Below are 57,671 nucleotides of genomic sequence, written 5' to 3'. Positions count from 1 at the left end.
TTAGTAAGCATAAAAAAGTCAGCTCATCTAGAAATAAGCTGACGATCTTATCATGATCTTTTAAAACTGCTTTCAGAATCATGCGCTAAATAAATTTTTTCTCTTGATCTCGCTAAGTACGCCAAAAATAATACCTGCTACAATCGAGATGACTCCAACCATAATAAACAACCATAAAAAGCTCGATAAATAGGTCTGTATAAAATCATACATTGCTTTAGATTGGATCCCTAGTCGCTTGAAAACGCCTTGCATTAAGATGAATGCTGGAACAACAGCCATCATCAAGCCGCTACCAATCCAAATATAAGCCCAATATCTCAACAAGCGATGGAAATACCCTCTTAGTGAAGAATATAGAGAAAAGCTTAGCAGCACCCATAGTACACCACATACGCCCATAAAAATCATTAGTGTTGATTTGTAATTCATGACTTTTCGTCCATAGGAAACTAAAAACGGCAATTCAATATAGCCCTTATAAATTTTTACAGCATTGTCTGAAAGACCATTTACAGCTTGTACAGATTCTGGTGTTGTCTGAATTGCTTTTTCTTCCATGTAGCTTGTAATCGCTTTAGAAACAGCATCATGGACGGCTTTTTCATTAGAGATCGAATACTTCGTCCCTGTATTGTACATCGCTTTAAAATACGCATCTACGTCTTTTTTGACCAACTCTTTACTGATTGAGCGATTTAATACGCCTTCTGGAATGTTGCTTCCCAGAGCGCTATTTTCCACTTGTCGATTGATTTCTTCGGTTAACTGTGAATAGTAATCTGCTTTAGCTGCTTGTTTTGCAATGTAATTTTCACTAAAAAGAGTTACTCTCAATGTCAGTAAAATTAAAAATGCAAACAAAAAAACTGAGGATAAAAAAGCAATAAAAAAGCGAGAAATTACTTTCATTAAATGAGTGCGATTTTTCATCTGACTGATTCCCCTCCCTTATGACTTCTCATCGATGATCGGTCCAGATACATAGTCTGCAGAAACAAAAACTCGCTCTGGTGTTAAACCAATTGCATCTAATGGGTAACAGGTATATAGAATCAGTGATCTTTTAGTGCGTTCGCCTAATTTTGCGTTGATCGTCGGGTCTTTGTAGTTAGCTATCTTTACTTCTGTCACTTGATACGTGTAGTCACCATAGTGAGTGTGGATAGCTACTTCATCCCCAGGTTCTAAGTAATAGATTTTACCAAAGGAAGGTAGATTATGCCCACCGATCAAAGTCGTTCCAAGATCTCCTGGAATCATACTTCCGATGTATTGTCCTGCGCCTAAACGCAAAATATCTTCACTATCTCCGTAAAATAATGGTTCATTAATTCCCACTTTGTCGATTACTACTTCTCCAAATTGATCTCCTCCAACGGGATAGATCATACTAGAAGAAGCTAACTCACCTTTTTCTGTCACTTTCATCCCAGCTGCGACTGCTTCTGCTGTTTTTTTATCCGAAGCATCGTTTTTTGTTTTAACCGATTTGTCCGCTGGTTTGTCAGATGAAGTCTGCTCTTTTTCTTCATATCTCTTTTCAAGGAGATTGGTTCCTTTTTGATCAAAGATGGAGCATCATTTAGTGAGATCAGTTCGACTGCGGAAGATGCGAAATTAATGACAGGTGCACCAATTATGTAAATAACAAGATAGCCAAAACACATAAAGAGAAGAGGCACGTAAATAAATGCCCCTACTCTTTTTAGTTGTTTCATCTTATGCTAATTTGTTCTTTCTGCTCACGAATACTGCACCTGCTGCAGCTACGATCAATGAGCCAAAAGTAATACCGCTTAATGCGTAGTTAGATCCTGTATTTTTTACTGGAGTTCCAGCTTGGTACACAGGAGCGCCGTTAGCATCAGTGATTGTCACTGCAGAATAACTTCCGCGAGCTCCAAAAGTGATTTTAACGCCTACAGCATTACCAGCAGCAATTGCGTAATTTTGTACTTGAGAAATTACGTTTGCTGGCAATAAGCTAATTGCTTTTCCAAGTGAGTTAACGCCTGTAGTATTTACAGAAACACTCTCAACTAAGCTACGAGCTGCTTGGATGTTTTTAATCGCTTCATCAGCTTGAGCTTGTGTTAAATCAACACGTTTCAAGTGATTTGAAGCTGCATTCGTTTCAGCCGCATCAAAATTGAATTTTTTACCGCCGATTGTTGCACCAGCATTCAATTCGTTAAGGATTGGCTGTTCTGTAGCTGAGATAGCGCCGTCTGCCGAAGCAGAAGTTGCAAAGCTTACAGTTGCTGCAAAAGCAATAATAAATCCGATAACTTTTTTCATTTTCATTCCTCCTATTCTTAAATATTTATAATCAATTACAGAATATCTGTAATAATTATACCAACAACAACCCTCTAATAATTAGAGGACATAAGGAAAGAATATTAAAGATAAACAACACTTTAATATCCCGTTAAGTTACGTTACTATATAAAACTATCATACGCCCTAATATTAGTCAAATCCTTTTTCAGAAAAAAAATGCAAGAATTTTGCTTACCATTCCTCATTTTAGATTTGCTGAGGCATGAATATTGCCTCAAAAACATCATATCCAGCATCTTTTAAAATACTTTCAATTTGATGCGTTTCCCTACTTTCGATTTGCAGTTCAATAATTGTTTCTAGTTCTTTGCGATTTACAACTACTGTTAAAATACTAAAATCATTTTCTGCTAATAATTTTGTAATAGTAGCTAAAATTCCTTTATGATCTTCTGGGATTCGAAGTTGAATTCTCGTACCACCAGCATTATACCCAGTGATTTTTAAGAAAGCGTCAAAAATATCATTATTTGTTATAATTCCAATTAAAGTTTCATTTTCATCAACAACTGGTAATACCCCAATATTATTTTGGCGCATTTGGAAAATACCGTCCTCTAATGAAGCAGTTGGTTTGATTGTTTGAACTTCTTTTACCATTATATCCACTACAGTCGTCTTGTTTAGTAAATAATTCACTTCATAGACACTCAAACTGGTTGCTTTTGACGGCATTGCCGATTGAATCGTCCCTTCCGTGATCAAGCCTATAAGTTTTTCTCCTTTGACTACTGGTAAACGGTGGATATTATTTTTTTCATCAAATCAACGGCGTCAAAAATCTTCATTTCCGGTTGTGCAACCACTAGATTTTTTGTCATAAAATCACTTACACTCATGCTATTACCCTCCTAAATAGGCTTTTTTCACTTCTTCACTTTCCAGTAGTTCTTTTCCTGGTCCGCTTAAAACGACTTCCCCTGTTTCTAATACATATCCTCGATCTGCAATCGATAAGGCCATTTTTGCATTCTGCTCAATCAATAATACCGTCGTTCCTTGTTTATTGATTTCTTTTATAATATTAAAAATTTCTTGAATAAAAATTGGAGCTAACCCCATGGATGGCTCGTCCAACAATAGCAAGCGAGGTTTAGACATCAGTGCTCTTCCCATTGCTAGCATTTGCTGTTCACCACCAGACAAAGTAGACGCATCTTGATTTTTTCGTTCCTTCAAAATCGGGAAACGCTCAAAAATCATTTGATAATCCTGTTTTAGATCTTTATCTTTTCTCAAAAAAGCTCCCATTTCCAAATTTTCCTGAACAGTCAAACCTGAAAAAACATGACGGCCTTCTGGTACTTGACACAACCCTGATGCTACGATTTTTTGCGGAAGCATTTTTTGAATCTGTTGTCCTTCAAATGTAATCGTACCATTTGATGGTCGATTCAATCCAGAAATTGTTCTTAAAATTGTCGTTTTGCCCGCACCATTAGCACCGATCAAAGAGACTATTTCTCCTTGTTCTACATTAAAACTAACATCACGCACAGCCTGAATCACACCATAATGAACAGATAAATTTTCAATTGTTAGCATTATAGTTCACCTCCAAGATACGCTTCGATCACACGCGGATCGTTTTTGATTGCTTCTGGCTTTCCTTCAGCAATGATTCTACCGTACTCTAACACATAGATTCTTTGGCAAACGTCCATAACCAAACTCATATCATGTTCGATCAAGACGATCGTGATTTGAAATTCCTTTTGGATTTTTCTAATCAATTCAGTTAAATCAGCTGTTTCCTGAGGATTCATGCCTGCTGCTGGTTCGTCTAAAAATAAAACTTTTGGCTGAGTGGCTAACGCCCGGACGATTTCTAAACGTCTTTGCTCTCCATAAGGCAAATTTTTGGCTAAGGTCTGAACTTTATTTTCCAAACCAAAAATGGCAAGAAGTTCCATTACTTTCTTTTCCATCTCGTCTTCTTTTTTATAAAAGGTCGGTAAACGTAAAATACTAGATAGAATTCCTTCTTTATTTTTGCTATTCATGGCAATCAGCACGTTATCTAAAACAGTCAAATCTTTGAATAGACGAATATTTTGGAAAGTTCTGCTTAAACCCATGTCCGCTATTTTATATGGTTTCATGCCATTTAGTACCTGTTCTTTACCTAGGATATCTAGTGTGACTGTCCCGTCACTTGGCTCATATACACCTGTTAAAAGATTGAATAAGGTTGTTTTTCCCGCACCATTTGGCCCAATCAACCCGATAAGTTCATTGGTTTCTAGGGTCAGATTTACATTTGAAACAGCTGCAAGTCCGCCAAAGTTTTTAGTTAAATTACTAACGTTCAATAGAGGCATTTGATTTGTCCTCCTTTTTCTTGAATAATTTTTTTACTGAAAATTCCCATGTGCCTAAAAGACCACCTGGTTTGAAAATCATGATAATAATTAGGGCTAAGGCATAAATGATCATTCTAAGTGCACCAGCATCTTGTAAGAACATATTTAAAATACCTAGCACGATCGCTGAAATAAAAGTTCCCGTCACACTGCCAATTCCGCCAAAAACTACAATAATCAAAATATCGATCGATTTCATAAAGCCAAAATCTTTCGGTGCAATCGTTTGAACATAACTTGAATAAATAGCACCAGCTACACTTGCTGTAACAGCACCGATAATGAAGGCTACAACTTTGTATTTGGTTGTGTTGACCCCCATTGATTCAGCTGCAATCTCATCTTCTCGGATTGCCATTGTTGCACGCCCTGGGCCACTGTGAATGAAATTAACAATGATCAACGTAACAATAACTACAAAGCCAAAAACCATCGGCCAGCTAACCATTGGTGGAATACCAAAAATACCAGCAGGTCCATTTGTTACATCCTTCATATTAATGATGATAATCCGAATGATTTCAGAAATCCCTAACGTTGCAATCGCCAAGTAATCCCCTTTTAATCGTAAGGTAGGGATACCAACTAACAATGCGACAATGCCTGATAAAACGATTCCTAATAGAATGCCGCTGAAAAAGCCGCCCATTGTTGGATACTTAACTGTCATGATCGCTGCACTATATGCACCGATTGCCATAAATCCGGCGTGACCGAGTGAAAATTGACCTGAAAAACCAATAATCAAATTCAACCCCAAAGCCAACATGATATTGATGCCTATCGTGATCAGCGTATACTCAGTAAACGGTGTGATAACACCTGTAACATACAGTACATAAATAAAAGCATAAGCGAGTGCAGCAATTAAAAGCCAAACAAGATTATATTTTAAATTCTTTTTCATGCGTGCCACCTACACTTTCTCTTTGATGTTCTTGCCGAGAATTCCGGCAGGACGGATCAATAAAATAATAATCAATAATGCGTATACGACCGCATCTTTATAATCTGAAAAACCAAGTGCGATCGTAATAGTTTCTAATAAACCGATCACAAAACCTCCAAGAGCTGCGCCTGGTATGATTCCGATACCACCTAAAACAGCTGCAACAAATGATTTAAGACCTGGGACAACGCCCATCATTGGATCGATGGAATTATAATAGAGACCAATCAACATACCTGCAGCCGCAGCCAACGCAGAACCTAAAGCAAAGGTAAACGAAATCGTCCGATTGACATTGATCCCCATCAACTGTGCCGCATCAGCATCAACAGAAACTGCCCGCATCGCCTTACCCATTTTTGTTTGTTTAACGATCAATTGCAAGGCAATCATCAGTACTAAAGAAATAGCTAAAATAAGAACTTGAATATTTGAAATTTGAATAAAGCCTAGTTGATAATTTTTAAATTCAATTGCCTGCGGAAATGATTTTTTCTCAGGACCTAACCAATAGATCATACCGTTTTGTAGCAAAAATGAAACACCTATCGCTGTGATCAAAGCTGCGATTCTTGTTGATTTCCTTAGTGGTCGATAAGCTAAAAATTCAATCACTACCCCGATCACAGCAGCACCAGCCATTGATAAAATCAGCGCTGGGAAAAAGCCTAAATTCAATTTATTGATAAAGAAATACCCCATAAATCCACCTAACATATAGATTTCTCCATGGGCAAAGTTGATCAATTTGATGATTCCATAAACCATCGTATACCCTAAAGCCAAGAGAGCATAAATACTTCCTAGAAAAAGCCCGTTTACTAGTTGTTGGATAACTACTTCCATGTTCATCACTTCCAATATTTTAGAATAATTGCTGTTTAATTAAAGTAAAAAGAGGATGGACAAAACATAAAACCTTGTCTCACCCTCTTTTAAGTCTTACCACTACTTGTTATTACTTAGGTTCTACTGCATCCGCAGATGTTTCTTTTCCTTCTGTCAAGCCTAATACAACTACTGATTTCTCAGGATTATGATCTTTGTCCATCGTCATTTTACCAGTTACACCAACAAAATCTTTCAATGAAGCTAATCCTTCTGTGATGTCTTTTGAATCAGCTGAATCTTTATCTTCCATTGCTTGTTTTAACATATAAACTGAATCATAGCCTAAAGCGTTGAAAGCAGATGGTTGTTTATCGTATTTTTTCTTGAACGCTTCTACAAATGGTTTTACTTTATCCGTTGCTGGCGCTTTTTCTGAGAAGTGTCCTGTGTAATAAACATCAGAAACATTTTTCGCTCCAGCAATTTCAACTAATTTCTCATCACCAAATCCGTCAGCACCAAGGATTGGTTTGTCAATTCCCATTTCACGCGCTTGCTTGATGATCAAACCTGCTTCTGCATAGTAACCTGGAATGTAGATTGCATCATAATCAAGGTCTTTGATTTTCGTTAAGATAGCTTGGAAATCTTTATCGCCAGCTGTAAATGTTTCTTCTTTAGCGATTTTCCCTTTAAATGTATCTTTAAATGATTTCGTCAAACCGATCGCATAATCACTTGAATTATCACCGATGATCACAACATTTTCAGCCTTTAAGTTATCTTGGGCAAAATTGGCTAAGATAACCCCTTGGAACGTATCTTGGAAGCAAGCTCTGAAAATATATTCTTGTACTTTATCGTTTACAACTGTAATGCTATCATCTGTACCTGAAGGTGTGATCACAGGCACCGCTGCTTTTGTCATATTAGGAATCGTTGCTTTCGTTGCGCCAGATGTTGCTGGTCCAACAACGGCAACCACTTTATCTTTAGCCGTTAAATTGGCTGCAACAGAAGTCGCTTCACCATTTTCTGATTTATTATCTTTTTCGATCAATTCTAATTTTTTTCCTAACACACCACCCGCTTCGTTGATTTCTTCAACAGCTAAGGTAATCCCTTCTTTTTCAGCGTTTCCGTATGCTGAAACATCTCCAGAAAGTTCCATGTTCATTCCAATTTTGATCGTATCGCCTTCAGTTTTATTTCCGCCACCGCTTGCGCCTCCACCAGCTGTTGGACCACATGCTGCTAATAGAAATAGACTAGCAAATAAAAAGCTAAATTTTTTCATTTTGTTTCCCCCTTGATTTTAAAGCTTGTTGTGTTGGCAAGCTCTGGCTGGAAAATAGGAAAAACAGCATGTGGTGCTTTTACCACAACGTTTTTATCTTTTTCCTGAAGAGCTGGCACAAAAAGCTAGTTGATTTTAAAGCTGAACGAATTCGTAAAGCTTGATAATTTTCTTCGCGTATATAATTATTAAAGAAGTATGTATACAAATATAATCAATATCGAAAGAAATGTCAATGAATTTTCAGAAAATTTCTATAATTCAAATTATTAAGAATCCTCCGTTACTTATAATCGTGGATTTTACTTGTTATTCTCACAACAAAAACGAGTCCGGGACAAAACTAAAAATCAGTTTTGTTTCGGACTCTAAAACCGAATAAACGGTGGGATCAGAAGCAACCCCTTCTTATTTCTCGGGGTTAAACACCTTTGACCCAACCTCGTTCTTGTAACATTCATTCGTTGTTTTTTTGACTCGTTATAAAATTCGCCGCCGCCCCGATCAAGTTAGCATCATTTTTATATTTACACGTCACGATCTGCGGGATAAAATCATTTAATTCAAAATGAGCCAATTTTTCTTTCATTCGACGATCGACTTCATCTAACAACCCTTTTTTAGCTGAAACGCCTCCACCTAAAACGATCATTTCTGGATCAAGAGAAAATTGAATACTAAACAAACCTTGAGTCAAGTACTCGTAAAAATTATTGACCTCTTCGATTGCCAATTCATCGCCAGATTCCGCTAGGTCAAACACTTCTTCTCCAGTGAAGGTCTCTTTCTCTACGCCTTTTCGTTCACAATAGCGCCACGCCATTTGTACAGCTGTTCCCAGCTTACTAAATGTTTCTCCCCCACTTAGATACATCAAACCAAATTCACCACCATAAAGATGAGCCCCTTTAGTAATTTGTCCATTATGGAAAATAGCACCGCCGATTCCAGTTCCCACGACCACAAATGCCACTTCTTGTTTGCCTTTAGCCGCACCTTCATAGATTTCTGCCATCCCTGCACAATTAGCATCATTTTCGATTGCCACAGGAAGCTTAAACAATTCTTCTAGCTCCTTAAATATGTTGAAACCATGAATATAAGGAATAGCTGAAATTCCGTTAATCATTTGCTTATCAACATCCACAACACCAGGGGCACTTAGCGCCACACCTTCTAGCTCTTGCTTTGTTTCGTTAAATACGGTTAATAATGACGCTTTCATTTTCTCCCAAGTTTTTGGTGTAGGAAAATTCCCTTTATCGATCATCTTCTCACCATTCCAAATTCCATGCTTTACTGCTGAACCGCCAAAATCAAATGCTAAAATCGCCATCTTCTACGCCCACCTCATCTATTTATTGTGCTTGTTTCTTCTATAGTTATAGGGACCATGATATTCCTGATCCGGATTTCTTTTTAAACTAAACTTCAACGGTACATAATCAATCCCGCCTTTAGTCAGCGGATGACACCGTAAAAATCTCGCTGTCCCCATCGTCACACCTTTAAGACTGCCATGTGTTTGAATAGCATCGATCATATATTGTGAACATGTTGGGTGATAGCGGCAACTAGCTGGAAGCCAGGTGAAATGAATCGCTGATAGCCACGTACCATTCCTACAAAAATATTTCCTGCCATTTCGTCCCTCTTTTCTCTATCAGAAAAAACTATACCTTGTTTTATAATCGAATGCAAGCTTACAAATTGAAAGTAGAACTATTTCTAGATAAATTCTTATAATTTGAAAAAGAAAACTATTCAAATTTCTGAAAGGATGCTAAACTATAGAAAAAGAAGTGAACACTGATTCAGTGCACAAGCTTCTACTCAACCTAAAATGAAATGGAGCAAACCAACATGGGCTTAAAATTTGAACGTACAAATGACTTAGATAAATTATTCGATTCTTTTGCTGTAGATCCTAAAAAAGTTGAAATGCCAAAAGAAGAATTAGAAAAGCAAGCAGCAAAAGCGGAACAAAAAGAAGAGCAGAAAAAAGAACAATAAAAAATTAGCTTTGACATCTCCTTAGAGGCGTCAAAGCTAATTTTTATTATAAATATTTTTCAATCGCCTGCCAAGCTTCTTCTTTCCCTTCTTTGGTTTGTGAAGAGAAAAGAATAAAGTCATCTGACTTATCAAAATTCAATGCTTTCTTGATCACACTCTCATGCTTGTTCCATTTACCACGAGGAATTTTATCTTTCTTCGTAGCGACAACGATTACTGGAATATCATAGTATTTTAAAAACTCATACATTTGGATATCTTCTTGTGTCGGTGCATGACGCAAATCAACCAAAGAGACCACGGCTTTTAATTGTTCCCTTGTTGTCATATAGGTTTCGATCATTTCGCCCCACTTGGCGCGTTCTGTCTTAGAAACTTTGGCATAACCATATCCTGGAACATCAACAAAATGCAACGCATCTTCGATTAAGTAAAAATTAAGCGTTTGGGTTTTTCCAGGTTTCCCAGAGGTTCTAGCTAAATTTTTACGGTTGATCAATGTATTGATAAACGATGATTTCCCTACGTTTGAACGACCTGCCAAAGCAATTTCAGGTAGTTCTGTCTCTGGATATTGTTTTGGTGAAACTGCGCTAATGATAATTTCTGCGTTATGAACATTCATAGTACTAACCTCCTAAGTTAAAAAGCTGAACGAGCTCGCAAAGCTAACTAACGTTGTTGTATAAAAATCAGTAAAAAGAGGTTGGGCCAGAAGTGTCTAACCCCACCGTTTATTCAGATTTAAAGCCCGAAACAAAACTGATTTTTAGTTTTGTCCCGGGCTCTTTTTAGTCTTTTAAGATTACCCAGCTTTTTTGTCTTTTTTATTATAGACAATTGCTGGTTTACCAGTACCTTCAACAGCCATTTCTGTAATGATGACTTTTTCGATCGTATCGTCTGATGGGACATCAAACATCACATCCATCATAATCTCTTCAATGATCGAACGTAAACCACGAGCTCCTGTATTACGCTCAATTGCTTTATTTGCAATCGCACGAAGAGCATCTGTTTCGAATTCTAATTCTGTATCATCTAAAGACAATAATTTTTGATATTGTTTGACTAAAGCATTTTTAGGTTCAGTCAAAATACGAACCAAGTCTTCTGTTGTCAGCTTCTCTAAAGCTGCTGTGACCGGTAAGCGTCCAATAAACTCAGGAATCAAACCGAATTTCAATAAATCTTCTGGAATGATTTGCTGCATTACGCTTTCGTCTTCGTTCAGCTTGCTATTTTTTGTACCGAAACCAATTGTTTTTTCGCCGAGGCGATTTTTGACCATGTTCTCGATACCATCAAAGGCTCCGCCGACAATAAACAAGACGTTTGTTGTGTCGATTTGGATAAATTCTTGATGAGGATGTTTGCGTCCGCCTTGTGGTGGCACACTAGCAACTGTTCCTTCCAAGATTTTAAGCAACGCTTGTTGAACACCTTCACCGGATACATCTCTTGTGATCGAAACATTTTCGCTCTTGCGGGCGATTTTATCGATTTCATCAATATAGATGATCCCTTTTTCAGCGCGTTCCACATTAAAATCAGCAGATTGCAATAGTTTCAATAGAATATTCTCTACATCTTCTCCCACATATCCTGCTTCTGTTAAACTTGTCGCATCTGCAATCGCAAATGGTACATTCAATGTTCTAGCCAATGTTTGGGCTAAAAATGTTTTCCCAGAACCTGTTGGGCCAATTAAACAAATATTGCTCTTTTGTAATTCTACCTCTTCAGAGCTTGAATTTTCTGATTGATTTACACGTTTATAGTGATTATAGACAGCTACCGCTAATGAGCGTTTTGCCTGATCTTGTCCAATTACATATTCGTTTAAGACATCCAAAATTTCTTGAGGTTTTGGGACATCCGTTAATTCACGTACGGCTTCGTCGTAAAATTCTTCATCAATAATCTCTTTACATAGGTCGATACATTCATTACAAATATAGACACCAGGTCCGGCAACGATTTTTTTCACTTCTTCTTGTGTTTTACCACAGAATGAACAGCGAACTGCACCATTGTTGCTATTTGTATTATCGTACATGCGTGTCACCCCTCTAAAATTAAAAATGACTGTCGTTACAGTCTTAAAATATAATAGCATAAATCAAGTGAAAATGCGAACATTGGATTTGCAAAGATTTACTAAATAAAAGAATTCTTATGGTATACTAAAAGAGTTAAATCAATTGCTGATTCTTATACACATTCAGTAAAAAATGGAGGGAATTTCATGCTGGAACAAATTTTATTAGGAACTTATACACGTAGAGAAAGTAAAGGGATTTATCAGATAGCGCTGGACACCGAAAAAGAAACTCTTTCAGACGCAACATTAGTAGTAGAAGAAACTAGCCCAACATACTTGGCATTAAATCAACAGGGCAACTTGTTCAACGTCACCTCAGTTGATGGTGAAGGTGGTATGGCCGCTTATAAAAGTAACGACGGGCACTTTGATTTACTGAACAAAGTAACTGAAGCGGGCGCTCCTCCATGTTATGTAGCGATTGATGAAGAAAAACAACTGGTTTTTGGTGCTAATTATCACCAAGGGATCGTTCATGTTTACCGTATTTTATCTGATGGACAGTTAGAACATACCGACAAAATCATACATGATGAGGCCACTGGACCACATGACAATCAAGACAATGCTCACGTTCACTATACAGACTTAACGCCAGATCGTCGTTTAGTTGTTTGTGATCTTGGGACAGACCGTGTTTACACGTATAATGTTAGTGAAAATGGCAAGCTGTCTGAAGTGGCGCAATATGTCGCTGAGCCTGGAACGGGTCCTCGTCATTTAGTTTTCCATCCCAATAACCAATTCGCTTATCTTTTCGGTGAATTAGACAGCACAGTGACTGTTTTGGCTTATAATGCGGCGGATGGTTCATTTGAACAAGTTCAAAAAGTATCAACGTTACCTGATGGTTTCAATGAATTCAACGGTGGTGCTGCCATTCGCATTTCAGCTGATGGTCGTTTTGTTTATGCGTCAAATCGTGGTCATGATTCGATCGCTGTTTTTGCAACCGCTGAAGACGGCAGTAAAGTTGAACGCATACAATTGATTTCTACTGAAGGCGAAATTCCAAGAGATTTTGATTTAGATCCTTCCGGTAAATTTGTGGTTGCTGCGAATCAAAATACAGACAATTTAACGCTTTATCGTCGCGATGAACAATCTGGACTTTTAGAAATGATCCAAAAAGATGTTTATGCACCTGAGTGTGTTTGTGTTTATTTTAAATAAACACGATAATTGTTGATACTACAAAAGAATCGAGCGTTCATGTTTTCTAGCATTAGCTAAAAGCATGAGCACTCGATTTTTTTAGTTTCAAATCTATTTATCATTTTTCATAATTTCTAACTTCAGCTTTCGACTCTTGAATCATATCAAGTGTATGTTCAAAATTCCGAGATGCATAGGCATAAAACAAAACATCTACTACAATAAATTGATCATGCAATGACGTGGTTGCCGCACTTCTCAAAACTGCTTCATTTGAGCGGACGGTTTGTACAGAATAATCAACTTTACTTGTTAATGTATTATTACCAAACTGCGACAACCCAATTGTTTTCAATTGATGCTTTTGAGCGACCTCCAGCAACCGCAAGACTTCTTTCGTTTCGCCTGAATGAGAAACACAGAAGAATACAGCTTCTTTTGGTGCAGAAACTAAAATGGTCACTAGTACATGAGAATCCTGCACACAGACCACTGTTTTACCAATTCGATTCCACTTTTGAGCAATGTTTTCAGCAACTAAATACGAAGCACCTATTCCAAAAACATAGATGATCGGCGCAGTTATTAATAAATCCACAATCGTTTCAATTCGCTTTTCATTTAGTAAAGCAACCGTTTCTTGCATCGATTGATAGGCATTACCTAATAGCTTTGTCTTGATCTCATTCACAGATCCATTTGCCGTGATATCTGAATAACCTTCATAAATTGGGGTTTCTATCTCCGCAGATAAACGGATTTTCAATTGAGTAAAACTGGGAACATCAATCTTTTTACAAAAGCGAATCACCGTAGCTGGACTCGTTCCTGCATAATGTGACAGCTCTGATGCTGTCATTTCGATTACCAACGATGGATTCTCTAAAATGACCTTACCGATCTTTTTCTCGGAATTCGGCAAGACATCTAGCATGCTAATAATTCTTCCCTGAATATTTTCGCCGCTCATCCTCTTAACTCCTTTTTAATGGATTGATTTTTTCTATGTACGTTAGGGCGAACTCGATTTACTCGCCCCGACTATTTAATAGTAGGTAATACTTCCTAAAGGAACTGCTCTGTCAGCGCCTGTAGCACTTGGAACATTTCCTTGACTGTGCTGCAACGTTTGATTTGCTAAAATCGCCATGGCAATCGCTTCTTTAGCCTCTGAAGAAAAACCAATTTCCTCTTGAATCAACACATGGACTTCTGGAAGCTCAGCTTTGATCATCGCGATCAAGGTTTGATTATAACTACCGCCACCTCCAATGATCAATTCGGTCTTTCCCTGAATAAAAGGTTGGACTGCTTTGGCAATTGATTTAGCGGTAAACATTGTTGCTGTTGTAATGAAATCATTTGGTTCAAGGGACCATTTTTCTAACAGCGCTGTCGTAAATTGCTTGCCAAATTCTTCACGCCCTGTCGTTTTAGGATACGATTTTTGAATATAGGGGTGTGCCATTAATTCTTCCAGCAATGCTTGACTGACTTTGCCTTGTTTAGCATAAACACCATTTTGATCATACTCTTGATTGAAGAAATACAAACATAATTCGTTCATGATGACATTTCCTGGACCTGTGTCAAACGCAATCATATCTGTGATTTCTCCCGATTTAGGAATCACTGTGACATTTCCGATTCCACCAATGTTTTGCAGTAATCTTGTTGTCTCAGGCTTTTGGTAAAGCACATATTCTGAGTAAGGAACAATGGGAGCCCCCTGACCTCCAACAGCCATATCTCGTTCTCTAAAATTTGACACAACAGTTGTTTTCGTCCGCTCACAAATCACCGCAGGATCACCGATTTGTAATGTTGAGGCATAAAGCTTATCTCGGGCAAAAGGAATATGGAAAAGTGTTTGCCCATGACTGCCGATAAATGCTAAATCTTCTGAAGAGATGCCTGATTTCTTGCAAACGTCTAAGACTGTTTGAGCGAACAATTCCCCTAATTCAACATTCAACGAACAAACTTTTTCGACATTTGACGTTTCTAACGATAAGGCTTCACGAATTCTTTGAAGTGTCTCTTTACTATAAGGTACCGTTAAAAAGTCAATGAGCTTAACAGTTGTGGTTTCATTTTTTCCAGCTATCTCCACCAACGCTGCATCAATCCCGTCTAAAGACGTTCCTGACATTAAACCAATTGCATACGCCATAATTTTCTCCTCGATTTCTATTCGTTTAAAGGCCTACTTATTGCTCAACTTCATGAAAAACGAATTTCTGCCACGGTCTGAGGTAAGATAATAAGATTCTATCTGCTTGCGTGACTTTGCCTACAACATTTGATTTGCCAGAGTTTTCCATCGGTAACAATGCTACTTGAAGCTCTCCTGCGTAATGGGCATATAACGAGGTCTCGACAATAATATCGCCAGTTTCCATGTCGACCGTATTAAACGGCGTAAAATCATGCCCTTTGTATTTTACTCGGCTTTGCGTGGAACGGATCACGTAATCAGAAATATCGCCACGATTAAAGTGGAATTCATCTAAAATAATTTTCCTTTCGGTTTCTGGTGTGGCAGGGTCAATCACACAATCTAAGGTCAGACGATACGGATCGATCTCACTTAAGGCTTTCAACTCCGCTTCAGAAGCAAATGCATTAGCGATAATCACATCATCGATCACATTAGTCGCCCATAAATGCTTAGCTTGTGTCGTGATCGGCCAAGTGCGATGCATTTCTAATGTACATAATCCTTCTTCAACCGGCCACGGACCAATCGTCGCGGTTGGAGAGTTGATCATTGCTGCAGTCCCGATTCCATGTTCTTTATATACCTCTGACGTTGCAAAAAAGTGGTCATAATTTAGCCCGGTATAACGGTGCGGATAAAAATTATGACAGCCGAATAATTTGTCCGCGTTTGCCTGATAACTTAAAATATTTTCTAGATAGCGCGTGCCAGAACTAATATTCAGCACAATGTCTAAGTCTTGTTCATTAAACGTCATGATTGATTCTTCATTACCTGTAAAGCCCATATCTAAACGAATTCCATCTACACCGATTTCCTTGAAAAAGGTCAAATCATCGTAACTGATCCCTAATTCTCCAAAAACACGCGGACTGACATCTGCAATCACTTCCATTCCCAACGCTTTAGCGTAGAAAATCGTCTCTGTAAATTCCTTTAGTATCTGCTCCTTGCCTTCTTCTACAGATAATAAACAAGTAAAGACGCACTTAAAATCATATTGCGCCGCTAAATCCATATATGCTTTGATTTCTGCTACACTGCTATGATTTGGGTAAACTGAAATCCCTAGTCTTCTCATTGTTTTTGCTCCATTCTACTTTGTTCTACTAGTAAACGACTACTTTCAAAAAAGACAACGGCTAACAACCCACTGATACTGTAAATTGCCTGCTTAATCAACTCTGGCATAGTCGGAAATAAAAGACTTGGTACCAAGGCAATCAAAAAAACAGAACACCCAATCAACCAACGGTTAGGCAATAATCGTTTCTTTTTTAAATAATGCGTCAGAATCAAGCCGACAACGATGAAAAACACGCTCGCTGTCATAAATACTATTTTCGTCATTTTTTCATCTCCTAGCTTCTAATACTGAAAGAAATGATGGAACGAAAACACCACAACATTTTCGTTCCGATCATTTTCTACTGATTCCTTCGCTCTATTTTGCGATAGCGTGTTCTTTTTCTAATTCGTTGTTATCATAAATCATCACAAATGGATAATAGATCACAACTGAAACAATGATCAAGACAATATTTAACACCGCTGCTCGCCAGTCACCACCTGTTGCTAAATAAGCGCCGATCGGCCCAGGCAATGTCCAAGGTGCGGTAAAAATCACTCGATTTACTAACCCAAATTGTGTTGCAAACCAGGCAATTGTAGCTGTAACCATTGGCGTTATGATAAACGGAATAATCAAGATCGGATTCAACACGATCGGTGTTCCGAAAATCAACGGTTCATTAATATTGAAAATAGCTGGTGCTAGCGTCGCTTTACCTAATTTTGAAGCAAATTGAGATTTTGTTTTAAACGCGAGTAAAAGAGCCAGACCAATCGTACAACCTGAACCACCAATCCAGATAAACCATTGATAAAAAGGCTCCGCTGCGATATTTGGTAATTCTTTTCCAGCAGCCATAGCTGCTGTATTTCCATCTAATAATTGCAACCATAATGGTCGTGCCAATGAGCCCACGATCGATACCCCGTGAATCCCAAAAGACCAAAAGAAAGTGATCATAAAAATCAGTAATAAGACACTAGGTAGACTATCTGCCGCGCTTACTAAAGGACTTACAATTTTAGAAATCGTTGAATGCCAATCAAATCCAATAAAGTACGTTATTGTGGAAATACCCAATATTACGATCAACGTCGGCGTCAAGGTTTCAAAAGATCTAGCTACAGCTGGTGGTACTTGTTCCGGCATCGTGATTTTAAACCTTGATTTATCTGTGATACGATAGATTTCTACAGCTAAAATCGAAGTAATGATCCCAACAAACATCCCACCGCCACCTAAATTAGCCATCGGCAACACAAAACCGGCAGTTCCTGCCGCATCTAATGCTTCTGCTGGAATATTCACTGGAACAAACGTTAAAAGAAAAGCAATCGTTGATAAGATCCCACCTGAAATCACATCTAGATTATAGGTCTTAGATAAACTTGCGCCAATTCCGAATGTCGCATAAAGAGTCATGATATACATCGTCATACGATACGGCAATAAAATCGTCGCTGCATTTGCTGTTAAAAACTGCGTAATGCCCCAATCTGCTGGAAGCGGCGGAAAGGCAATAATCAAGAAAAACGACCCAATAATAATCAATGGCAACGTCGCAATAATTCCGTCTCTAATCGCGCGTAAATGGCGTTGATTTGCTAATTTTGCCATTGGACCTGCTAAATGCTCTTCAATAAATTCAGTAAACTTTTTCACTATTCTCATCTCCTATTTCACATTCATTCAACTATTAAAGCCCTTACAAAAAAACGTTAAAACGAACATTTGGATAACAACATAATTGCATAAACATTTTTATCTTCTACTCGATCCACTAAACTTAGCGATATCCACGAATCCATATATATTCTGAGAAAACTTTTTTACCTCCTGATCTATTTTTCGGTTTTCCGTTTTTATCGTTCGTCTTGTGTTCAGCATACATCGATAAATTGACATTTCACTCATCGACAAATTCATCATACAGTTAAAGAACTTTTTTTTCAACTTTTTTACACAAAAAACGAAATAAAATTTCACTTTAAAGAAAAAAAGAGCCGTTAATAACTATTTTTAGTTCTTTAAGTAATATAAACAAAACAGAGAACTATTCTTACTCTGAAATTATATTTCTGAAAAAATGAATAGAAAAGGCTTGAATTAAATTCATTAGTTTCTTTCAATACACAAAAATAGAAGAACGAGAATCCGTTCTTCTATAAAATTATTCATCAATTTTATATACCAACTTGATTGTCGGCTAATTTCAAAAAATATTTGTGAATTTCTAAGGTATGTCTATCAGCTAATTAATAACTATTCTGATTCTGACATACTTGAAAATACTTCTTCCATATACTCACGTTCTTCTTTTTGATTCTTTAAATCTTCTAAAATTTCAGTTTTAGATAAAGATTTTTTTTCTTTATTAAACTCATACATAAAAATCAACTTGTTATCTTGTTTTACTTTTAAATAGAAGTGACTAAGTGGTTCATAAAGTGACTGAAGTATACTCTCAATTTCAGAAGCATATTCTTCATCAGATAAATTTTTTCTTAACTCTATTTCCACCTCATAAAATGATTCCGTCTCTTGAAAATATTCTTCAAACTCTGTACCGTCTGTAAAATTTTTAGTCGTTTTCCCACCAACAAATTCAATAACTGAATTTGTTATAAAGTGTTTATCTTTCAACAAATCTTTCGTTCTTTGATCAATTGTGTCCTGATAAAAATAGCTTGCATAGTTATCTTTGATCTCACCAGAATTACTAGCCCAAACTTCTACTACTCTTGAAGTATCCTCTTTAGGTGAAAAAGTCCCCATATAAATGTGTTTCGTTGGATATTTTTTGAAATATTCTGTCTCACTTTTTTTGTAAACAAATTCTTCATGATATTTATTTTCCAATTTTGATGTGATAAACTGTTTGGCACTTTCCTTATCTTGAAACTTATTATCCAAGCTTGAACATCCTCCTAATAGTAGTAATAATGAACTGATGAAAAAAATTTTTTTAATTTTTCCATGTGAATTCTATTACATCCCCTTTTTCTCTGACATTCCTTATATCATTTTCTTTTCTCAAAGCTTCAAGCATTGCTTTTCGCATATTAATATCGGGCACCTCTATCTCAGAATGTGTCATTAAAGCTTCTTTGTTAATTCCACTATCTGTTTTGATTACTAAATTCCAAAAATGCTTACCGTATTCTGCATAATCCCTTGTATCATTGGTAAGTAACTGTTCTTTAGTATTAACATCATAAACTGTTTGTTTCATTTTCAATTGATCAGCTTCTGCCACACAAGCATACCAATCTGGAATTGCCGTTTGAATTTGGGTAATTAGATCACTTGATTCTGGATTTTTATAATATAAACCAATTTCTGCTCCATATGCTTCCCCAAACCCATAAGTCCCTTTCCATAATTGTAAACGATACTCTTTACCATTCACATTAAAAAGAATCACTTCTGTATCGAGATCCATTCCTAGATACGGACCAAATTCATCAAATAAATCCATGAATCCGCCCATACTTTGAATAGAATGCTTATTTGTATAGTAATAATCTTTATCCATATTGTATTGAAAGCCTAGGAATGGAGAAATTATAGGAGAAAAGAAGCTAAACAACGATTTTTCTAATTCATTGATATCAAACGAATTATCATTTTCAGATTTTGGCGAGCCGATTTTTCTATTTCTAAAAGATTTACCTAATTCTCTCTTGGACCAAGCCTTCCCAATCGGTTTCGTCCATGCTAAATTCATCCTCGACAACTCAAACGTTCCAGAAGCTGGATTCCATGCCGCACCTTTTTCGACCTCCGCTAATCCTGCATCTAAATTAGCCAATTGTGCTTCAAAATCCGCAAATAAATTCGGTGAGCTTGCATTAAACTCGTATAATTGCTGTAGCTTTTCTTCATTCTTTTGAATCGAGCTTTGTACGCCCATATAGCGCTGTTCCATACGTTGATTGGGTTCTTTTTCTTTATCCATCGTGCGTGCCATATTTTGCAGTAAGGCTTGTCCTTGAGCAATTTCTGCTTTTAATTGTTCTTCGATCACATCGCATGTATCTACAGATGATTGAAATTCTTCTGGGAATTTACTATGGGCTTCAATTAAAGCCTCACATGCTAGTATAAACCCACTAGCCAAAGATGGATAGACTGCTGAAAAATAAAGTTTTGCTGAATCGTAAGTTTTGCTGGAAAGTGGTGCACTCATAAAAGCATTGACGCTATCTTTCAATGTCCCGCAAAATTGAATATATTCATTTGCCATTTGTTTAGCGGCGGCACTTTGAGATTTTACTTCACCTACATAAAAATCAATACCCATAGCGCTTGTCCTCCGCTTCGTCTCCTTCGGCAAACAGCAGGCTTCTCTCAGCGTATAATTCCTCTTCTTTGTCTCTCAACTGTACTTCCTCATTTACTAAACGTTCAGCTATGTCTTCTAGACGTTGGCGTTCATATTGGTGTAAGCGGTTGGCCTCGTCATCCAACTCCATAAAATGACCTGTATAACGTGAACCTTGATTATTGCCGATCAAGTCTTGATAATAGCGTTGTTCCTGTTGATGGATCGAAAAATAATCCGCTTCCAAATCCTCTAACTCTCGAATTTCACGCCGTTTATCCTCTTGATCAATACTTACTTGCCTTAACTGTTGATTGATTTTTAATTCTCTCTCTTCACTCATGAACGACTGCCACCTCCAAGATTTGGAGAAAACAGTGGTAAGTCGAAACTTCTTTTGATTTTTTGATCGATTTCGCTGAATTCTTTTGCGACCGAATAAATATTATTCCCGTCACGAGCGATCGCATTGGACACGCGCTGACCACGACTATGAATGCTCGCTAAGCTATTTTTTGCGTTACTATTGCCACTAACCGTCGTGCGTTCTGCCTTGCTCACCACCTCATTCACAGATGAAAAACCGCTTGCTGCTTGACTGAACTGTGCTGAGATACCGCCTGCAACGGTCACACTGCTTTTGATTCCTGACATTTCCCAAACCCCTTTACCTTATTTTTACCTTCACATATATCAAGTCTCCTCAACTCCCATTTTGCCATATTTACATACCTTATAGTTATCAAATATTTCTTTGTGACGTAAAAATTTTGCAAATTTAAGATTTAATATTAGCTTTTTTTGTAACATTAGACAAAAAACAGATTTATCACTTTAATTAAGTGCTAAATCTGTTTCCAAAGCATTGTATCTAACTAATTCTGAAATAATTATTTAAAATCCAAACTGTTCATCATTCCTTTTAAAGCGAGCAAATTACTTTCTCCAGTATAAAAACCTAAATATATATTTAGGACATCAAATTGACTTGAATCAATTTGCCATTTGTCGTTTCTTTTTTTGAACTTTAGGCTTAATATAACTGGCTCTTTTTTTACCGAAATTGTTGCAATTTGGCGAGAAAATAGTTGATTCAAGAAACTTGCTTTTTCTTCTGTTTTCATTTCTTTTAATTGTTGTATTTCTTGTTTTAGTTGTTTCAAAAATCCTGTTAAATCAATTCCATAAACTTGAATTTTGTATTCTTTCATTTTCTTTCGCTCTGTTATCAACTCTGAATCATAATATGTTTTTTCTTTAAGTTTCTGATGAAACTTTTGAAATAGCTTATCCAAATCATTTTGACTTAATCCAGTATCATGAGCAACCGTTTGTTTCACATCCAAAATGATTTCATTTAGTATCATTAAATTCATTGAACTCAGATCAAGCTCATGATCCTGATTACTCGTACTTTTTTCTAGATAAATCACTTCTTTTAAAAACTGATCTTCCAACGTATCACCTACCTCTTTTTTCTTACTTTTAGAAGTATCAATCATCATAAGGTATAGAAAACAAGAAAAAACCAAGACGACGACTACTAAAAAAATCCTAATTCTCTTGTTAAATTTTTTCATCTCTATTCATACCTCAATGATGTCGCTGGATCTAATTTTCCAACTTTCATCATTGGAACACTTGCTGAAAATAAAGACATCACAATAGCCAAAATAACCGTTCCGCCAATTGCCACGATATCTAACATAAAAACACTAGAAATCGCTTTGGCCTTCATCGCTACAATTTCATTGATTCCAAATCCGATGAATGAGGCAAATAGTAAGGCTAATAATAGCGATAGTAAAGTAATAAATGCCGATTCCGAGGTGAAAATCATGTTGATATCACGATTTCGATACCCAATCGCTTTCATTACACCAATTTCTCTCGTTCGTTCGATAACATTGATATACATGACAATTCCGATCATTACGACTGAAACAACAACTGCTTGTGTTGACATGAAAATCAAAAGCCCTTGAATGATCTTAATAAAATTGATAATGATATCGACAACCGCCGTCTGAGAGATCGCTACATACTTTTTATTGCTATTGATTTGGTCCATCACTTGTTTATTTTCTGAAGGTTCCTTTAATTCCAGAATGAAATAAGGAATATTTTTTTCAAATTTATTTTGTGTAACAATTCGTTCCATCTCAACAGGTGCCATGTAGGAGTTTTCTTCTTCTGTTTCATCTTTAACGATTCGAACGATCTTTGTTGAAAAGACTCCAGTCTTTTCACCTTCGCTTGTACTTTCAACAATCATCCCTTTTAATTTTTTACCGATGACACTATCCGCGGTAAGATTCTTTTTGTTCAATTTATTAAAATCTTTAATAAAGCTTTCAGTTAAAGTAATGCCTTCTTCTTTAGGATTTTTATATTCCTTCCCAGCCAAAATAGAGTCTTTTGTATTAGAAGGAACTTTGATCGATATATTATCGTATAAACTAACAACTTGGGAATAGTTTGGTGTTGTATCCCTGTAATCTGCTTTCCCTTCACCTTCTACTTCAACTTCAATCATTCTCATACCAAAAGGTGCCTCAAAATATTTGATTTTTTCTTGCCCTACTTTATTTTTGATATAGTTCAGATCATTTTCGTTAATGATTCCACTGCTTTGTTGACTGTTTAAAGAAATTTGAATTTGAGACGGAATTTTCCCACCATCCATGTCTTGTTCGATAATTTTCACAATCCCATTGCCTAACCCTAATGAAAGCAAAATACCTGTTAACCCAATTGATGTTGCAAAAGAAATCATGATATTCCGCCATTTTCGTTGCATAAAATTAGAAAAGGCAATTTTTAACATGCTAATAACGTTAAATCTGTTCTTCTTTCCTTCTTTAGATATGTTCGGTTCAACGAAATCTCGATCTTTTTTTTGTTCCACTTCCACAATTTGCCCATCTCTTAATTTAACAACCGTATCCACACGCTCTGTAATTTCTTCATTGTGTGTTACTACAATCACTGTTTTTCCTTGTTGAGTCAAACCTTCTAAAATTTCTAATATGCGGTTTTGTGATTTTGAGTCTAGTGATCCTGTTGGTTCATCTGCAATAATCAATTCTGGCTCATTTGTAAGAGCACGAGCAATCGCTACCCGTTGTTTTTGACCTCCAGATAGATTTTTCACATTTTTATCCGCATACTTCTTTAAACCAACGGAATCCAAAAGTTCTAATGCCTTTTTCTTATTTTCTGAATGAGTGTTCCCGTTTAAATACATTGGGATCATGGTATTTTCCAGAACACTCATATGCGAAATCAAATTAAAGTTTTGAAATACAAAACCAATATTATTTTTACGAAAGTCCGTCAACTCATGGTCATTTAAAAACTTTAGCGAAGTCCCTTTATACAGAACATCCCCTTCATAATCAGTATCTAATCCACTAATAATGTTAAGCAAAGTGGATTTTCCACACCCCGATGGTCCAAGTAGTGCTAAAAACTCACCATCTTGAACATCCAAATCGATTCCATCTAATACTTGTTCTTCTTCTTTTTCGTTGATCGAATAGGATTTTTTAATACTTTTTAATGTTAAAATACTCATTTTTTTTCCCCCAAAGTTATTGAATAGATAAGTTGAAGTTGCTTAATAAGATAGTTACCATAGATTATCAGAGCGATTAGAAAGAGAATCAAAAAGGCATTTTCTCCCCAAGTAATCTTACCTACTACTTTGAAAAGAACCATACTAACTAATAATGGTAACGTTTGTATAAAATAAAACACACTATCTTTAAGTGAAGCTGTATATCCTTCTAGCTGACTAGAATGGTCAAACTTCCCGTTTAGTTTTAAACCTTTCCCAGCGTGAATCAGTGTTAACAGAATACTTCCAGTTAATAATCCTAGTCCGGCCATAAATAACCAACTCCAATTATCGGTCAGCCAGTGTTTGATAGTCCATATGAACAATAGAAGTGCTGGAATTGCTTGAATAAAAAATAGTGCTAACGAACTACGTATTAAAAAAAATTTACTATCATATTGAAACCCTTTCAGATAAGGAATATCTGTCATTAATGCCAAAAAACCATAAATGAGACCTTTATCATTAAAAATAATGGCACTTAGAAAAAAGCTAACAAAAAAAGCTTCTGTGCCACCAGAGATTTGCACAATATTAAAATCATAGCTTAATAAAATTGCGAATAGAAGAATAGACACAATAGGTAAAAATAAGGCTTTAAAGAAATACGACAATGTGAATAATCTGAAGACATACACAAACTTCACTAATATACTGTTAACAAGCCAATTTTCTGCAATCCTTTTATGGTTTTTCAATCGACTTCTTTGCTGATTAAAACCATAAACAATGAGTACAAAATAACTAAAACTATAAATGACTAAAGCATATAGCAAAGGCCAAAAAGTATAGTAAAAACTCAAAAAAATAATTATCGGTAAAACAATGATCATCGTTTTTATCGCATTAATAAAAATAATTTTTTAGTATTCATCCTAAAAAAAATAGATAGTGTTTGATGAGTGTGTGTTTTGATAAAGAAATAATTCTCATAGCTAATGCCCATCAAAAGAATCACTGCCAAACTAACGACAAGTACATCATAATAACGAAGCGACGCAAACAACGATGATGCTTTTAAAACTATTGTAATCTCCTGTTTAAATAAGAGCATTCCTAAAAATATCAAGAGAGAACTTAAAAAATATGTATAGGTCATTTGTAGCAAATTACTAAGCTTCAGTGTTTTTTCTTTTGCCCATATTCCTTTTCGTATAAAAAATACAGTTAATAGCTCTAAAAAAAAGCGGTTTTCTTTTAGTTCCATCATAAAGCTACTCCTTCCCCTTTTTTTACAACTGAATCATCTCATCCACTTGCTTAAAAAGTTCAGCATGTTCATGACTAATGATGATAAATTTTTTATTTTTTTGCCGTTCTTTTTTTTTTTATCTGCAAAAAATTACCCAAAGATTCTTGATCTAATCCAGAAGTTGGCTCGTCCATTAAATAAAGTTTTGAGTCATTTAAAAAAGCGCCGATCAACATCACTTTTTTCTTCTCACCTAAAGATAAAGAGCCCATTTCACTTGTCATAAGCCTTTCAGAGAAATTAAAAATTTCCATGAGTTCTATTAATCGACTATTGAAAAAATCTTTTTCAATTCGAAATTCTGATCTTAAAAAATTAAAATAAAACAATGGTGTAACGCCTTTAAAATAATTTTCAGAAGAATCTGGAACGTAAGAAGTCCTCTCAGTCTGGATGATTTGTCCACTATCCGGCGTTAAAATCCCTGCCATTAGTTTTAACAGAGTTGACTTCCCTGTCCCATTTTTGCCAACAATCAAAGTCAGTGAATGTGAAGCCATATCATATGTAAAGTGTTCAATTCTTTTTTGTGCAGTCATGTAGTATGTAATGTTTTCAACTCTCATTAAGCCACGTTCCTTTCTTTTATTTTTTTAAGACTTTTACAAAAAATAGAAAGGATAGAAAAAGTTTATGTGTGTAAAATCAGAAAAAGATATAAGTTTCATCCATATTTGCTAAGTTAATTTATCCAACAACACTTTTTCTTCATTTTCATTAAACTCTTTCTCATCCTTACTCCTCAAAATTTTGTTGGTTTATTTATAAAAAGTAAAGTCTACCAACCCAACCATTTTTTAAGCCAGCCCCAAATGGCCGTCCAAATTGCTTTCTTCAAAATCCAACGAATAATCGCCCAAATCCAAGTCCACATAAAAACAACTCCACCTTTCCACCAATAAATACTTAACAAATAGTATTTAGATGATTAAAACTTACAAGGCTTAGTATAGTATTTTTATGTAAATTCACGTCTAAAGGTCTCTTATTTGAGACAAAAAAACAAATTTGATTTCTGTCTACAAGTTAAAATAGCTAAACAAATGCTCCTCTATTTTTTCTAAAAAAAAGGAGTGGTTATCTTCCAATAACTTCAATAATGTTATGCTTTCCTTCATTTGTTTTTTCCTTGCTTAACATTTTCTGCCAAAATACAATCAATTCCCATAAAGAACTTTTTTAGAATCTTCTCAATAATCAAATGTTCACTCAATTCTACCTGTTTCATATAGCCAAGATATTCTTTTACTTTTTTAAAATCATTCATCTCAATTTCGTAAAAAATCATGTTAGATAGCACTTTGACAGTATCAGATTCAAATGATTTCAATTGTTCATACTTTTTCGCATTCTCTAAAATCCTTATACTAATCGCTTCGTTTAGTTCCTTTGAATATGCGAAAAAGTATTTGTATAGAGAACTAAATCATAATGGGTGAACATATTTAAATTCACTAAATATTCTTGTAAATACTCTTTAGCAAAGGAATCATATTCTTCATTTTTTAATCGATTGATTAATAATTTAACGACTAGCGCAATATGTTGGTAACGTTCCAAATTTGTCTTCTTGTAAATTAGGGTTGATTTTTCTTTTAAAGACAATAGTTTTTCTACATCTTGCTCAATAAAACTCTGACGAACATCCGTAAACAATGCTTTAAATCTCTCTATTTTAAAGTTATTTTGTATAAATAAGAATTCATCCAAAGAAACATTCAACTGCTCTAAGATTTTAAAGAAACACGTTACCGTCATATCTGACTGACCATTTGTGATTCGATAATAATGTGCTCGTGACACAACTCCTCCGATCAAAGACTTAATCGGTATATTTTTCTTTTGCCTGATCAACTCAATTATGCTACCAACATCCATTTTATTCCCCTTTCGTCTCATATACACAACATTTAACATTTTAAGTGATTTCTTTATGTATGATATTCATTAGAATAGGAGGAGAAAAAATGATTTGGATTCTAATTCATTACTAAAAGTAATTGTTTAATGTTGGTATACTTATTCTTCTTACTTGTCTTAGCTATCTCAAAAAAGCTAAGACTTTTTGTTTATTAATTCTATCATTAAAATTTAATTTAATCAATATGTACAAAAATTATTCTCAGTATTGTGAAAAAAAACACAATACTATTTCTTCAATTTAAACTAAAAAAACCTGTCGTTATATTCCCGACAGGTTTTACTTTTCGTTTTCTACGATTTTACATACGTCACTTTATTCCCCAATTCGCTTGCTGCAAACTGATTAGCTTCAAAAAATAATTTGATCATTTTTTCATTCTTTAATCGAATGATGATATGCGGTGATTTTCTAAATGAGATAAAACTTGTACTGATCCCTGCTAGATTCCAGTTGCTAGTGATCGTAAAATAGCGGATATCTTCTTACATCAGGACTTTCTTTCGATTAAAATGAACCAGCTCCAAGCCGTTCTCATACAAATACAACCCATCTTTTCTAAAGACAAATTGAAAAGCCGATAATACTGCAAAAAAAGCGCCTCCAATCAACCCCATCTGCATGCCTAGTCGATCGACATCAGCAAAAATAATCAATCCAAAACACAGTGCTACTGGAAATAAAAAGAACACCCCCAACAAGATTCCTCTGCGATACGCATCAGAATATAACCTTCCCAACTCCATTTATTTTCTCCTTTTTTCTTTATTTGTACCTCTTTTATCGTATCATTTTATTCTGGTCAGGAACAGAATAAATTTATTGATTGATTCTGGCTATTTGACACTTAAAAAAGTACTGGGTACATAACATATAATGTTACATCCCCAGTACATGAAATTTGAATAATCGTTGAGTGGTAACGTACTTCGTTTTTCAGTTTTCTTCTCTCTTGAAGTTGAAAATTTCAAGTCTACAACGTTACCTTTATTTATTGACTATTTTTTCTTTTTTGCTCCAGATTTACTAATAATGTCGCAGCAATCATAGCTATCCCCATAAACATGATCGCATTCGATACTGCTTCTCCTGCTTTTGGAAAATCTGGTTTTCCAGGAATGTCTCCTTCAGGAACCACAGGTACTTCAGGTTCATCTGGTGGATTGGTATGATCATCGACTTTTGCTTTGTTGATAATCGTTCTTCCTGCGATTGCTTCTTGATTGATTTTGACTTTAAAGATGATAGATCGTGTTTTTGTATCACTGATTTTTGGATATTCTGCAGTGACTTTTCCGTCTTTTACAGTGATGTTCGTTGGTTTTGGATCGTCCCCTTCACTTCTTAGACTATTTTCCACATAAGTTACGCCTTTTGGTAGATTGTCGGTCACAGTGACTTGGTTTAATACTCCATTTTCTACTGTATTGCGGAAACTGATGCGGTATTCGATTTCTTCACCGATTTTCACTGTTTTTTTATTAACTGTTTTGCTGCTTTCTAGTTTTCCTGCTGGCTCTTTTGGAGTAACTGGTACTTCAGGTTCGTCGGGTGGCGTTGTGTGATCGTCGATTTTCGCTTTGTTGATGATTGTCTCCCCGGCAATTGCCTCTTTATTGACTTTGGCTTTAAAGACAATAGATCGGATTTTTGTATCACTGATTTTTTCGTACTCAGCGGTTATTTTGCCATCTTTTACAGTTAAATTCGTTGGTTTGGGATCGTCCCCTTCACTGACCAAACTGCCTTCCACATAGGTCAAGCCTTTTGGTAGGTTATCGGTCACAGTAACTCGATTTAGTATGCCACTCGCAATTTTATTACGAAATGTGATACGGTATTTGATTTCATCGCCGATTTTTGGTGCCTGATTGTTCACCGATTTTGTGACTTCTAATTGCCCTGGCGTTTCGACTGGTGTCACAGGTACCTCAGGTTCATCGGGCGGATTTGTATGATCGTCTATTTTCGCTTTGTTGACAATTGATTGTCCAACTTTAGCTTCTTCGTTGACTTTGACTTTAAACACGATGGAACGGGTTTTTGTATCATTGATTTTGCCGTACTCCGCAGTGATTTTCCCATCTGTCACCGTTAAGTTTGTCGGTTTTGGATTGTCTCCTTCACTGGTTAAACTACCTTCGACATAGGTTAAGCCCTTTGGCAGATCGTCAGTGATTGTGACTTGGTTTAAGATACCGTTTGTCACCTTGTTTCGGAAGGTGATTCGATACTCGATTTCGTCGCCGATTTTTGGTGACTGGTTATTGACTGATTTCGTGCTTTCTAATTCACCCGGTGTTTCTACAGGTGTCACTGGAACTTCGGGTTCATCGGGCGGATTCGTATGATCATCGATTTTCGCTTTATTGACGATGGTTTCTCCGACTTTAGMTTCTTCGTTGACTTTGACTTTGAATACGATTGAACGCGTTTTTGTATCGCTGATTTTGCCATACTCTGCGTTGATTTTGCCATCTGTCGCCGTTAAGTTTGTCGGTTTTGGATCGTCTCCCTCACTAGACAAACTTCCTTCGACATAGGTCAACCCTTTTGGCAGGGCATCCGTTACCGTCACTTGGTTTAAAACGCCGTTAGTTACTTTGTTTCGGAATGTGATACGGTATTCGATTTCGTCGCCAATTTTTGGTACTTGGTTATTGACTGATTTCGTACTTTCTAATTCACCCGGTGTTTCTACAGGTGTCACTGGAACTTCGGGTTCATCGGGCGGATTTGTGTGATCGTCGATTTTCGCTTTGTTGACGATGGTTTCTCCGACTTTAGCTTCTTCGTTGACTTTGACTTTGAATACAATAGAACGGGTTTTTGTGTCGCTGATTTTTCCGTATTCAGCGCTTATTTTCCCATCTGTCACCGTTAAGCTTGTCGGCTGTGGATCGTCTCCTTCACTAGACAAACTTCCTTCGACATAGGTCAACCCTTTTGTCAAAGCATCCGTTACTGTCACTTGATTTAGGATGCCATTAGTCACTTTGTTTCGGAAGGTGATTCGATACTCGATTTCGTCACCGATTTTTGGTGCTTGATCATTCACCGATTTTGTAACTTCTAATTGTCCCGGTGTTTCAACTGGCACAACGGGAATTTCTGGCTCATCTGGTGGATTTACATGATCATCGATCGTGATTTTATTGACGATTTTTTGTCCAACGATCGCTTCTTCATTGACTTTGACTTTAAAGACGACCGTTCGGATTTTGGTATCTTGAATTCTTGGATATTCAGCAATGACCTTACCATTTGTCATCGTTAGACTTGTTGGTTGTGGGTCATCCCCTTCACTTGTTAGGCTTCCTTCCACATAGGTCATGCCTTTTGGTAAATTATCAGTTACAGTGACTTGATTCAAGACACCATTTGTAATTTTATTACGGAAAGATAAACGGTACTCCACTTCCTCTCCGATTTTTGGCGACTGATTATTGACTGTTTTTGTACTTTCTAGTTCACCTGGTGTTTCTACAGGTGTGATTGGGACTTCCGGTTCATCAGGCGGGGTGGTATGATCATCGATTATCGCTTTATTGACGATTGGTTGTCCGATTTTCGCTTCTTCATTGACCTTTACTTTGAACACAACGGATCGAGCGGTCGTATCATCGATTGTTGGATATTCGGCAGTCATTTTACCATTTTCCATGAGTAAGCTCGTTGGTTTTGGCTCAGCACCTTCACTGGTCAAACTACCTTCGACATACGTCAATCCTGCTGGTAAGGTATCGGTCACCGTCACTTGATCAATTACTCCATTGGTTACTTTGTTACGGAAACTAATACGATATTCGATTTCATCCCCAATTTTTGGTGCTTGATGATTGACCGATTTGGTTACTTCTAATTGTCCTGGTGTTATAACTGGTGTCACTGGGACTTCGGGTTCATCGGGCGGATTTGTATGATCATCTATTTTCGCTTTATTAATGATTGGTTGACCAGCAACTGCTTCTGTATTTACCGTTACTTTGAAAACGATGGTTCTTATTTTTGTATCTGTAATTTTTGGGTATTCGGCGACTAATTGTCCATTTTCCATTGTTAAGCTTGTCGGCTGCGGATCATCGCCTTCACTGGTTAAGCTGCCTTCGACATACGTCAGTCCTTTCGGCAAGGTATCCGTCACAGTCACTTGATTTAAAACACCATTTTGGATTTTATTGCGGAAACTAATCCGATATTCAATTTCATCTCCGATTTGTGGTGACTGGTGATTCACTGATTTAGTACTTTCAAGTTCGCCTGGCGTTTCAACAGGTGTGATTGGGACTTCAGGCTCATCGGTGGATTCGTATGATCGTCGATTTTGGCTTTATTGACAATTGCTTCACCAACTTTTGCTTCTTCGTTGACTTTGACTTTAAAGACGATGGAACGGGTTTTTGTATCATTGATCGTTCCATACTCCGCAGTCATTTTACCATTTTCCATGTTTAAGCTTGTTGGTTTAGGATCATCTCCTTCACTTGCCAAGCTCCCCTCTACATAGGTGACCCCTTTTGGTAAAGTATCTGTAATCGTCACTTGTTTTAAGACACCGTTTGTTATTTTGTTACGGAAGGTGATGCGGTATTCAACTTCGTCACCGATTTTCGGTGATTGATCATTGACTGATTTCGTAACATCTAATTGCCCTGGTATTTCTACTGGCGTGATTGGTATTTCAGGTTCATCGGGCGGGTTCGTATGATCATCAATGGTAATTTTATTCACGATTTTTTGACCCACGATTGCTTCTTCATTGACTTTGACTTTAAACACAACTGTTCGGATTTTCGTATCTTGGATTTTCGGATATTCTGCGATCACTTTTCCATCTGTCATGGTCAAACTCGTTGGTTTGGGCTCATCCCCTTCGGTCGTCAAGCTTCCTTCGACATAGGTTAACCCTTTTGGTAAATTATCGGTCACTGTTACTTGCTTCAATATACCGTTCGTGATTTTATTACGGAAAGAGAGTCGATATTCAACGATATCACCGATTTTTGGCGACTGGTTATTGACTGATTTTGTGCTTTCTAATTCACCTGGTGTTTCTACAGGCGTGACTGGGACTTCGGGTTCATCAGGCGGATTTGTGTGATCATCGATCGTCGCTTTATTGACGATGGTTTCGCCGATTTTGGCTTCTTCGTTGACTTTGACTTTGAAAATAATTGATCGAATTTTTGTGTCGCTGATCTTTGGGTATTCCGCCGTTATTTTCCCGCCTGTCGCAGTTAAACTTGTCGGCTGCGGATCATCGCCTTCACTGATTAAGCTGCCCTCGACGTATGTTAAACCTTTCGGTAGTTGGTCGGTCACGGTCACTTGAGTTAATACACCGTTTTGGGTTTTATTGCGAAAATTGATGCGGTATTCGATTTCGTCACCAATTTTTGGTGACTGATGATTGACCGATTTTGTACTTTCTAATTCGCCAGGTGTTTCCACTGGTGTGACGGGTACTTCCGGTTCAGCAGGCGGATTCGTATGGTCATCGATCGTCGCTTTATTGACGATTGGCTGTCCCGCTACAGCTTCTTCATTGACACGAACTTTAAAGGAAATTGCACGTGTTTCGGTATCTGCGATTCTAGGATATTCCGCTTTTACCAGTCCATTCACAACGGTTAAGCTTGTGGGTTTCGGATCTTGTCCGCTACTTGTAATACTGTTTTCGATATAGGTTAGGCCTTTTGGTAAATTATCGGTCACTGTTACTTGGTTCAAAACACCGTTTGGTATTGTGTTTTTAAATTGAATCGTATAGGTTAATTCATCCCCGATTTTTGGTGATTGATTGTTGACTGTTTTTGTACTTTCAAGTTGTCCTGCACGTTCTTCTTGCGCAATTTTCACTTCTACAACATTTGATTGATTATTGATGATCGTATTTGTTGCAGTATCTTGCCCTTGGATCGTTGCACTATTTGGAATTAGTTGATCCGCAACAGCCGTATTATTGATTTTTGCTTGAAATTGATAGACAGTTTCTGCTGTTGTTCCTTTGTAGCTACCGCCTTGAGTCCCGTTGGCTCCTTCACCAACACGGAATGTCATCGTACGGTTAGCGGTTGTATATTCTCCTTGATCATCTCCAACTGCGTCAGTTTTAGCTCCTGCATTTGGTCCGCTGACAATGGATAATGATTCTGGAACATAATCTAGGCGGCTATCTAGCACATCTTTCGATACGGTGTTAACCGCTTCTGAGTTTGCTTTGGTATTCTTTAAATGAACGCGATATGTTACTGTATCTCCAACCTTATATGTCTCTTTGGGATTCATGATTTCTTTGGAGATTTCTAATTCAGGTGTTTCAGCGTTGATAGAAAACCCAATCGCATTGGTTGAATAGTCATCCCCTGAACTCGTTGTTCTAAAAGAAATTTGCTGCTGCCCATTGGTAATGATTCCTTCTGGTAAGGACAAACGATCGACATCAATATCTAAAAAGTTTGGATAGCCTGGTTTAAATTGTCCTGGATATTTATCGACCATATGTTGGTCATTATCTGAAACTGTTCCATTCATCGCATTTTCAGCAGGATTGATTGTATTACTGATATTGACCCAAGTACCTGCTTTATTTTTGATTTGGGCATTGTCACCAGTAAAATATTTATCTCCTTGAACAGTAAACCAAGTGATGATAGGTTCTAGTTTTCCTTGTTTGGACGTTATAAAGTCTTTCATGGCAAACTCATTGTTCGTGCCTGCTTTATTGCCTCTAGCGCCGTAATAGACGTTAAACGCACGAGACTTTTTGGCTTGGTCTTTTGTTACCACAAATAAACTCCAACCACTGAAGTTATAGTATTGATATTTTTTATTCAAATCCTTGGTCATCGGGATATCGGCTAAGGTATACCCACCAGTTCCACTCTTATCTCCTTGAATAATAGCTGTAACATCAGCAAAATTAGAAAAACCTGTATTGTTATAACCAAAATATTGACCGGGATCATTATCATTTTGATCAATCCGGTGATAACGTTGCGGCGCCACTCGGGTAGAGGTTCCATTTGGCGTCGTAAACTTAACAGGCGCACTGATTTCTTCATCGCTTAGATTATCGTAAAAGCCTGGCCCTTTATAACGAGAAGCACTCCAAAATAATCCTGCCCACGCAATTTCAGAAGCGCCATCTAGATCTATATAGGCTCGACTTGAGTTATAAGTTGTCGGATCTCCATCTACATCAGCAAATTCTAGTGCAAAATTGTTGATGGCATAGCCGCTACCTGGTGTTTTAGCATTTAAAAAGGTTTTCGCTGCTGCTGTGGTCTCATCTAAAATTTTTAAATTGGTATTTCCTGTTGAAAAAAGTTCCCCTTTATGGATACTTTTATAGATTGGTTGGTCAAAACCTCGACCTGGCGTTGGCGCAATTCTTGGTCCAATCGCTTGAACAGTTGGTGTTTCTTGGTTCGTTTCCTCTGTTGTTGCTTTTTTTTCTTCGGTTACAGCAGTTGTTGACTCTTCTGATTGGGATTCTGCTACTTCTGTGTCAGCTTCTTTTTCTTGTAAAGATGTACTGCTCGCTTCTTGTTCGATTTTCGGCAGTGTTAGGGTGATATCCCCGACTTTTTCATCTGCCTGATTTATTTCAACAGCAAACTGATGAATTGATTCGTCTGTTTGCTCGGCACTGATTGTCAGATGTTTCGTGGTTTGAGGTTGGATCGTGGTGATGATTAGTTCGGTCCCCTCATCTTGGTTTTCTTTTTGGTCAAACTGGATCGTTTGATCTTCGGGCGCCACCAGTTGGTCTTCGCTTTTTAAGGTTGCTGCGTCGAATTTTACTGGTGAGTCCTTTGGATTCTTTTGTTTTAGGACGACGTGCTCGATTGGTTGATCGCTTTTGTTGGTTACTTCGTAGTTTACGTCAACTAATTTATTGTTGGTTTCATTTTTCTTGGTGTCTGCTTTGATGTATAAGGATTCTGAGTCGAAGATGTTCTCTTCTGGTTTTGTCAGTCCTTCTGCAAACACACTGGCGACGGGTAACAAGTTGGCGATCACCAACATCAAAACGGCTAAATAGTTCAGGGAAATTTTGTACACTTTATTCATTTATATCTTACCTCCTATCTTTTTACTATAGTATGGCTAAATAAATAATTCAAAGATATCGGGTTGGAATATTAGTTTTTTCTCATAGCTGGGGTTCAGGTTTTTTTGGTGAATTTTAGGTAGGAAGGAAAAAGTTTTTTTGTTATTTTTTCTTATATATAAGGGAGCTGTTTTGGGTGTTATTTAATGGGTTGAAATGCCGAATTTCGTTGCGGTGAGTGGTGTCTTTCGGTATAATAAATTGTGTAGGATAGAAATTAGGATCGAGATTGGGATAAACGGTGGTACAAAAACAGCTCCTTCGGAAATAAGCTGAAATTCACAAAAAATTGAAGAACATTTTTCGTGAATTCCTTCTTATTGCTGTAAAACACAACGAAAAATAAGTTGATGTTGCACAGTACCTACTTGGTTCTCGGAGCTAGACGTTTTCTCCCCAACCTCTGTTCAAAAAAGATAAATAAAAATTGGCACTTCAATCGTTCGGCGGCAACCTTACGATCGAAGCCTTGTTAAGACAGTACTAGCTGTCCAAACAAGTTGCCAATAGCGCTAGCAACATGTACTAGCTTCTTTATTGTACCTAAAATAGGTTGGGATTTCTAGGGAATCTTTGCTATTTTCGGTGATGATTGGTTGTTGTGTATATGGGATTAGACTATTGTCGACGGTATTGGGCATCTGCTCAATGCCGTTTTTTTCTATCCTATGACTACTTTTGAAAGGAGGAATAATTTAAGAATCGATGAAAAACTGGATAAAACAAAAAGGCACTTCATCATTTGGCGGCAACCAAACGATGAAGCCTTGCATAGACATCTACTAGCTATCTATACAAGTTGCCAATTTGCTAGCACCGAAGCACTAGCTTCTTTATTGTACCTAATTTTCTTTTGAAATTCTAGTTGGTTTTGGGAATTTCTTGGGATTGATGGTTGTTTAGGAGTGAATTGTGGGTTTGGTTTGGCTGATTGATGACGGTATTGACAGGTTCAGTATCGTTTTTTGTTTTACTCTGGGAGAAGGCGTTATGAATACCGCAAGGCTTTGAAAGTCGTTTGTAGCGCTGGGTTATTAGGTTTGCCTCGTCAATGTGCATTTTAGAAACTAAACACTGAAGCACAAAATTTAGTGGAAAAATCGCGGGAAAAGTTGGGATAGAATATGAAATTCACCAGCTTTTCTCTGCTTAATTTAAAGGAGATTGGGAGAATGGAAAAACAACAACAGAATTTAAAGGCAGTTACGTATCAGGATATTATTGAGTTGCGGGATTTTATGGAGAAGATGGCTTCTTGGCAGGAGCCTTTGGCAATTTTGGATCATTTTTTTCAGTTTCGGTCTGGGCCGATTAATAAGAAACGGATTGTGAAGGAGTATTATGCTCGGGCACAGATGTTTCATGCTTTTTATGAGGATTATAATCGGTTGATTGAGTTGGGGGATGAATTGGTGATGGAGATGGTTAGGGCTGAGAAGGTTGGGACTGGGTTTGAGGTTAGGAAAAAAGAATTAGAATAGATTGCGTATATTGTAAAAGAGGATGGAAATAATCCATCCTCCGAATGTTGCTTTATTCCCTGTTTAAAATGGTCGCTACTTCGTTTTCACTGTATTCTATTTTGTCATTTTTTATTATTTCTCGGTTATCCATTCCTTGGGGAACAAATCTAAATACAGCAAACGTTGCTTCGATATTTTGAAGATTTAGGATTCTGTGTAGACTGCTATTCATACGAATTACATCACCTTTTTGACAATCTTTATGGGATTTTTTACCGTCTGCTATTGTTTCAACTCTAATTTGTCCATCGGTTATTACTAGTATTTCTTCGATGCTTTGGTGGGTGTGCCATTCTTGAGTTGTGTTTCCTGGGACTAAGTTTAGATGGATTTCGAATTCTGGAAAGATGTAGTAATTTACGTTTGTTCCGTCTTCTTTTTTGGCGAAAATGGAGTCGTTTTTTGTCATTATTTCTATGAGGTTGTTTAGCATTATGATTCATTCCTTTCAGTGAGAATAATTTGAATCTGTCGCTATTTTCTAGTTAAATTGCGTATATTACTAAGAGGATGAGAACAATGTCCCACCCTCTTAATATTATTTTTGTTTGATAAAATCATAAGTTTCTAATGGAACAGCTTTTTCTAACGTCATTTCCATGTTTACGATATTGGTGTCTTTTCCATTCTTATCTTGTTTGATTAATTCTTTTGCTGTTTCTAGTTTTGGAAAAGCTTTTCCCAGATAAATAAACTCAGGATCTCCACCAGATTCTTTTTGAACGAAAACATGAATTGCTAAATTTGTTTCTTTGTAGTTCATGATTTCCACAACTTCTTTACTAGAAAAGGTTAATTTAGGACGTGTATACCATAATAATGTATGTTGATCGATTAATTCGTCTTCATATTTTACATCGTTTGAGATTGTATCATCTTTATGGTAGTTTACAAAAATTGGACAAGTATTGTATTTGATTCGATAACCATACATTGTGCCCGTTTCGTTATTTTCCCAGTTCAGCAAACGACAAACATCTTTACGACCGTAGACTTCATTATACGTTAATGGTTCACTTAATACATAACGCTTACTACGTTCAAAAGATGTCTTAATGATATCTTCTACACACTCAGCAAACCATTGATTTTGCTGAAGACTCTTTTGAAATGACTTTTCTAGAGAAAATGTATCATTAGAATAAATTGCAATTGGAGTATTGCCATATTTTTCTCTTTCATTTTGAGTAAAGAAATCTAAGGATAGAATACGTTCTACAGATTTTATTGTTTGTTCATCGTAAATATAATTTTGCTCTTTTAAATACGACTGATAATTTTCAGTTGATACTTTTTCCCTATCGATTAACATTAATAAAAGCAGTAACTCATGATTTCTTTTACCGTTCAAAAGTTCATTAGATAAGAAAGTTAAAACTTTCATTTCTTGGCTATTTAATGTTGGAGTCTCTTCATTTAGCCAGTTTAAAAATTCAGGATAATTTTCTTTATATTTCGTAATAATGACTGGATCAACTGATTGCTCTTTAATAAAATCAATTAATTTCGGCACTCGTCCCAATCGATTTTTCAAATTTTGATAGGCTTCTCGATAGTTTTTTGCATTGTTCAATTTAGATGATTCAATTGATTGGAAAATTCTATTTTTAGTAATTTCGTCAAACATGATTGTCGACATTCCTTGAAGGTATTTTGTTGCCATTGTTTTTTTACGTAGATTATTTTTGTTCAAGGAATTATCTTCTGTTAAAGCGATTGGAATCAAATAGTTATTGTCATAATTCCCAATAAAATCGATGATTGTCACGAAGTCCTTATTCTTGGCTTTTCTTAATCCACGACCTAATTGTTGCGTGAAAATGATACTAGATTCTGTTTTTCGTAACATTACAACTTGATTGACGCTTGGAATATCAATTCCCTCATTGAAAATATCAACTGTGATAATATAATCAAGTTTCCCCGCTTCTAATTGAGCAATTACTCGATCACGTTCGTCAATCTTATGGTCACCTGTTAAAGCTTTAGTATCAAATCCACGATTATTAAATATTTGTTCTAGTTCATGCGCTTCTTTTTTCGTTCCGCAAAAGATAAGTCCACGAACTTTATCACCGCAATGTCCGTAATAATCGATTTTTTCAATTATATAATTGATTCGTTTGTCACTAACTAGTTGATTAAAAGAGGATTTATCATCAATTGTTTGTCCATCAACTTGTATATCAGTAATTCCAAAGTAGTGAAATGGGCACAACATGTTTTCTTTTAACGCTTCTTGTAATCTAATTTCATAGGCTACATTGTAGTCAAACATTTCATAGATATTAAATCCATCTGTTCTTTCTGGTGTCGCCGTCATGCCTAGAAGAAAATTGGGTTCAAAATAGTCGATTACTTTTTGATAGGTTTTTGCTCCTGCATGATGAACTTCATCGATTAGAATGTAATCGAAAGTATCTTTGGCAAATTTTTGTAGAGTTTCATCTTTTGATAATGTTTGAATTGTTGCAAATACATATTTTTCGTTGGTGATTTTACTGTTACCAGACAAGATACCAAATTTCTCTTCATCTTCTCCTAGTATTTTGATGAACTGATCTTTCGCTTTTTTTAAGATTTGTTCTTGATGAACAATAAAAAGAAATTTCTCTGGTTGATATGCCTTAACATCGAACGCTGATAGATACGTTTTCCCTGTTCCTGTTGCAGAAACCACCATTGCTTTTGGTTTTTCTAAGTCACGCATTTTTTGAATTTCTATTAAAGCTTTTTTTTGCATATCGTTTGGCGTGATCTGTTTCGTTGCGTACTCAATTTCATCTACTATGGACTTTGGATCTATTTGCGTTGATGGTTCTTCCATTGTATCAACTTTTTGCACATTTAAAATTGGTTTGTAGCCCATTTGGTATTTTGTAATCCAAGAATTAGATAAGGGCTTTGAAGCTTCCCACATATGCTCAAAATTCTGTTTCATCGCTTGAATTAGATCACCATTTGAAAGTGAATTTAGCTTTAAATTCCATTCACAATTTACTTTTAATGCTTTGATGGTTAGATTGGAACTTCCCAAAATCATGGTTTCATAGTCGGCATGTTTAAATGAATAGCCTTTTGCATGGAAACCATCCATTTCTGTAATTCGGACATCTACATTTTTTAGCTTTAAAAGTTCTTTGAACATTTTTGGCGAATTAAAATAGAGATAATTTGAGGTAATGATTCTTCCACGAATATTTTTTTTAGCTAAATCAGAAAGAACTGTTTTAATTGCTAGTAAGCCACTTTCAGTGATAAACGCTACTGCAAAGAAAAATTCTGTACACGTTGCTAGTTCGTCTACTAAATCATTTAGAACCATTCTGCCCATTTCGTCGGGATTTACAAGTAGTTTTGCTTTGTAAACTTCGTTTGACTCTTTTGATTGATCAATAAAGCTATGTTCAAGTGCTGATTGAAAATTCTCTAGAAGAGGATTCATATTTATGCTCCTTTTACTAAGGCATCAATTGTTAGGATGTCAGCTGGTGCCCACTCTAAAGTGCTTAATTCGGAAATCGGTAACCATTTGATACTTTCATGTTCTGTTAGTTTTGGTTCGCCTTCTATTAATTCACAGAAGAATGTTGTTAGCTCTACTATACCAAAATCGTATTCGTAACTTGCTGTGATGATTTTATTTTTGATTGAAACCTCGCATAGAAGTTCTTCTTTGATTTCACGTTCTAACGCTTGTTGAGGAGTTTCATCTTGTTCAATTTTTCCTCCTGGGAATTCCCATAAGCCTGCTAAGGATTTATCTTTACCTCTTTGGGCGCAGAGAATTTTTCCATTTTTTTCTATTACAGCTCCGACTACTTTAATTTGTTTTTTCATTGTATCTATTCCTATCCTAAATTAGTTTATAGTAATATTATACCTGATTTACAATTAAAGGTGAATTTTGATAAAAACAAATAATTATTATCTATAAAAACTTACAAAGTTTTACAAATATATTCATAAAAAGTGTCAAAAGAAAAAATACTCACTTGAAATTCCTGATTATAACTATCATCTAAGAAATGTGGGTACTTATTTACTAAATACAATTGAATTGAATTAAATTCAGCTCCAAAAATTTCTCCAAAGAGTTGTTTATTTTTTAAAAAAAATTGTTTTCTTTTTAACATGTTTTTCATATGTTTTTCAGCTGTACTAGCACTTTGAACTACTCCATGTAAACTTCTACTAATATCTCTATTTTTCAATTCCATTAAATGTAATGTATTATCTTTTATATAATAAAAGTCTATTTCTTGTGCTATAGATGGTTCTTTAGCAAATAACTTTTTACAATTCGAGTTTTTGTTTAAATCATAATTTACTTTTCCTAATACTTTTTTATCTATCAATAGCTGTTCTAAATTCTTTAAATCAGATTCATCAAAATTTTCTTTAACTAAGTTTTTAGTATTTCTATCCAATCCTTTTTTTAAATGATTTTTTAATATCCTATATCTAAAATATAATGAAGATTCTAATAGGGTATAAAACGATACCAAATAATAGTTACCTATCTTGATTAACGGAGTACGAAATAGCCGATTATCATTACTAAAAGTTTCCTTTGCAATACTATCATTCGATATTTTTTTTAAAGTTAGATCATCTAGCATCAGTCTTATCGCTGCTTTATCTTTTCTTGTTTTTCTAAAAATATCTTCAACTAAGGCCTCACTTTCAATGAAAGTCATTATTGTTCTAGTCTCTAAAAATTTCCCATCATATTCATAAAGATATTCTTCCAAAAGAAATGGTGAATATCCTCTTTTTTGCTCGAAAAGATAATAAATTTCATCGATTTCCCCACTGTAAAGATCAATTTCAAAGTCCTTGGTTTCTTCAAAATATTGAAGAACTTTCTTTTGAAATTTATTATCTATAATCAAGTTATTATCACTAATTAAAATAGTTCCTCCAGATTTGTAAAGATGATTCAAACTTTTTTTCTTTTGTTCTATTTCAAGTAGTAATTGGGTTATCTTCATAATACTCATTATATCGATATCAAAAGCATCATTTTGTTTAAATTCAAGCTGACTGTTTAGTACAAAATGTATCAAGTACTCAAATGATTTCTTATCACCGCCATAAAAAATTCGTAAATCATAGACTTCAAACTTATTTACTAAACTCAATATTTCAGAAATCAAGTTCATTTTATTTTTATCTACTGGATATTTAATTTTATCTCCATATTCCCATGAATATGATTGAGCACAAATATAACTAATTGCAGTTGCATTAGAAAAGAAATTTTGTAATAGATTTTCTCTCGAATATTCTGTCAAAATATTACTCAACTGTACCTTATATTGATTTTCAAGACTATTAAGAATAGCATAAGCATTATTCTTATTTGATAAATCTATATCTTCCGGTAAATTCAAAAAAAGAATTTTCTCACTTTCAAAACATCTTAATTCCTCATCAAAATTAATAAACTTCATTTCCTCTATTTTCAATATGTTTCTATACTCTTTCATGGATAACAAAACAGTCAAGAAAAGATCTTGGTTTCCAGATTTCGCGACTAGAAATAATGATCTACCATACAAAAAATTTAAATAATTTTCAAGATAATTTTCTAAAAAATCATTTTTTTGTTTACTTAAATCCATATTTAATTCCCATGTACATGTGTTTTCTTTAAACTTGTTGAACGATATAACATCACTAAAATCAGACATAATAAACCTCCTCACAAAAAATATAAAAAACTATATTCTAACTCTTAAAATAATTATCTGATTATTTCTTAATATGTTAATCAATAATACTTGTTTTGAGATCATCAAAAAGTTTAAATTATTTTTCATGCGGAACTGATTATTTTCGCTTAATTTCTGGAGAGCTACTTCTTATCTCACGCTTCAGAAACGCAAAGATAGGTTAGCAGCATATAAAATCAATCTCCTTATTAAATTATATCCAACTCCCCTTATCTAAGCGTATACTCAGTGCACTTAAAAAATGTTATTTCGTCATTTCTTAACCAAAGTAACTACTGTTTCCTACCCGTCTACTTCTGGGAACTGTTATCGTACAAAAAAAATTACGTAGTACTGTCAATCACTCTATAAGTATTGAGTTAGTAAATTATAGTATTTTCTTTAGAAAGTATTATTTTTGAAATTACTTACATCCTTTTTTTTCACAAGTAACTGATTGTGTTGTTGTTACCCAATCTTGTGGGTTGTCATCTATCCGAGCACCACATGCTGTATGATTTCCATTTCTAGTATGGATCTTTCCTTTTTCTGATTTCTTAGTATCGTTTCCAATATATTTCACATTTGCCATAATCGTTCCTCCAACAAAATTTGTATTTTTACTAACCATTTGCCTTAAAGAGTATATTGACAATACTACCTAATTTTTTTTATAATAATCATTTAAGTTTATTGTTGACACAATAAACTATTATGCCAAGTACCAGTAACCCAAACAATTCCATCAGTTGCGCATTGCTATTACCTGTAACAGTTGTTTGGGTATCTTTCGTGATCGTTGTGCCTTGATTTAGCGAACTCACCGATGATGCTATAGAAGTAGCGACAGCTTGTGCTACTGCGGAATTACTGTTTATATCCTTTGGCATCGTTTTTCCTCCTATAATTAAAAAGTAAACGTCTAACGACTTAGTTTTTATAATAGTATATATACTTAATTGTAATTCGTAAACAACGCAATGTAAATATATAATTTTTAAATGTTTTGTTTGCTTACTTAAAAGGAAATTATAAAATACATTTATCGACATAAGTATAGAATCAAATTTTAGTGTTAAAATTGTATATAAAAAAAGGATGGAATTTCTCCATCCTAAAAACTCTTCATCTCACCAAACGGCAAAAGCTGCATCGCAACTTTCCCAATCACATTCTCTTTTGCAATCAAACCATAATGCCGACTATCCGTCGCATACGGTCGATTATCCCCCAAAACCAAATAGTACCCCTCAGGAATCGCAACAGCCGAAGTTAACGTTCGATTCGAGAAATCTTCTGTGTAATTTTTGCCATTGCGCTGGCTTTCATTGATTTCATCCATAATAAATTTTTCATCTATCGGCTGGTCATTCACGAAAAGTGTATCATCCGTGTACGCAATTTTTTCTTCTGGCAGACCAATGACTCGTCTAATTTGCGTGTTCCCATTGCCACTTTTAAAGGCAATTAAATCAAAGCGTTTGAAGTCAGTTGTTTTTTGAACAAGGATCTGGTCTTTTTCTCGTAATGTTGGGATCATACTAAAACCGTGAACCGTTACGATTGTTAGAAAAAAAGAACTGATGACAAGCACCAACACGACACTCAAACTTACAGCAACGATAAGTTCTTTTAGATAGTTTTTGACGGGGTGTTTTTTGCGTTTGGTCTTTTTATTATGGTTTGGTCTTTTTTTGTTTCCTGTCTTTTTTGCTGGTACTTTTTGAGAAGGACGTTTTTTTCTTGTAGTTGACGGTTTCTTTTTACTTATGCGCTTTGATTCTTTCTCCATCGAAAATCACTCACTTGGATTACTTTTCTTCTTTAAAAGCAGATTCATTCACTTTGTAATAATCAAATGTTTCTTTTTCATAGACTTGCGCTTTCTTGATGTCTGCTAAAAAGTTGTCCACCAATTCTTGGTTGCCGAAAAAGTTTTTTGTTTGCGTACTTGCATTCATCCCTAATTGTTTGACTGAATTATAGTACCGATTCAAGGTAATTTGTCCTTCTTCTGAATTAACGTCACTTGCTTTTTTCGTCCCGTAGCTTGCCATAGAGGTGGCTAAGTAGCGAAGGTTTTTTTGTAATTTTTCTTCATCATCACTTTTATCACGAGCTACAATCAGCTGATCTTCAAAATCCCGTAATAGATAGTAGCCTTTCACAACCGAATCTGAATCCTCCGTTGTCAAATTCATCGACTGATAATAAGAAAGATACGACATCCCACCAGCTAAAATAGCTGTTATTACTGCCATTACCCAAAATAGGCGTACGCTCTTTTTCTTCTGTTTCATCAACTGCTGTTTTTTTCGTGCGATTTTTCTATTTTTCTTTTTGTTTTTAAATTTTTTATTCGGAAGTTTTTTTAGCATAGCACGTTTACGGAAAAACTGTACTAAACAATAAACTGATCCTAGGAGCGCAACGATTGATAGTGCTATCCCTATGATGAAAACCCAATCTAAAACAGACATACACTTCAGCTCCTATACTTTTCTAATCCTTTTTCTTACTGCTTTTTCCATTAGACGAACCTTGCTGTTTTTTCTTTTTACGTTCTTTTTTTAAGGCTAATTCTTTTTCTTGTTTTTTCTTACGGAGTACACGAATGATCACGAAGATCAGGATAATCAGCACTAATACACCTGCAACGATCAGGGCGATCAATTTCCAGTCCAGTCCTTTTTCTTGTACTAAGCCAACATCTCGTTCGTTGAATTTATTCGCATCTTTATCTGAAATGTTAAAGTCTTTGGTCCATTCCCATTTTTTGTCGCCAGAGGTCACGAGAATATTTGCTACATAATCGCCCGCCACCATGCGTTCCCCATTCATACTGACAGGAAAGTCAATAAAGGAATTAGGAGCCATTCTCATTGCGGTTTGTTTGCGTTCGTAAAGAACAGTGTCTTTGCCCTTGGGTTTGATTTGGACTTCAGCTGTCATATCATTTAAATAGGCTGCCATCACATTGGAATAGTTAATAAAAATAGCATTGCGATAATTGCTTTGTCCAGCTTTTACACTGTTTAATTCTAGATTTGGAGCAAGTACTTTTTCTGTTTCCTGCAACACAACACCAATCACATAGGCATATTGGTTAATGATTTTTGAGCCGCCTTCATTAGAAGTCGTGCCATTTTGATCTGCTCTCATCAACTGGATACCGCCAGCAATCACACCATCAAAGCTTGTTTCTGGCATTTGAATAGTCAAATCCAGATTCTTGGTTTCCCCGGGTGCTAGTTCAACTGACTCTGGTCCTGTGACAATGTTGGTAAAATCAAAGGGTAATGATGGATCATTTTTAATTGTGGATTCACCGTATTCAATGACACCGTTTTGGTTCGTCTTTGCCCCATTTAATTTAACGTCAATCATCACTTTTTCAGTACCAGGATTGCTTAATGCGATGGAAATCTGTTGATTTTTCCCTGGCTCCATTTGCAATTTAAAGTACCCTAGGTCTTTTTTGATTTGATTATCAGGAAAGGTAATGCTGTAAGTAAATCCTGTTGCGCCAGCAGGATTGTTGTTTTGTTTTTCTTCGGCATGATTCGTAGATGGACTAAAAAACAGACCGATGGTTACGATCAGGATCGGCAATAGCCATTGTTTGGTTGTTTTTATGTTTTTTTTCATTGTAAACCTCATATATTCTCAATTATTTTTTTCCTATGTAAGCTGAAAAAATCAGTTCGTTGGTGGTTCTTTCATTTAAAAAGCAAGCTGGTGAAGATTTCACCAGCTTACTAAAGTACTTAACGTTTATTCAGCAGCAGTAATTTTCCAAGTTACAGTAGCAGTATAATCCGCTACAGCCATGTTTGAAGCAGTTGCTGCAGGAATTGTTAATTTTACAGATTCTGCATCTGTTCCTGGTGTTCCATTTTGTGATGTTGAACTTTGACCGAATTCGATGATGTGACGGCCTTTTCCTTCTTTTTTGTCTTTGTCAGCGACAACGACTGTTTTTGCATCATTCGCCGCTTCTGTTAATTGGAAACCAGTTTGAACGTTTGAAGGAACAGCGTTTGTATTATCACCTTGCGCTGCAGCAAGTCCATTGCTGAAGTCAATTGTTGAACCAGATAATACGTTAGCTCCTGATGTGAATTGTTTTGTTAATTGTGCTGTGATTGTATAACCGAAAACGCCTCCGGCACGAACGTCAGCCCATTGTACATAAGCACCACGTTTTGTTGTTCCACCGTTAAATGTCATTGGTTTTGCAAAGCTTGTTACTGCATTTGCAGATGTTTCAACTGACCCAAAGTCTAAATCAGTCGTTTTCTCAACAACTAAAGATCCTTGCTCAGTGTTTGTATTTTCATCTGGAGATTCTGGATCCGGAGTTGGTAATACTTCATCTGGATTTTCTGGATCGACTGTTTCAGTTCCGCCACCACCGGCAGTACCTTCTGTCACTTTTACTGTACCTTCTGAAGTTAGTTCAGTTGGCGCTGCGAATGCAGGTGTTGCCGCTCCTAAAACCGTTACTCCTAAAATTGCTACTAATGTTGATGCACAAAGACTTCTTGCTTTCATATTGCTATTCCTCCTAATTGTTTGTGTGTTTTTTTATTAAGGCAACTTGGCTAATATCCAAGTTATCTCCGTTTGGTATTCTACCGGATGAATCTTCGTTGCTTCCGGTATACTTAGTGTGATTGCTGAATTGCTATACACTGGTTTATTATAAATACTGTCTATCACTGGTTTTCCTGTTTGATTTACTACAGGTGTCAGTGTTACAGGTTGATCGCTAGAATTCGTATCCGATGCGCCAAAGGCAATGGTCCAAACGCCTTTCCCGCTGTCTGCTCTGGCAGTTGCAACTTCGTATGCTGAACCGATTGAATTTAACGCAATCGTTTCTCGCATCACGGTCGGGGCTTCACTAGTACCGCTTGAATTGGCCCATCCTTTATCTAACGAAAGAACCGCGCCTTTTAAATCCTGCTCACCCGTTTCTTGAATGATGGGATTGGTAAACTGATAATTTTGTTTGACTTGTAACGTCCACCCCGACGATTCTGCTTGTTGATCTGTAATTTGAATGTAACTACCTCTAGGGCCTGTTTCACCAAAAAACTGCTGCGCAAGCGCATGATAGCTACGTCCATTTTTAGAAATTTTACTTTCACCAAAATCAAGAGCAGAAACATAGTCAATACGAAGAGGGCCTTCGGTTGAAGGACTATCCCCTGGATCAACAACATTTCCTGGATTTTCTGGATCAACAGGATTTGTCACCACGCTTCCTTTGATACTAACTGAGCCTGATTGATCAAGCGTTTCAGGGGCAGCTTGGGCAATGATGCCTATTTCGCTAGTTAGAAGCAAACTGACAATTCCTAACGACCAGATACCGATTTGTGTTACCTTCATTTTTGCTCCCCCTTCCTACGTTTTCGTAAAAAGAGAAGTAGCACCAATAGGAGTAATATACCTATGCCAAAAATGCCGTAGTGTTTCATCAGCTCGCCCATGCTGGGAAGGTTTTTTCCAGCTGGTTTCGCTGTTGCGCTTGGTGTTGTCGGTTTCTGTGAACTTGGTTCAGTACTGGTAGATGAATCGGTCGGTTCGGTCGATTCTTCGTAAAACGAAATCTTCCCCCCTCGATTGACCTGACCACCTGTTCCTTCATTCGCACTTGCACTACTTGAGTAACTAAAAATGCCTAGCAACACAACCAGAGAGCAGACGATCAATTTTATTGTTTTATGTTTCATTTTCCACTCTCCTTTATGGTTGTCCGGCCATGACTTTCCACGTAATTACGCCGACATAATCTCCTGTATACACTGTATCGGATGAATTGATTTGTAATTTTATTCCATCAGTATTTGCTGTTTTGCCCCAACTGTCACTAACATCAAAGCTACCTGCTGTGCCCTTACTATTTGTGTAAACGACTTGTGCATTCGTATTTAAAATCGTCTCCTTACCATCTGTAACATAACGTAAGGCATTGACTAATTCTTGACCGCTGCCGTTTTTCATTGGTGTTGTCAGTGTAGCCGTCAAACGCCAACCATTGGCAGCATCTGCCCGAGTATCTGTAACGACTAGTTGTTTATCAAATTCTGGGTCTTCTACTCGTTTGGTTGTTGCATTATAAGCTAGTGAGCCAAAGTCTAAAGCACTTGGTACCGAGGTCAAGCTTAATACGCCTTGTACTTTGTATTGAACAGTTAGTGCCGTATTATTAATCTTCACCGCTGTTTCATTGGCTGGTCGTTCGGCAATATCATACCCGGCTTTCGTTAGATTCGTAAGTTGTGTGGTGACACTTTCTTCTTTTGTTAAGTCAATCGTATCTCCGACTTGGGTATTTAGTTTGACCGTATAACCAGACAATACTTGGTTTGCTTCATTTAAGAATTCAACAGATAATACGGCATCAACATCCACAACGGTTACTTGAATCGTTGTTGTGATGTCTGTTGGTAATCCTGAATCAGCTGCTTTTACTGCTAATGATACAGTGTAGGCTTTTGGTTGAAGTTGACTCACATTATTTAAGCCGCCAAAATCCGTTACCGTCACAAATTGAGTCAAGTCTGTTTTGGTGCCGTTCGCTAGTTTAAATGCATCTGGCTTACTATGTTGTAGGATATAATTCTTTAATTCTGTTTCCGATAGATTACGTATATCCACATAAGATGCTTCAAAATCAGAGCCTGAAACACCTGCAGCTTGTTCATAGACAACTAACGTTGACTCAACAACTTTGGTATTCGGTGCTGGATTTCCATCAGCATCAACCGCCTTGTCAGATACATTAATCTGTACCGTGTGTGTTCCTGGCGTATTCGCTGCTGTTTCTGCCGTAGTAGGATCCGTATAGGCATAATCAAAACCAGTATTGATCGGACTTGTATCACTAACATCTTTCACCATATCTTTTGCTGCAGGCAAAGGATCACCTTTCGTCATATAATAAGTCACCGGTGAAGCTGTAGGTGGTGTTTTATCCAAGACTGTTTGTGTCACTTCTTCTGCTTTTAGATTCGCAAATCCGTAGGCATGGATGACACTTCCAGCTGTAAAATAATGACCCGCTGGTACAGTTACTGACCAATTCCCTGCCGCATCTGATTTCGTTGTAAAATTCGCACGGTATTCAGCTGGAGTAGACGTATCTTCTACAGGTGATTTTATACTATCAGTTGATGGATCAAATGCTGCCGTGATCGAGTTATTGACTGGTACATCCCAGATACGGATATAGGCATTTGGAATCGCATAGCCAGATACAGTGGTCGAACTGTTATTGCCTCGATTATCGGTTGCAATGCTATGAATCGCAATATTTGGATCTGGTACTCGGGTAAAGAGAACGCGTTGTTGTCCTCTCGTTGTAAAATTCGCGTTAAATCGAGTCAAGGTTTCATTTGTCATTGCATTAGATGCTGTGATAGTCGGATTAAAGCCACTTCCATAAGCTAATCGCATATTACTCATAGGAATGTACTCATACGTATAATCGCTATCGCCGTCAGCTCCACTAGCCACATTATTCAGTGACCATTGGAAGACATTTTGAACAGACACATCCAAGTTTCCTTGAGACCAAATCAAGCCATTATTTGTCGTTGTTCCACTGGTCAATGCTTTGTTTTTTTGTAGATTCACACGCTTTGCATCTGAGAATTTAAAGGTCGATGATGCGCCGCCCATTCGTAATAAATATTGCGAGATAGATGTGCTGTCACTTTGAATATCAAACGAAGCATTAGGCTGAACGATAAAGGTTGAGTTATTTGCAACATAGAATAAATCCGTTGTGCTGGCCCCCATGTTTACCCCTTTAACATTTAAGTTCCCTGAAACGTTAATGGAACCACCATTCATATAGATTGGATTATAGTTTATATCGTTGTTTCCCGTTCCAGAATAGGCATCTGTTTGGATATTGACCGTCGCATCTTTCCCAATATTTAACTCAGATGAAGCGGATCCTAGATAGACAGCACCACCATACGTCCCGTGATGGTTTAAGATATCTACAGTAGAGCCTTCACCAACGGATAATACACCGCCTGAAATATTCAAATTCGTATTATAGTATTCGGCGGCAGTTGTTTGATTGCCACGTTCCAGTTTTAGTTTTACATTTTTACCGATTTTAAAACTGCCTGATGGGATATAAAGTACATTCGACCCAAGTGAAGAAATATAAACATCTGCATTATCTTCTACAACAGCTGTGGAAATCGCTAAACTTCCTTGTTGGTAATTATTCACATTCCACGTACGAATCGGTGTCCCGTCTTTTCTTACAGAAGTCCATGTACGTTGTTGTTCTAAATGGACTTTGTTTTTCAGGGTTAAATTGGTTTGTTGCGACTCTAAAAACTGTGTTCCGTAACCAGTATAATTATCCATGGTCATCTTTCCACCGTTGGCACCATTGTTGAAAATCATTGCGCCCCAATAATTACCGTGATAAACCGTCATATTGCTAAATTGGATATCCCAGTCTTTTGAACCGTAGTTATTATAAGCTTGGAAAGTAAAACAGAGCGAACCAAAATCTAGTGTGTAGTTGTTTCCATTTACTTTCACAGTCCGCGCATTTCCTTGTAGTTGGAAATACATATGGGACTCACCACCAGAAGCAATTCCAATCGATGTCGCTGTAGTTACATTTTGCGAGTAACGTAAATATGGACTGTAAATAAAATAACTAGATGAATAGGTTGGTGCAGTTGTGTAGATATCATTTAACAGTTCCACATTTGTTACCCATGGATCATTTAGTCCAATCGTGTAACCTAAAAAGTCAGTCACATTTCTGGTGTTGGTAGCTGAAGTAAGATCATAAGAAATATTCGCGTTACTTCGAATCGTTCCCGTCAATCCATTCGTAGCACTCTCTGTTGCCGTATACGATGAAATATAAAATGGGCCAGAATAGTTTGAAGAACTCATATTAATGTTTTGAAATTTTAAATCCCAATAGCCAAAAATAGTACCTGAACTTCCTGATACATAACTCGTTTGGTTTAAAAAGCCTATCGCTAAGTTGCCAAAATTAAAGTTATGACCATTTCCATCAATCGTCAGTGAGCGTGCAGTCGCATTTTTATTGATATATAAATAAACATTTTGCGCACTGTTTAGATCAACTGAACTCACACTAAATAAATCCTTATAGTTATTTAGCGTGCCTGACAGTGTAATATCATTTTGTAATGAAATAGTATTCACTGTGTTATCTGCGATCGCCTCAACAAAACTTTGCCAATCTGTCACTTCTGCTGTTCCAGCAGCTCGGCTGCTTAATGCTCTCGGCTGAGCGAGATCTAAACTGTCAGAAGCTTGGCTATTGTCCGTATTCTCTTTCGATTCTTTGACGACAACTTTTAACTCTCCTTGACCAACACTATTTGCTTCATCGGTCAATGTCAGTGAATAATCACCACTTTTTTCTGCTAATAGTGCTAATTTCAGGGAAGATTGATCACTATCCACTGTGATAGTCAACATCCGCGTTTCTTCATTCCAATTAAAAACAGGAAACGTTGCTTTTGGGTCTTCCTGTAAAAGCATGGCTCTTTCTTCTGCTTCATTAAACGCTATTCCTTCAGGAAGACGAACTTGCCAATCCTTTTTTGACTCACCCAAATCAGTTGATGGACTACTCTCATCAGACTTCTTCAGCTCGTTTTCACCTCTTGTGTCAGAGATCTTTATATGAAATACTTCATTTGCATAAAGTTCCTCTTCAACAGTTGTCAACGAAATCGGTGATTTGGCAAAAATCTTACTTGTAGAAGAATGCAGCTGTGAAAACATAGCTAAAATAAGGATCGAAAGAATGGCTATGCTCATTCCAACTAATTGAAATTTTCTTTTTTTAATCATTTCATTCATTTTCCCTCCTGCCCCATTAGTTTACAAAGAATGTTCTCAGTTTCTTCACCTCCTTCAAGCTTGATTCATCTCAACATTGTTTATCTGTGGATTCAGTGATAATTTGTACCCGATTGTTCGAACAGTTTTGATGAATTTCGGTGTGGTGGGGTCTTCTTCTATTTTTCCTCTTAAATGGAATATGATATTACTCACTCGATACTCTTTTTTCTCAGTACTTTCGTTTTCCCAAATATGTTGGTAGATTTCTTCATAAGTCAATGCTTTATCGTGCTTATTATGAAGGAGTTCTAAGACTTTAAATTCCAATTTAGTTAAATTGATTTCGACTTTCCCTTCTTTTAAAACACTGAGATTTTCTGGAAGTAGTTCTAATAAGGGCCCTGCCGTTGACATCGTTTTTAAAACGTTGGGTTCTTCCTTATTCTCAATCCGTTTTAAGATATTTGAAAATTGTAAAACAAACTCATCTTCATAAACAGAGACACCGTCTGCACCTAGTTGTAGGTAAATTTTCTTTTTTGTTTTTATCTCTTCATCATTTTCAGTCAACAATACCCAAATCAATTTATTTAATCTCATTCTTAATTCCAGAATATTTTTGCAAATATTGGAAAGCTCACTCCTAGTGGATTCTTCAATAATAAATGCATCTACATTTGCTAGTTCAGAACCGACATCTTTGACTTGTAAAATCGTAACCTCATGACCTAAGCTCACCAATTCTTTGGTATAATCCAATACAGGTTGAGACGAATCTCGAAAAATACCGATAGTGTACATCGCAGGTACCTCCTACTAAATTTATATCCAGAACTAAAAACTTTTCTTAGTGTGCATTCAAAAGCAAAATACTATTGAATATGTTTTGATCTGAAATTTATACTTATCACTTTAATTTTAAAAACCGCACTAATGAATATCCTGAAAGAATTAAGTTCAAGATATTCATTCGATCCAGCCGATTATTCCTCATTTCTCAGTAAGATTTGACCATAATTTTGACGGTTAAAAAATAGACACTCAGCGTTTTGCTGAATGCCTTTCTTTCATTATAAGAGTATCTTTTCATCATAATTAAGTTGTCTATCGATCACCATCATGGCTGAGCGTCTCGTTTCCCACAATGAATCCGTATAGATGTCGAGTGTCATTTTGGTCGATGCATGTCCTAAGATTTTACTCAATGTCGCAATATCAATTCCTGATTCAACACATCTCGTTGCGAAAGTATGACGAAGCGCGTGAAAGTGAACAGGACCTATTTTTGATTCTTCTACTACTTTTTTGAAACGATAGTTAATAATACGTGGTTCGGTAAAACTATTTTTGCAGGAAATGACAAATACACTGGTACTTTTTTGCTTTTTTCCCAATAAATATCTTTTTAGATTTTTAGATATCGGTATGGCACGTTCTCCATTAATTGACTTTGGTTTCCCAATAATAATCTCAGTTTTGTTTGGTTCTGTTATGGATGGGATTCTGGAAATGGTTCTTTTTACAAAAATTTTATTGTTTTTAAAATCGATATCTTCCCATTTTAATCCACTGATTTCTCCAATTCTCATTCCCGTATACAACGCAATAATTTCTGCCGAACACTCTTTTTTATATAAAGAAATCTGTTCTAATTTTTTTTGTTGCTTTCTGTTTAAGCTTTTTATTTTTGGTTTGGTTAGTGCCGGCAAAAGGACCCCTTGGCAGGGATTTTTTGAAATTCTATTATCGTTTACAGCCTTTTTTAGAGCACTTCTTAACATACTAATAATACTGCGAATCGTGTTGGATGAAAGATCTGATAGATACAATGAATAAATAAATCTGTCTATATCAGCTGTTTCCAGCTCAGATAATGGTTTATTTTTAAAAAATGGCGAAAGATGACGGTTGATTCGCCCTCTATAATTTGAATAGGTAGATGGTTTGATTCTATTTTTCATTAAAATGTTCAGCCAATAATTTAACCATTCATCAACCATCATTTCTTCTTGTAGAGCTGTTTCTCCATATATAGAATAGTCTGCTTTTTTTTTTGATAATTTTTCTTTTGCTTCATTATATTGTTTTCCATAAACATAGCCATAAACAATTCTGCCTTCCTTATTCCGACCTTTTCTATATCGTCCTTCCCAGCGACCATCCTTTCGTTTATAGATATTTTCTCCTCTTTTTGACATACTTTTCTCCTCCTAGGAATTTTTAATTTGACGGTTTTTTGACGGCTAAAAAACGAATTATACATATAAATATCTCTTTTCTAAAATGGAAACAATCAATAAAACAATAATTTTTTATCATTTTTTTAACAAAAAAGAGAAAAATTTGATAAAAATTTGTGTTTTTTACACTAGACTAAATAAAAATAATAGAATATACTTATATAAGTAATCAATTCCACTCTTTTGATTACATTTAATAAAGAACAAAATTATCTTGAACTTAATTCTTTCAAGATATTTTTCAATAAAAAAATGAATAATACTAAATTTTATGTATATTTTTCTTATCCAAGCAAAATATGCAAAAAAAATAAATATAAGAGCATTAAGGCTATATAAAAACAGGTAGTTTAGAAATTTTTTATTTTCTAAACTACCTGTTTTGTTAAGTTAAATTTATTCACTTCACTTCTCTACTCTAATCAAATCCAACACATCTCTTGGATTCCCTACATCCACAGTCACTACTCTTACATTATCTAAAATATCTTGCGTCATTTTAGCTACAAATTCAGGATTATTGGCATTTTCCGCTCCGATTTGCCAATGACTTGGTACTGGATATACATTGATTGTTCCGTTTCGATTGCTTGTATAAGTGATTTGTCCTTCCGCACTATAGCCACCGTAAAGCATAATGGCATCTGTTGGATACGTTGCACTACCTTTATCATATGGATTGAGCGGTGTTCCTGCAGCTATTGTTTTTGCATTTAGTTCTGACGGTTTCACACCGATCAAGGTCAGCCACACGCGAGCATATTCAATCTGATCATCTGAATAGCCAAGCAACAGTTTATCGTCTCCTGTCGCTTGCTCTTTTGCTTTATCTGCTTCTGCTTTGGCTTTTTCTAAAGCTTTATTGACTTCTTGTTCAGCCGCTTGTTGTTGCTGAGTTAAAGCGCTGATCTGACCTTGAGTATCGATCATGGCTTTCATTAAAATCAATTTTGCTGTAAATGTCGCTTTTAGTTCTTCATTTTTGACCGTTTCGATTTCCTTATTTAAAGTGTCATAGTCGCTTTGTTGGACCGTTACTTTTGGTATATTTCCGTCAAAGGATTCATTGATCAACTTTTTGATTTTCTCTACTTGATCCACTTGCTCTGTGGCATTTTTAAGGATAGAATCGATGGCTTCTTTCCATTTGCCTTTTAGCTCTTTGTTTTCTGAGAGTGTATCTGTGACTTCAGTAATTTTTCCTTTCGTCAAATTTACTGTGATCGGCAGCTCATTTTTGATGTTATCACCTTTAATAGCGAGTTCTTTTGAGCTGAATAATTCATTTGTTTCTGTTTGTATCTCTAGTTTAGCATTCGCTAGAGTAAGTTTTTTCTGCAAGTTTTGACAATTCATTTCAGCTGTATCGACAGTTATTTTCTTTTCATACTCACGTTTCAGTTTTTTAATTTCTGTTTGTTTTTTTAAAAGCTTGTCTTTGATTTCTTTGATAGTCGCAGGCGTTATTTCTTTGCTTAGAAAGTCTTCCTTTTTATCAAAAAGGGCAGTGACTTCTTTATAAAGAGCGCCATCTTTCGTTGTTTCTTTTTCGATTGTCGCTATGTTCTCTTGTGCTGTGGCAATCTTTTTCTTTTCCTTTGCTTGTTGCTGGAACACAATGACTCCGATAACAATTGCTACAAGTGCTACTACTCCCATAGAAATCCCCAACACTTTTTTCTTCATTTTCTATCCGCTCCTGTTTATTATTTTAATTATGCACTGGATGACTGATTGCTTAAATTTTACTCTATCTCTTCTTCAAAAGTGATTTTACCACTCTTTAACTTATTCAATGAACCAAATTTTTTTTTGGGAAACATTCTCTTGAGATCTTCTTGATAAAATGAACCATCTCTTGGTTCTTCATAGTGAGTGACTTTATAGCCAGCTTTTTGTTTTTCAAGTGTGTACACTGCAGGAAAATTCGAACCATAGACATCTTGTCCATGTTCATCAAGCCCTAAAACGGTTTGATTTAGATAAACAGTCATCCTTTCCTTAGCAACATCTTGTCCATAAAACTCTAGGACCAATTTAATTTTTTTGACCTCTGGACTCGCTTCTATTGTTTCAGAATTAAAATAGGTTTCTGCTTTCATATAATTAAAGATTGTTTCTCCGTATTTTTTTCTTTCTGATTTACTAACGGAGCCAACGTTAGCCTCTTTTGTTCGAAATGTCCAGCCGATGACTATTAAAGCAACGCATACCGCTAGCAGCCCTATTTTCTTTTTCATTTCCTTTTCCCCTTCGTCTTTTTATGACTCTATCTGCAGTTTTACAGCCTGTATCCTCAAACTGCAATACTCTACTAATACTCCTTTTTCATATCTTTAGCGTCAACTTCGCTCTCTACTCTCAATACTCCTCGCTGTCTACGAACTTTGACGGTTCTTTCTATGATAGTTTAGCATATTTATTGATAAAAAAATCGCTGAATTCCACATAAATATATCGTTACTAAGAAAAAGAGAACTATCATGGACTGATAGTTCCCTCTTTAATAAAAATGGCTCTATAATAAATGGGACTGGTGAAAGTAGAAATACTTTTCTCAGTCCCATGTTCATTTTTATATAAAAAAACATATCGTTCTCTGATAGGATTAAGTTACCACACAAAATCTAATGGAAGGAACGATATGCTATGCTTCATACTATCAAAAAAATGCTCCGAATCATAGACAAAAATCTTACGATTTTAACTGTTTCAGAACAAAAAATAAAAGG

50 protein-coding genes and 2 pseudogenes are annotated in these 57,671 nt (G+C 36.1%); 3 read left to right on the top strand and 49 right to left on the bottom strand.

Annotation, left to right across the window (positions count from 1 at the left end):
* Window positions 1-78: 78 nt before the first annotated feature.
* The 11 genes and pseudogenes from V192_RS0105005 to yidD form a co-directional block, all read right to left on the bottom strand.
* The gene (locus V192_RS0105005; protein WP_025869207.1) at window positions 79-933 is read right to left on the bottom strand and encodes a hypothetical protein; all 855 of its coding nucleotides are present in this window, start codon (window positions 931-933) and stop codon (window positions 79-81) included.
* Between the two features lie 18 nt (window positions 934-951).
* Window positions 952-1,425: a class D sortase gene (locus V192_RS21940; RefSeq protein WP_239644571.1), complete on the bottom strand. Its 474-nt coding sequence runs from the start codon at window positions 1,423-1,425 to the stop codon at window positions 952-954.
* 297 nt (window positions 1,426-1,722) lie between these two features.
* Window positions 1,723-2,301, bottom strand: a complete 579-nt coding sequence (locus V192_RS0104990; RefSeq protein ID WP_025869206.1) for a hypothetical protein — start codon at window positions 2,299-2,301, stop codon at window positions 1,723-1,725.
* 231 nt (window positions 2,302-2,532) lie between these two features.
* Window positions 2,533-3,185: pseudogene (locus V192_RS19335) on the bottom strand (CBS domain-containing protein).
* Window positions 3,186-3,189: 4 nt separating this feature from the next.
* Window positions 3,190-3,891 (bottom strand): ABC transporter ATP-binding protein, encoded by a 702-nt coding sequence (locus tag V192_RS0104980; RefSeq protein WP_025869205.1) that lies wholly within the window; start codon window positions 3,889-3,891, stop codon window positions 3,190-3,192.
* Window positions 3,891-4,667 (bottom strand): ABC transporter ATP-binding protein, encoded by a 777-nt coding sequence (locus V192_RS0104975; RefSeq protein WP_025869204.1) that lies wholly within the window; start codon window positions 4,665-4,667, stop codon window positions 3,891-3,893. The genes V192_RS0104980 and V192_RS0104975 overlap by 1 nt, the downstream gene beginning before the upstream one ends.
* On the bottom strand, window positions 4,648-5,616 hold the full coding sequence (locus V192_RS0104970; protein ID WP_025869203.1) for a branched-chain amino acid ABC transporter permease: 969 nt from the start codon (window positions 5,614-5,616) through the stop codon (window positions 4,648-4,650). The genes V192_RS0104975 and V192_RS0104970 overlap by 20 nt, the downstream gene beginning before the upstream one ends.
* A gap of 9 nt (window positions 5,617-5,625) precedes the next feature.
* A complete protein-coding gene (locus V192_RS0104965; protein WP_025869202.1) occupies window positions 5,626-6,504 on the bottom strand; it encodes a branched-chain amino acid ABC transporter permease in 879 nt (292 codons plus the stop codon).
* A 112-nt stretch (window positions 6,505-6,616) separates the two neighbouring features.
* On the bottom strand, window positions 6,617-7,786 hold the full coding sequence (locus tag V192_RS0104960; protein WP_025869201.1) for an ABC transporter substrate-binding protein: 1,170 nt from the start codon (window positions 7,784-7,786) through the stop codon (window positions 6,617-6,619).
* 457 nt (window positions 7,787-8,243) lie between these two features.
* Window positions 8,244-9,122, bottom strand: coding sequence for an ROK family protein (locus V192_RS0104950; protein ID WP_025869200.1), 879 nt, complete (start codon window positions 9,120-9,122; stop codon window positions 8,244-8,246).
* 18 nt (window positions 9,123-9,140) lie between these two features.
* Window positions 9,141-9,430, bottom strand: a pseudogene (gene yidD / locus V192_RS19330) (membrane protein insertion efficiency factor YidD).
* A gap of 219 nt (window positions 9,431-9,649) precedes the next feature.
* On the opposite strand from yidD, the gene V192_RS21625 reads away from it, so the two are divergent.
* A complete protein-coding gene (locus V192_RS21625; RefSeq protein WP_167331072.1) occupies window positions 9,650-9,799 on the top strand; it encodes an SPJ_0845 family protein in 150 nt (49 codons plus the stop codon).
* A gap of 46 nt (window positions 9,800-9,845) precedes the next feature.
* Here V192_RS21625 and yihA read toward each other — a convergent pair whose 3' ends face one another.
* On the bottom strand, window positions 9,846-10,427 hold the full coding sequence (gene yihA / locus V192_RS0104935; protein ID WP_010760746.1) for a ribosome biogenesis GTP-binding protein YihA/YsxC: 582 nt from the start codon (window positions 10,425-10,427) through the stop codon (window positions 9,846-9,848).
* 180 nt (window positions 10,428-10,607) lie between these two features.
* The gene (clpX, locus tag V192_RS0104930; protein ID WP_025869199.1) at window positions 10,608-11,861 is read right to left on the bottom strand and encodes an ATP-dependent Clp protease ATP-binding subunit ClpX; all 1,254 of its coding nucleotides are present in this window, start codon (window positions 11,859-11,861) and stop codon (window positions 10,608-10,610) included.
* A 189-nt stretch (window positions 11,862-12,050) separates the two neighbouring features.
* Here clpX and V192_RS0104925 point away from each other — a divergent pair, with 189 nt between their 5' ends.
* Entirely contained in the window at window positions 12,051-13,079 is a 1,029-nt protein-coding gene (locus tag V192_RS0104925) for a lactonase family protein (RefSeq protein ID WP_025869198.1), read from the top strand.
* A 100-nt stretch (window positions 13,080-13,179) separates the two neighbouring features.
* Here the strand turns inward: V192_RS0104925 and V192_RS0104920 are convergent, their stop codons facing one another.
* The 19 genes from V192_RS0104920 to V192_RS22810 all read right to left on the bottom strand — a co-directional run bounded on the left by V192_RS0104920 (window position 13,180) and on the right by V192_RS22810 (window position 35,546).
* Complete coding sequence (locus V192_RS0104920) at window positions 13,180-14,031, bottom strand: MurR/RpiR family transcriptional regulator (protein ID WP_025869197.1); 852 nt, start codon at window positions 14,029-14,031, stop codon at window positions 13,180-13,182.
* 75 nt (window positions 14,032-14,106) lie between these two features.
* Window positions 14,107-15,234 (bottom strand): anhydro-N-acetylmuramic acid kinase AnmK, encoded by a 1,128-nt coding sequence (gene anmK, locus V192_RS0104915; RefSeq protein WP_025869196.1) that lies wholly within the window; start codon window positions 15,232-15,234, stop codon window positions 14,107-14,109.
* A 37-nt stretch (window positions 15,235-15,271) separates the two neighbouring features.
* Window positions 15,272-16,363 carry a DUF871 domain-containing protein gene (locus V192_RS0104910; RefSeq protein WP_025869195.1) on the bottom strand — a complete coding sequence of 364 codons (1,092 nt, stop codon included), beginning with the start codon at window positions 16,361-16,363 and terminating at the stop codon, window positions 15,272-15,274.
* The gene (locus V192_RS0104905) at window positions 16,360-16,632 is read right to left on the bottom strand and encodes a hypothetical protein (RefSeq protein ID WP_025869194.1); all 273 of its coding nucleotides are present in this window, start codon (window positions 16,630-16,632) and stop codon (window positions 16,360-16,362) included. Before V192_RS0104905 ends, V192_RS0104910 begins: the two co-directional genes overlap by 4 nt.
* Before the next feature lie 94 nt (window positions 16,633-16,726).
* The gene (locus V192_RS0104900; RefSeq protein WP_420834552.1) at window positions 16,727-18,025 is read right to left on the bottom strand and encodes a PTS sugar transporter subunit IIC; all 1,299 of its coding nucleotides are present in this window, start codon (window positions 18,023-18,025) and stop codon (window positions 16,727-16,729) included.
* A 591-nt stretch (window positions 18,026-18,616) separates the two neighbouring features.
* Window positions 18,617-19,267 (bottom strand): hypothetical protein, encoded by a 651-nt coding sequence (locus tag V192_RS0104895; RefSeq protein WP_025869192.1) that lies wholly within the window; start codon window positions 19,265-19,267, stop codon window positions 18,617-18,619.
* A 52-nt stretch (window positions 19,268-19,319) separates the two neighbouring features.
* Window positions 19,320-20,657, bottom strand: a complete 1,338-nt coding sequence (locus V192_RS21505; protein WP_025869191.1) for a DUF4474 domain-containing protein — start codon at window positions 20,655-20,657, stop codon at window positions 19,320-19,322.
* Entirely contained in the window at window positions 20,647-21,021 is a 375-nt protein-coding gene (locus tag V192_RS0104885) for a DUF3958 family protein (RefSeq protein ID WP_025869190.1), read from the bottom strand. Before V192_RS0104885 ends, V192_RS21505 begins: the two co-directional genes overlap by 11 nt.
* Complete coding sequence (locus V192_RS0104880) at window positions 21,018-21,332, bottom strand: TIGR04197 family type VII secretion effector (protein ID WP_025869189.1); 315 nt, start codon at window positions 21,330-21,332, stop codon at window positions 21,018-21,020. The genes V192_RS0104885 and V192_RS0104880 overlap by 4 nt, the downstream gene beginning before the upstream one ends.
* 236 nt (window positions 21,333-21,568) lie before the next feature.
* Window positions 21,569-22,258, bottom strand: a complete 690-nt coding sequence (locus V192_RS0104875) for a DUF5105 domain-containing protein (RefSeq protein WP_025869188.1) — start codon at window positions 22,256-22,258, stop codon at window positions 21,569-21,571.
* 2 nt (window positions 22,259-22,260) lie between these two features.
* Window positions 22,261-24,255: an ABC transporter ATP-binding protein/permease gene (locus V192_RS0104870; protein WP_025869187.1), complete on the bottom strand. Its 1,995-nt coding sequence runs from the start codon at window positions 24,253-24,255 to the stop codon at window positions 22,261-22,263.
* A complete protein-coding gene (locus tag V192_RS0104865) occupies window positions 24,252-25,130 on the bottom strand; it encodes a hypothetical protein (protein ID WP_025869186.1) in 879 nt (292 codons plus the stop codon). The genes V192_RS0104870 and V192_RS0104865 overlap by 4 nt, the downstream gene beginning before the upstream one ends.
* A gap of 5 nt (window positions 25,131-25,135) precedes the next feature.
* Window positions 25,136-25,507 (bottom strand): hypothetical protein, encoded by a 372-nt coding sequence (locus V192_RS0104860; RefSeq protein WP_025869185.1) that lies wholly within the window; start codon window positions 25,505-25,507, stop codon window positions 25,136-25,138.
* Between the two features lie 92 nt (window positions 25,508-25,599).
* Window positions 25,600-26,115, bottom strand: coding sequence for an ATP-binding cassette domain-containing protein (locus V192_RS0104855; RefSeq protein ID WP_025869184.1), 516 nt, complete (start codon window positions 26,113-26,115; stop codon window positions 25,600-25,602).
* Between the two features lie 548 nt (window positions 26,116-26,663).
* On the bottom strand, window positions 26,664-26,879 hold the full coding sequence (locus V192_RS0104845; RefSeq protein ID WP_025869183.1) for a hypothetical protein: 216 nt from the start codon (window positions 26,877-26,879) through the stop codon (window positions 26,664-26,666).
* Window positions 26,880-26,929: 50 nt separating this feature from the next.
* Entirely contained in the window at window positions 26,930-27,427 is a 498-nt protein-coding gene (locus V192_RS0104840) for a helix-turn-helix domain-containing protein (protein WP_025869182.1), read from the bottom strand.
* Between the two features lie 528 nt (window positions 27,428-27,955).
* The gene (locus V192_RS21935) at window positions 27,956-28,216 is read right to left on the bottom strand and encodes a hypothetical protein (RefSeq protein ID WP_239644570.1); all 261 of its coding nucleotides are present in this window, start codon (window positions 28,214-28,216) and stop codon (window positions 27,956-27,958) included.
* A gap of 245 nt (window positions 28,217-28,461) precedes the next feature.
* Window positions 28,462-31,707, bottom strand: a complete 3,246-nt coding sequence (locus V192_RS22815; protein ID WP_420834551.1) for an isopeptide-forming domain-containing fimbrial protein — start codon at window positions 31,705-31,707, stop codon at window positions 28,462-28,464.
* A complete protein-coding gene (locus V192_RS22810) occupies window positions 31,704-35,546 on the bottom strand; it encodes an isopeptide-forming domain-containing fimbrial protein (RefSeq protein WP_420834550.1) in 3,843 nt (1,280 codons plus the stop codon). Before V192_RS22810 ends, V192_RS22815 begins: the two co-directional genes overlap by 4 nt.
* Window positions 35,547-36,758: 1,212 nt before the next feature.
* Here V192_RS22810 and V192_RS0104825 point away from each other — a divergent pair.
* The gene (locus V192_RS0104825) at window positions 36,759-37,067 is read left to right on the top strand and encodes a hypothetical protein (protein ID WP_025869181.1); all 309 of its coding nucleotides are present in this window, start codon (window positions 36,759-36,761) and stop codon (window positions 37,065-37,067) included.
* 52 nt (window positions 37,068-37,119) lie between these two features.
* Here the strand turns inward: V192_RS0104825 and V192_RS0104820 are convergent, their stop codons facing one another.
* The 17 genes from V192_RS0104820 to V192_RS0104740 form a co-directional block, all read right to left on the bottom strand.
* Window positions 37,120-37,542 carry a cupin domain-containing protein gene (locus tag V192_RS0104820; protein WP_025869180.1) on the bottom strand — a complete coding sequence of 141 codons (423 nt, stop codon included), beginning with the start codon at window positions 37,540-37,542 and terminating at the stop codon, window positions 37,120-37,122.
* Between the two features lie 105 nt (window positions 37,543-37,647).
* Window positions 37,648-40,554 (bottom strand): DEAD/DEAH box helicase, encoded by a 2,907-nt coding sequence (locus V192_RS0104815; RefSeq protein WP_025869179.1) that lies wholly within the window; start codon window positions 40,552-40,554, stop codon window positions 37,648-37,650.
* Between the two features lie 2 nt (window positions 40,555-40,556).
* Window positions 40,557-40,949 (bottom strand): (deoxy)nucleoside triphosphate pyrophosphohydrolase, encoded by a 393-nt coding sequence (locus V192_RS0104810; RefSeq protein ID WP_025869178.1) that lies wholly within the window; start codon window positions 40,947-40,949, stop codon window positions 40,557-40,559.
* Window positions 40,950-41,050: 101 nt separating this feature from the next.
* Window positions 41,051-42,805, bottom strand: coding sequence for a hypothetical protein (locus V192_RS0104805; RefSeq protein ID WP_025869177.1), 1,755 nt, complete (start codon window positions 42,803-42,805; stop codon window positions 41,051-41,053).
* A gap of 445 nt (window positions 42,806-43,250) precedes the next feature.
* Complete coding sequence (locus V192_RS21620; protein ID WP_167331071.1) at window positions 43,251-43,418, bottom strand: hypothetical protein; 168 nt, start codon at window positions 43,416-43,418, stop codon at window positions 43,251-43,253.
* 88 nt (window positions 43,419-43,506) lie between these two features.
* A complete protein-coding gene (locus tag V192_RS21500; RefSeq protein ID WP_025869176.1) occupies window positions 43,507-43,716 on the bottom strand; it encodes a TIGR04197 family type VII secretion effector in 210 nt (69 codons plus the stop codon).
* A gap of 224 nt (window positions 43,717-43,940) precedes the next feature.
* Window positions 43,941-44,618 carry a signal peptidase I gene (gene lepB / locus V192_RS0104790; RefSeq protein ID WP_025869175.1) on the bottom strand — a complete coding sequence of 226 codons (678 nt, stop codon included), beginning with the start codon at window positions 44,616-44,618 and terminating at the stop codon, window positions 43,941-43,943.
* Between the two features lie 19 nt (window positions 44,619-44,637).
* Window positions 44,638-45,306, bottom strand: coding sequence for a hypothetical protein (locus V192_RS0104785; RefSeq protein ID WP_025869174.1), 669 nt, complete (start codon window positions 45,304-45,306; stop codon window positions 44,638-44,640).
* Window positions 45,307-45,328: 22 nt separating this feature from the next.
* On the bottom strand, window positions 45,329-46,474 hold the full coding sequence (locus V192_RS0104780) for a WxLIP family cell surface protein (RefSeq protein ID WP_025869173.1): 1,146 nt from the start codon (window positions 46,472-46,474) through the stop codon (window positions 45,329-45,331).
* A gap of 126 nt (window positions 46,475-46,600) precedes the next feature.
* The gene (locus V192_RS0104775) at window positions 46,601-47,380 is read right to left on the bottom strand and encodes a WxL domain-containing protein (protein ID WP_025869172.1); all 780 of its coding nucleotides are present in this window, start codon (window positions 47,378-47,380) and stop codon (window positions 46,601-46,603) included.
* Window positions 47,381-47,416: 36 nt separating this feature from the next.
* Entirely contained in the window at window positions 47,417-48,223 is an 807-nt protein-coding gene (locus tag V192_RS0104770) for a WxL domain-containing protein (protein WP_025869171.1), read from the bottom strand.
* A complete protein-coding gene (locus tag V192_RS0104765; protein ID WP_025869170.1) occupies window positions 48,220-48,567 on the bottom strand; it encodes a hypothetical protein in 348 nt (115 codons plus the stop codon). Before V192_RS0104765 ends, V192_RS0104770 begins: the two co-directional genes overlap by 4 nt.
* A gap of 13 nt (window positions 48,568-48,580) precedes the next feature.
* On the bottom strand, window positions 48,581-52,717 hold the full coding sequence (locus V192_RS0104760) for a pectate lyase-like adhesive domain-containing protein (protein ID WP_025869169.1): 4,137 nt from the start codon (window positions 52,715-52,717) through the stop codon (window positions 48,581-48,583).
* A gap of 54 nt (window positions 52,718-52,771) precedes the next feature.
* Window positions 52,772-53,500, bottom strand: a complete 729-nt coding sequence (locus V192_RS0104755; protein WP_025869168.1) for a winged helix-turn-helix domain-containing protein — start codon at window positions 53,498-53,500, stop codon at window positions 52,772-52,774.
* Window positions 53,501-53,769: 269 nt separating this feature from the next.
* Window positions 53,770-54,897 (bottom strand): tyrosine-type recombinase/integrase, encoded by a 1,128-nt coding sequence (locus tag V192_RS0104750; RefSeq protein WP_025869167.1) that lies wholly within the window; start codon window positions 54,895-54,897, stop codon window positions 53,770-53,772.
* Window positions 54,898-55,344: 447 nt separating this feature from the next.
* A complete protein-coding gene (locus tag V192_RS20825; protein WP_025869166.1) occupies window positions 55,345-56,625 on the bottom strand; it encodes a hypothetical protein in 1,281 nt (426 codons plus the stop codon).
* A 59-nt stretch (window positions 56,626-56,684) separates the two neighbouring features.
* Window positions 56,685-57,179 carry a hypothetical protein gene (locus V192_RS0104740; protein ID WP_025869165.1) on the bottom strand — a complete coding sequence of 165 codons (495 nt, stop codon included), beginning with the start codon at window positions 57,177-57,179 and terminating at the stop codon, window positions 56,685-56,687.
* Window positions 57,180-57,671: the final 492 nt, after the last annotated feature.

It is taken from the genome of Enterococcus crotali (genome assembly GCF_000633635.1).
Taxonomy (GTDB): Bacteria; Bacillota; Bacilli; order Lactobacillales; family Enterococcaceae; genus Enterococcus_L; species Enterococcus_L crotali.
This window is presented reverse-complemented; position numbering and strand designations above follow the sequence as displayed.

Coding starts and splice junctions, on each gene's coding strand:
- V192_RS0105005 (WP_025869207.1), bottom strand. CDS start 933: ATGAAAAATCGCACTCATTTAATGAAAGTAATTTCTCGCTTTTTTATT.
- V192_RS0104990 (WP_025869206.1), bottom strand. CDS start 2,301: ATGAAAAAAGTTATCGGATTTATTATTGCTTTTGCAGCAACTGTAAGC.
- V192_RS0104980 (WP_025869205.1), bottom strand. CDS start 3,891: ATGCTAACAATTGAAAATTTATCTGTTCATTATGGTGTGATTCAGGCT.
- V192_RS0104975 (WP_025869204.1), bottom strand. CDS start 4,667: ATGCCTCTATTGAACGTTAGTAATTTAACTAAAAACTTTGGCGGACTT.
- V192_RS0104970 (WP_025869203.1), bottom strand. CDS start 5,616: ATGAAAAAGAATTTAAAATATAATCTTGTTTGGCTTTTAATTGCTGCA.
- V192_RS0104965 (WP_025869202.1), bottom strand. CDS start 6,504: ATGGAAGTAGTTATCCAACAACTAGTAAACGGGCTTTTTCTAGGAAGT.
- V192_RS0104960 (WP_025869201.1), bottom strand. CDS start 7,786: ATGAAAAAATTTAGCTTTTTATTTGCTAGTCTATTTCTATTAGCAGCA.
- V192_RS0104950 (WP_025869200.1), bottom strand. CDS start 9,122: ATGGCGATTTTAGCATTTGATTTTGGCGGTTCAGCAGTAAAGCATGGA.
- V192_RS21625 (WP_167331072.1), top strand. CDS start 9,650: ATGGGCTTAAAATTTGAACGTACAAATGACTTAGATAAATTATTCGAT.
- yihA (WP_010760746.1), bottom strand. CDS start 10,427: ATGAATGTTCATAACGCAGAAATTATCATTAGCGCAGTTTCACCAAAA.
- clpX (WP_025869199.1), bottom strand. CDS start 11,861: ATGTACGATAATACAAATAGCAACAATGGTGCAGTTCGCTGTTCATTC.
- V192_RS0104925 (WP_025869198.1), top strand. CDS start 12,051: ATGCTGGAACAAATTTTATTAGGAACTTATACACGTAGAGAAAGTAAA.
- V192_RS0104920 (WP_025869197.1), bottom strand. CDS start 14,031: ATGAGCGGCGAAAATATTCAGGGAAGAATTATTAGCATGCTAGATGTC.
- anmK (WP_025869196.1), bottom strand. CDS start 15,234: ATGGCGTATGCAATTGGTTTAATGTCAGGAACGTCTTTAGACGGGATT.
- V192_RS0104910 (WP_025869195.1), bottom strand. CDS start 16,363: ATGAGAAGACTAGGGATTTCAGTTTACCCAAATCATAGCAGTGTAGCA.
- V192_RS0104905 (WP_025869194.1), bottom strand. CDS start 16,632: ATGACGAAAATAGTATTTATGACAGCGAGCGTGTTTTTCATCGTTGTC.
- V192_RS0104900 (WP_420834552.1), bottom strand. CDS start 18,025: ATGAGAATAGTGAAAAAGTTTACTGAATTTATTGAAGAGCATTTAGCA.
- V192_RS21505 (WP_025869191.1), bottom strand. CDS start 20,657: ATGGGTATTGATTTTTATGTAGGTGAAGTAAAATCTCAAAGTGCCGCC.
- V192_RS0104885 (WP_025869190.1), bottom strand. CDS start 21,021: ATGAGTGAAGAGAGAGAATTAAAAATCAATCAACAGTTAAGGCAAGTA.
- V192_RS0104880 (WP_025869189.1), bottom strand. CDS start 21,332: ATGTCAGGAATCAAAAGCAGTGTGACCGTTGCAGGCGGTATCTCAGCA.
- V192_RS0104875 (WP_025869188.1), bottom strand. CDS start 22,258: ATGAAAAAATTTAACAAGAGAATTAGGATTTTTTTAGTAGTCGTCGTC.
- V192_RS0104870 (WP_025869187.1), bottom strand. CDS start 24,255: ATGAGTATTTTAACATTAAAAAGTATTAAAAAATCCTATTCGATCAAC.
- V192_RS0104865 (WP_025869186.1), bottom strand. CDS start 25,130: ATGATCATTGTTTTACCGATAATTATTTTTTTGAGTTTTTACTATACT.
- V192_RS0104860 (WP_025869185.1), bottom strand. CDS start 25,507: ATGATGGAACTAAAAGAAAACCGCTTTTTTTTAGAGCTATTAACTGTA.
- V192_RS0104855 (WP_025869184.1), bottom strand. CDS start 26,115: ATGAGAGTTGAAAACATTACATACTACATGACTGCACAAAAAAGAATT.
- V192_RS0104840 (WP_025869182.1), bottom strand. CDS start 27,427: ATGGATGTTGGTAGCATAATTGAGTTGATCAGGCAAAAGAAAAATATA.
- V192_RS21935 (WP_239644570.1), bottom strand. CDS start 28,216: ATGGAGTTGGGAAGGTTATATTCTGATGCGTATCGCAGAGGAATCTTG.
- V192_RS22810 (WP_420834550.1), bottom strand. CDS start 35,546: ATGAATAAAGTGTACAAAATTTCCCTGAACTATTTAGCCGTTTTGATG.
- V192_RS0104825 (WP_025869181.1), top strand. CDS start 36,759: ATGGAAAAACAACAACAGAATTTAAAGGCAGTTACGTATCAGGATATT.
- V192_RS0104820 (WP_025869180.1), bottom strand. CDS start 37,542: ATGCTAAACAACCTCATAGAAATAATGACAAAAAACGACTCCATTTTC.
- V192_RS0104815 (WP_025869179.1), bottom strand. CDS start 40,554: ATGAATCCTCTTCTAGAGAATTTTCAATCAGCACTTGAACATAGCTTT.
- V192_RS0104810 (WP_025869178.1), bottom strand. CDS start 40,949: ATGAAAAAACAAATTAAAGTAGTCGGAGCTGTAATAGAAAAAAATGGA.
- V192_RS0104805 (WP_025869177.1), bottom strand. CDS start 42,805: ATGTCTGATTTTAGTGATGTTATATCGTTCAACAAGTTTAAAGAAAAC.
- V192_RS21620 (WP_167331071.1), bottom strand. CDS start 43,418: ATGGCAAATGTGAAATATATTGGAAACGATACTAAGAAATCAGAAAAA.
- V192_RS21500 (WP_025869176.1), bottom strand. CDS start 43,716: ATGCCAAAGGATATAAACAGTAATTCCGCAGTAGCACAAGCTGTCGCT.
- lepB (WP_025869175.1), bottom strand. CDS start 44,618: ATGGAGAAAGAATCAAAGCGCATAAGTAAAAAGAAACCGTCAACTACA.
- V192_RS0104785 (WP_025869174.1), bottom strand. CDS start 45,306: ATGTCTGTTTTAGATTGGGTTTTCATCATAGGGATAGCACTATCAATC.
- V192_RS0104780 (WP_025869173.1), bottom strand. CDS start 46,474: ATGAAAAAAAACATAAAAACAACCAAACAATGGCTATTGCCGATCCTG.
- V192_RS0104775 (WP_025869172.1), bottom strand. CDS start 47,380: ATGAAAGCAAGAAGTCTTTGTGCATCAACATTAGTAGCAATTTTAGGA.
- V192_RS0104770 (WP_025869171.1), bottom strand. CDS start 48,223: ATGAAGGTAACACAAATCGGTATCTGGTCGTTAGGAATTGTCAGTTTG.
- V192_RS0104765 (WP_025869170.1), bottom strand. CDS start 48,567: ATGAAACATAAAACAATAAAATTGATCGTCTGCTCTCTGGTTGTGTTG.
- V192_RS0104760 (WP_025869169.1), bottom strand. CDS start 52,717: ATGAATGAAATGATTAAAAAAAGAAAATTTCAATTAGTTGGAATGAGC.
- V192_RS0104755 (WP_025869168.1), bottom strand. CDS start 53,500: ATGTACACTATCGGTATTTTTCGAGATTCGTCTCAACCTGTATTGGAT.
- V192_RS0104750 (WP_025869167.1), bottom strand. CDS start 54,897: ATGTCAAAAAGAGGAGAAAATATCTATAAACGAAAGGATGGTCGCTGG.
- V192_RS20825 (WP_025869166.1), bottom strand. CDS start 56,625: ATGAAGAAAAAAGTGTTGGGGATTTCTATGGGAGTAGTAGCACTTGTA.
- V192_RS0104740 (WP_025869165.1), bottom strand. CDS start 57,179: ATGAAAAAGAAAATAGGGCTGCTAGCGGTATGCGTTGCTTTAATAGTC.